This is a genomic window from Xanthomarina sp. (genome assembly GCF_035306605.1).
GTDB lineage: Bacteria > Bacteroidota > Bacteroidia > Flavobacteriales > Flavobacteriaceae > Xanthomarina.
In genome coordinates this window covers 1-57,671 of the sequence record NZ_DATGNR010000031.1, presented here as the reverse complement: position 1 = coordinate 57,671, position 57,671 = coordinate 1, and the positions used below count along the sequence as shown (strand labels likewise).

At 34.1% G+C, this 57,671-nt stretch carries 49 protein-coding genes and 1 other RNA gene (1 of these 50 running past the window's edge); 26 read left to right on the top strand and 24 right to left on the bottom strand.

What is annotated here, in order from left to right:
- Both VKY41_RS04750 and VKY41_RS04745 read right to left on the bottom strand, forming a co-directional pair.
- Positions 1–2,239: the 5' portion of a TonB-dependent receptor gene (locus VKY41_RS04750; protein WP_500813296.1), read on the bottom strand. 179 nt of this gene lie to the left of the window's left edge; only the first 2,239 of its 2,418 coding nucleotides appear in the window; it begins with the start codon at positions 2,237–2,239; its stop codon lies beyond the left edge, outside the window.
- Between the two features lie 54 nt (positions 2,240–2,293).
- A complete protein-coding gene (locus VKY41_RS04745; RefSeq protein ID WP_500813291.1) occupies positions 2,294–3,982 on the bottom strand; it encodes a M23 family metallopeptidase in 1,689 nt (562 codons plus the stop codon).
- Between the two features lie 175 nt (positions 3,983–4,157).
- Here VKY41_RS04745 and VKY41_RS04740 point away from each other — a divergent pair, with 175 nt between their 5' ends.
- The 4 genes from VKY41_RS04740 to rny all read left to right on the top strand — a co-directional run bounded on the left by VKY41_RS04740 (position 4,158) and on the right by rny (position 6,563).
- On the top strand, positions 4,158–4,448 hold the full coding sequence (locus VKY41_RS04740; protein WP_500813290.1) for a coiled-coil domain-containing protein: 291 nt from the start codon (positions 4,158–4,160) through the stop codon (positions 4,446–4,448).
- 17 nt (positions 4,449–4,465) lie between these two features.
- Complete coding sequence (locus tag VKY41_RS04735; protein ID WP_500813289.1) at positions 4,466–4,759, top strand: cell division protein ZapA; 294 nt, start codon at positions 4,466–4,468, stop codon at positions 4,757–4,759.
- A gap of 51 nt (positions 4,760–4,810) precedes the next feature.
- A non-coding RNA gene (gene ssrS / locus VKY41_RS04730) (6S RNA) lies at positions 4,811–4,938 on the top strand.
- A 50-nt stretch (positions 4,939–4,988) separates the two neighbouring features.
- On the top strand, positions 4,989–6,563 hold the full coding sequence (gene rny / locus VKY41_RS04725; protein WP_500813288.1) for a ribonuclease Y: 1,575 nt from the start codon (positions 4,989–4,991) through the stop codon (positions 6,561–6,563).
- Positions 6,564–6,682: 119 nt separating this feature from the next.
- On the opposite strand, the gene VKY41_RS04720 is transcribed toward rny, so the two are convergent.
- Positions 6,683–7,690: a glycosyltransferase family 2 protein gene (locus VKY41_RS04720; RefSeq protein WP_500813287.1), complete on the bottom strand. Its 1,008-nt coding sequence runs from the start codon at positions 7,688–7,690 to the stop codon at positions 6,683–6,685.
- A 171-nt stretch (positions 7,691–7,861) separates the two neighbouring features.
- Between VKY41_RS04720 and VKY41_RS04715 the strand changes: the two genes are divergently transcribed.
- Positions 7,862–9,751, top strand: a complete 1,890-nt coding sequence (locus tag VKY41_RS04715; protein WP_500813286.1) for a M61 family metallopeptidase — start codon at positions 7,862–7,864, stop codon at positions 9,749–9,751.
- Positions 9,752–9,811: 60 nt separating this feature from the next.
- Here VKY41_RS04715 and VKY41_RS04710 read toward each other — a convergent pair whose 3' ends face one another.
- Together VKY41_RS04710 and VKY41_RS04705 are read right to left on the bottom strand one after the other, a co-directional pair.
- Positions 9,812–11,293 carry a S10 family peptidase gene (locus tag VKY41_RS04710; protein ID WP_500813285.1) on the bottom strand — a complete coding sequence of 494 codons (1,482 nt, stop codon included), beginning with the start codon at positions 11,291–11,293 and terminating at the stop codon, positions 9,812–9,814.
- A 60-nt stretch (positions 11,294–11,353) separates the two neighbouring features.
- On the bottom strand, positions 11,354–12,118 hold the full coding sequence (locus VKY41_RS04705) for a TIGR02757 family protein (RefSeq protein ID WP_500813284.1): 765 nt from the start codon (positions 12,116–12,118) through the stop codon (positions 11,354–11,356).
- 125 nt (positions 12,119–12,243) lie between these two features.
- Here VKY41_RS04705 and VKY41_RS04700 point away from each other — a divergent pair, with 125 nt between their 5' ends.
- Positions 12,244–15,270: an aminotransferase class III-fold pyridoxal phosphate-dependent enzyme gene (locus VKY41_RS04700; RefSeq protein ID WP_500813283.1), complete on the top strand. Its 3,027-nt coding sequence runs from the start codon at positions 12,244–12,246 to the stop codon at positions 15,268–15,270.
- A gap of 10 nt (positions 15,271–15,280) precedes the next feature.
- Here the strand turns inward: VKY41_RS04700 and VKY41_RS04695 are convergent, their stop codons facing one another.
- Complete coding sequence (locus VKY41_RS04695; protein WP_500813282.1) at positions 15,281–15,943, bottom strand: ABC transporter ATP-binding protein; 663 nt, start codon at positions 15,941–15,943, stop codon at positions 15,281–15,283.
- 50 nt (positions 15,944–15,993) lie between these two features.
- Positions 15,994–18,429, bottom strand: coding sequence for a DUF5916 domain-containing protein (locus VKY41_RS04690; protein WP_500813281.1), 2,436 nt, complete (start codon positions 18,427–18,429; stop codon positions 15,994–15,996).
- 216 nt (positions 18,430–18,645) lie between these two features.
- On the opposite strand from VKY41_RS04690, the gene VKY41_RS04685 reads away from it, so the two are divergent.
- Complete coding sequence (locus VKY41_RS04685; RefSeq protein ID WP_500813280.1) at positions 18,646–18,939, top strand: hypothetical protein; 294 nt, start codon at positions 18,646–18,648, stop codon at positions 18,937–18,939.
- 69 nt (positions 18,940–19,008) lie between these two features.
- On the opposite strand, the gene VKY41_RS04680 is transcribed toward VKY41_RS04685, so the two are convergent.
- The 8 genes from VKY41_RS04680 to VKY41_RS04645 all read right to left on the bottom strand — a co-directional run bounded on the left by VKY41_RS04680 (position 19,009) and on the right by VKY41_RS04645 (position 26,842).
- Complete coding sequence (locus tag VKY41_RS04680) at positions 19,009–21,243, bottom strand: TonB-dependent receptor (protein WP_500813279.1); 2,235 nt, start codon at positions 21,241–21,243, stop codon at positions 19,009–19,011.
- Positions 21,244–21,315: 72 nt separating this feature from the next.
- The gene (locus VKY41_RS04675) at positions 21,316–21,657 is read right to left on the bottom strand and encodes a hypothetical protein (protein WP_500813278.1); all 342 of its coding nucleotides are present in this window, start codon (positions 21,655–21,657) and stop codon (positions 21,316–21,318) included.
- Positions 21,657–22,151, bottom strand: coding sequence for a DUF6787 family protein (locus tag VKY41_RS04670; RefSeq protein ID WP_500813277.1), 495 nt, complete (start codon positions 22,149–22,151; stop codon positions 21,657–21,659). The genes VKY41_RS04675 and VKY41_RS04670 overlap by 1 nt, the downstream gene beginning before the upstream one ends.
- Before the next feature lie 29 nt (positions 22,152–22,180).
- Positions 22,181–22,618: a DUF6146 family protein gene (locus VKY41_RS04665; protein WP_500813276.1), complete on the bottom strand. Its 438-nt coding sequence runs from the start codon at positions 22,616–22,618 to the stop codon at positions 22,181–22,183.
- A 106-nt stretch (positions 22,619–22,724) separates the two neighbouring features.
- Complete coding sequence (locus tag VKY41_RS04660) at positions 22,725–23,360, bottom strand: DUF937 domain-containing protein (protein WP_500813275.1); 636 nt, start codon at positions 23,358–23,360, stop codon at positions 22,725–22,727.
- A gap of 90 nt (positions 23,361–23,450) precedes the next feature.
- Positions 23,451–24,413 carry a D-2-hydroxyacid dehydrogenase gene (locus tag VKY41_RS04655; RefSeq protein WP_500813274.1) on the bottom strand — a complete coding sequence of 321 codons (963 nt, stop codon included), beginning with the start codon at positions 24,411–24,413 and terminating at the stop codon, positions 23,451–23,453.
- 146 nt (positions 24,414–24,559) lie between these two features.
- Entirely contained in the window at positions 24,560–25,624 is a 1,065-nt protein-coding gene (serC, locus tag VKY41_RS04650; RefSeq protein WP_500813273.1) for a 3-phosphoserine/phosphohydroxythreonine transaminase, read from the bottom strand.
- Between the two features lie 159 nt (positions 25,625–25,783).
- Entirely contained in the window at positions 25,784–26,842 is a 1,059-nt protein-coding gene (locus tag VKY41_RS04645) for an acyl-CoA reductase (protein ID WP_500813272.1), read from the bottom strand.
- A gap of 169 nt (positions 26,843–27,011) precedes the next feature.
- Between VKY41_RS04645 and VKY41_RS04640 the strand changes: the two genes are divergently transcribed.
- A complete protein-coding gene (locus tag VKY41_RS04640) occupies positions 27,012–27,365 on the top strand; it encodes a 4Fe-4S dicluster domain-containing protein (RefSeq protein WP_500813271.1) in 354 nt (117 codons plus the stop codon).
- A 64-nt stretch (positions 27,366–27,429) separates the two neighbouring features.
- On the opposite strand, the gene VKY41_RS04635 is transcribed toward VKY41_RS04640, so the two are convergent.
- Both VKY41_RS04635 and VKY41_RS04630 read right to left on the bottom strand, forming a co-directional pair.
- Positions 27,430–29,127 (bottom strand): AMP-binding protein, encoded by a 1,698-nt coding sequence (locus VKY41_RS04635; protein WP_500813270.1) that lies wholly within the window; start codon positions 29,125–29,127, stop codon positions 27,430–27,432.
- 194 nt (positions 29,128–29,321) lie between these two features.
- The gene (locus VKY41_RS04630; protein WP_500813269.1) at positions 29,322–30,410 is read right to left on the bottom strand and encodes a hypothetical protein; all 1,089 of its coding nucleotides are present in this window, start codon (positions 30,408–30,410) and stop codon (positions 29,322–29,324) included.
- 126 nt (positions 30,411–30,536) lie between these two features.
- Here VKY41_RS04630 and VKY41_RS04625 point away from each other — a divergent pair, with 126 nt between their 5' ends.
- From VKY41_RS04625 to aroQ, 12 genes are all read left to right on the top strand, one after another.
- Complete coding sequence (locus VKY41_RS04625) at positions 30,537–31,172, top strand: SGNH/GDSL hydrolase family protein (protein WP_500813268.1); 636 nt, start codon at positions 30,537–30,539, stop codon at positions 31,170–31,172.
- A 10-nt stretch (positions 31,173–31,182) separates the two neighbouring features.
- Complete coding sequence (locus VKY41_RS04620) at positions 31,183–32,112, top strand: TolB-like translocation protein (RefSeq protein ID WP_500813267.1); 930 nt, start codon at positions 31,183–31,185, stop codon at positions 32,110–32,112.
- Positions 32,113–32,439: 327 nt separating this feature from the next.
- Positions 32,440–33,015 carry a DUF417 family protein gene (locus tag VKY41_RS04615; RefSeq protein WP_500813266.1) on the top strand — a complete coding sequence of 192 codons (576 nt, stop codon included), beginning with the start codon at positions 32,440–32,442 and terminating at the stop codon, positions 33,013–33,015.
- A gap of 184 nt (positions 33,016–33,199) precedes the next feature.
- Positions 33,200–34,294 carry a redox-regulated ATPase YchF gene (gene ychF / locus VKY41_RS04610; RefSeq protein WP_500813265.1) on the top strand — a complete coding sequence of 365 codons (1,095 nt, stop codon included), beginning with the start codon at positions 33,200–33,202 and terminating at the stop codon, positions 34,292–34,294.
- A 401-nt stretch (positions 34,295–34,695) separates the two neighbouring features.
- Positions 34,696–36,555: a DNA topoisomerase IV subunit B gene (locus VKY41_RS04605; protein ID WP_500813264.1), complete on the top strand. Its 1,860-nt coding sequence runs from the start codon at positions 34,696–34,698 to the stop codon at positions 36,553–36,555.
- Entirely contained in the window at positions 36,552–37,034 is a 483-nt protein-coding gene (locus VKY41_RS04600; protein WP_500813263.1) for a hypothetical protein, read from the top strand. Before VKY41_RS04605 ends, VKY41_RS04600 begins: the two co-directional genes overlap by 4 nt.
- Positions 37,034–39,670, top strand: coding sequence for a DNA gyrase/topoisomerase IV subunit A (locus VKY41_RS04595; RefSeq protein WP_500813262.1), 2,637 nt, complete (start codon positions 37,034–37,036; stop codon positions 39,668–39,670). Before VKY41_RS04600 ends, VKY41_RS04595 begins: the two co-directional genes overlap by 1 nt.
- 256 nt (positions 39,671–39,926) lie before the next feature.
- Positions 39,927–41,063 carry a DUF4394 domain-containing protein gene (locus VKY41_RS04590; RefSeq protein ID WP_500813261.1) on the top strand — a complete coding sequence of 379 codons (1,137 nt, stop codon included), beginning with the start codon at positions 39,927–39,929 and terminating at the stop codon, positions 41,061–41,063.
- 87 nt (positions 41,064–41,150) lie between these two features.
- On the top strand, positions 41,151–42,191 hold the full coding sequence (locus VKY41_RS04585) for a T9SS type A sorting domain-containing protein (RefSeq protein ID WP_500813260.1): 1,041 nt from the start codon (positions 41,151–41,153) through the stop codon (positions 42,189–42,191).
- A gap of 164 nt (positions 42,192–42,355) precedes the next feature.
- Positions 42,356–42,940, top strand: coding sequence for a hypothetical protein (locus VKY41_RS04580; RefSeq protein WP_500813259.1), 585 nt, complete (start codon positions 42,356–42,358; stop codon positions 42,938–42,940).
- Between the two features lie 154 nt (positions 42,941–43,094).
- A complete protein-coding gene (locus tag VKY41_RS04575; RefSeq protein ID WP_500813258.1) occupies positions 43,095–43,733 on the top strand; it encodes a porin family protein in 639 nt (212 codons plus the stop codon).
- Between the two features lie 100 nt (positions 43,734–43,833).
- On the top strand, positions 43,834–44,259 hold the full coding sequence (gene aroQ, locus VKY41_RS04570) for a type II 3-dehydroquinate dehydratase (RefSeq protein ID WP_500813257.1): 426 nt from the start codon (positions 43,834–43,836) through the stop codon (positions 44,257–44,259).
- An 88-nt stretch (positions 44,260–44,347) separates the two neighbouring features.
- Here the strand turns inward: aroQ and lpdA are convergent, their stop codons facing one another.
- The 3 genes from lpdA to msrB all read right to left on the bottom strand — a co-directional run bounded on the left by lpdA (position 44,348) and on the right by msrB (position 47,084).
- Entirely contained in the window at positions 44,348–45,724 is a 1,377-nt protein-coding gene (gene lpdA, locus VKY41_RS04565) for a dihydrolipoyl dehydrogenase (RefSeq protein ID WP_500813256.1), read from the bottom strand.
- A 221-nt stretch (positions 45,725–45,945) separates the two neighbouring features.
- Positions 45,946–46,500, bottom strand: a complete 555-nt coding sequence (locus VKY41_RS04560; RefSeq protein ID WP_500813255.1) for a DUF1572 family protein — start codon at positions 46,498–46,500, stop codon at positions 45,946–45,948.
- A 107-nt stretch (positions 46,501–46,607) separates the two neighbouring features.
- Entirely contained in the window at positions 46,608–47,084 is a 477-nt protein-coding gene (gene msrB / locus VKY41_RS04555) for a peptide-methionine (R)-S-oxide reductase MsrB (RefSeq protein WP_500813254.1), read from the bottom strand.
- Positions 47,085–47,237: 153 nt separating this feature from the next.
- On the opposite strand from msrB, the gene VKY41_RS04550 reads away from it, so the two are divergent.
- Together VKY41_RS04550 and VKY41_RS04545 are read left to right on the top strand one after the other, a co-directional pair.
- Positions 47,238–48,068, top strand: a complete 831-nt coding sequence (locus VKY41_RS04550) for a M48 family metallopeptidase (RefSeq protein ID WP_500813253.1) — start codon at positions 47,238–47,240, stop codon at positions 48,066–48,068.
- Between the two features lie 78 nt (positions 48,069–48,146).
- Entirely contained in the window at positions 48,147–49,442 is a 1,296-nt protein-coding gene (locus tag VKY41_RS04545) for an MFS transporter (RefSeq protein ID WP_500813252.1), read from the top strand.
- A gap of 23 nt (positions 49,443–49,465) precedes the next feature.
- Here the strand turns inward: VKY41_RS04545 and VKY41_RS04540 are convergent, their stop codons facing one another.
- From VKY41_RS04540 to VKY41_RS04525, 4 genes are read right to left on the bottom strand one after another with little or no spacing between them, the layout of a single operon-like run.
- Complete coding sequence (locus VKY41_RS04540) at positions 49,466–50,569, bottom strand: hypothetical protein (protein ID WP_500813251.1); 1,104 nt, start codon at positions 50,567–50,569, stop codon at positions 49,466–49,468.
- Positions 50,547–51,104, bottom strand: coding sequence for a hypothetical protein (locus VKY41_RS04535; RefSeq protein WP_500813250.1), 558 nt, complete (start codon positions 51,102–51,104; stop codon positions 50,547–50,549). Before VKY41_RS04535 ends, VKY41_RS04540 begins: the two co-directional genes overlap by 23 nt.
- 10 nt (positions 51,105–51,114) lie before the next feature.
- Positions 51,115–51,255 carry an RNA polymerase sigma factor gene (locus tag VKY41_RS04530; RefSeq protein WP_500813249.1) on the bottom strand — a complete coding sequence of 47 codons (141 nt, stop codon included), beginning with the start codon at positions 51,253–51,255 and terminating at the stop codon, positions 51,115–51,117.
- Positions 51,236–51,637, bottom strand: a complete 402-nt coding sequence (locus VKY41_RS04525; protein ID WP_500813248.1) for an RNA polymerase sigma factor — start codon at positions 51,635–51,637, stop codon at positions 51,236–51,238. The genes VKY41_RS04530 and VKY41_RS04525 overlap by 20 nt, the downstream gene beginning before the upstream one ends.
- A gap of 331 nt (positions 51,638–51,968) precedes the next feature.
- Here VKY41_RS04525 and lon point away from each other — a divergent pair, with 331 nt between their 5' ends.
- From lon to VKY41_RS04505, 4 genes are all read left to right on the top strand, one after another.
- On the top strand, positions 51,969–54,419 hold the full coding sequence (gene lon, locus VKY41_RS04520) for an endopeptidase La (RefSeq protein ID WP_500813247.1): 2,451 nt from the start codon (positions 51,969–51,971) through the stop codon (positions 54,417–54,419).
- Between the two features lie 118 nt (positions 54,420–54,537).
- Complete coding sequence (gene porQ, locus VKY41_RS04515; protein ID WP_500813246.1) at positions 54,538–55,557, top strand: type IX secretion system protein PorQ; 1,020 nt, start codon at positions 54,538–54,540, stop codon at positions 55,555–55,557.
- 112 nt (positions 55,558–55,669) lie between these two features.
- Positions 55,670–56,365 carry a (d)CMP kinase gene (cmk, locus tag VKY41_RS04510; protein ID WP_500813245.1) on the top strand — a complete coding sequence of 232 codons (696 nt, stop codon included), beginning with the start codon at positions 55,670–55,672 and terminating at the stop codon, positions 56,363–56,365.
- A 226-nt stretch (positions 56,366–56,591) separates the two neighbouring features.
- A partial coding sequence (locus VKY41_RS04505) for a S1 RNA-binding domain-containing protein (RefSeq protein ID WP_500813244.1) occupies positions 56,592–57,671 on the top strand: 1,080 nt, incomplete at its 3' end.

The window sequence follows — 57,671 nt, the reverse complement described above, 5'->3', positions numbered from 1 at the left end:
GGTTGGTTTCATTTAAATCAACAATGACATATTGTAAGCCTATATCCGCTCGTTTGTAGTCTGGTAAACGGTTTTGGTACACATAAGGATCGGCATAGCTAGGCGAACCACCTGGAAGACCTGTATTGTAAACCAAATTTAAATACATTTTCATTTTTGGTAGGTTAGGTACATAGTCTTGAAAAAGTGCTGCAAATTTTAAACGCTGATCTGTTGGCCTAGCAATATATCCTCGGTTGTCTATGTTTTCTTGAGTTTTTAAATAACCAAAACTAAACCACGACTCCGTTCCTGGTACAAATTCTCCATTCAATCTTAAGTCTAAACCGTAAGCATAGGCCTTGGCATTATTATCCGCTGCATAACGAATACGTACATTTTCTAAAGTGTACGGGTTAACATCGGTTAAACTTTTGTAGTAAGCTTCAGTAGTTAGTTTAAATGGTCTTTCCCACATTTTAAAACTGTATTCGTTGCCTATAACCACCTGAAATGATTTTTGTGCTTTCACATCGGGATTGACCGTTCCTGAAGAATCACGTAACTCTCGGTAAAAAGGAGGTTGGTAATAAATTCCACCACCTATTCTAAAAAGCATATCTTTTTTCCAATCTGGTTTAATGGCAAATTGAGCTCTAGGACTAAATACTGTTTGCGTGGTTTTTTTAATTCCTTCACCACTTACAGTCCAATTGTGAATTCTGGCGCCTGCATTGTACCAAACATCATGATTTCCAAGGGTGGTTCTTTTGCTCCATTGTAGGTAAGATTGAAGTCTTTGTATGCTGGTATGGTTTTTTGCTCGAACATTCTGAAAAGCAACCAAAGGACCTTCGTATGGTGTGTAGGGTTGATTGTTGAAACCACCTAAATACGGAGGGTTGATTGAAAAGCCTGCCGAATCGATTACTTCCCATTCTACCAATCGGTCTCGAATATCTTCATGGGTGTATTTTACCGACCATTCAAAATCGCTATCGTTTACCGTATATTTTCCACTGTGTTCAATATTTGTAATAAGGGCATCTAAATCGTTTCTTCCGTGATCTAATTGGCCTCCAATTCCCTCGCTATATTCCACTTCCCCTAAATCCTCATCGCCAATATTGGTGTTGACTTCTCCTAATCTATATTGAGCCAGTATATCGAAATACTCTTCTTCAATGGTGTGATAAGTGGATGCGGTTAAATTAAGCGTTACTTGATCGTTTAAAAGATACGTTCCTTTTAAAGCTCCAAAAAGGGTTTGATATTGATCTTTTTCCTGACCTTCATAAAATACCAACAAGGCCATAGGATTTTCTATAGTTCCAAAATTGGTTTGTCTAGTTTTAGGTTGGTAGCTGTATTTATTTAAGGACGCATTCCCTAAAAAGCTTAAACTAAATTTGTCCGAAAAACTATAATTTATATGGGATTGAATATCAAGAAAACTCGGGTTGTAGTTGGTTTCGGTTTCTTGCGCGTTTACAAGTAAACTGTTGTCCCTATAACGAACCCCCATAATCCCTGATAGTTTCGAGTCTTTACTTACGGCTTCTACGGCTAAACTACCACCTAACAGACTTAAATCGGCACTGACTCCAAATCGATACGGTTTTCTATAGGTAATATCTAAAACAGAGGCTAATTTATCCCCGTATTTGGCTTGAAATCCTCCGGCTGAAAAGTCTACATTTTGAACCATGTCTGTGTTTACAAAACTTAAGCCTTCTTGTTGTCCTGAACGAATTAAAAAGGGTCTGTAGATTTCAATTCCATTAACATAAACTAAATTTTCGTCGTAATTTCCACCTCGAACTGAATATTGGGTGCTTAATTCGTTATTACTACTTACTCCTGGAAGGGTTTTTAATAGGTTTTCTACTCCAGCGTTGGCACCAGGTATTTGTCGAATCGCTTCTGGTTCAAGAGTAACAATTCCTGCAACTTCTTTTCGTTGTTTACTTGAAATAATTACCGTGGAGATTTGTTCTACGGCCTCTTTCATTAGGGGGTGAAATTCGTATTCTTCACCATTTTTTAAATTAAAAGTAGCTACAATATCTTTAAATGATAGGTGAGAAAAATAAACAGTAACATCTTTGTCTGCAGGGATTTTTAAAATAAAAAAGCCATTGTCGTTAGTAGTGGTTCCTGTGTTTTCTGCCTTAATATTAACATTCGGAATGGGGTTTTTAGCATCATCAAGGATAACACCCTTTAGCGTTCCACTTTGCGAAAAACCTAAATAGGACATCGAAAATAGGACTAAAATCGAGAGATAAAATTTAATATTCAAAGGTTTAAATTTTTATTTTCTATGAAATGTAGCTTCAAATGTAGAATTATTTCCAACATTATCTGTAACAATTACTTTTAAATTATTATTTGTGTCACTAACTATATTGTCATTAAAATCGTGAGTCAAGGTTTTTGTTTTGTAATCGTATTCCATTAAAATCCACTTACCATTAACCGTTGCTCGATAACTTGAAATTCCAGAACCTTCATCATTTATTTTTAATTTCAAATAACGGTAGTTGCTTAGCCATTGTCCGTTTTTAAAGTTGATGGCTTGAATCGTGGGAGTTATGGTGTCCTTTACTAAAGTGTAAGTACCTAAGGTATTCGTTAGGGTGTAAAGTAGGTTTTTTTCTCTTTTGGTATTCGAATAAAGAGGATATTTTTTATAACCTACCAATCTTGCTATATAAAGCTTTTCGGCATCAGATGGATTGTAATTACTGATGTCGAAAGTAACTTTAAAGTGTTTTTTTACAGGAACCGTGTTGTCATGAAGCTTGATGGTGTCGTTGGAAATAGAGAAGTCCATATAAAAATCTTCATAAAAAGTGTCTTGATAAAACTCAACTGAAACATTTTTATGCAATAATTCATTGGTTTTGTTTGCATAAATGTGGTAAGAGGAAACAAAAGAATCTTTTAATTTATACTGGTCTTCTTTTTTACCGGTAATATTTATAGTTAACCACGATGTGTTGTTCTTAAAGTCTTTAACAGCTACTTTATACACCGAAGCGGTACTGTCTTCAACTTGTATGATTCCACGGTTATCTGAGTTTTGATACAAACTTAAAGGATTGTTAGAGTCGATAAATAGTTTTTGAAGGCGCTCCTTTTTTGTTGTATAATGGCCATAATCTATAAAGCGGTTAAGATGTCTCGTTTCGTCAAATGAAAAACGTTTAAAATCGATATCTATTTTTTGATTTCCGTTGAAAAAAGTTTGAATGTTGTAAACACCATTATTATTGTAGGCTAAATCTTGTCTATCATTGGCTTCAATAGCAAAACCAATTTGGCCGAAAGCTTTGATGTTTTCAACGGTGTAATCGCCATTAGGTAAAGGAATTAATCGTAATTTTTGTTTTTCATTAGATTGGTTTACGTAAGAATTGGAGTCCATAGGATAGGCATATACTTCCTTTATGACAGGCAGAGTGGTATCCTTGATATCGATTCCAAAAAGGAGTGGATTTATAGGTCTCTCAGCATTATCTCTAATTTCAAAGTGAAGATGTGGACCTCCAGAACCACCAGTATTTCCACTATATGCAACCAATTCACCTTTTTCAACAATCAAATCTTCGGTTTTTGGAAACAATTCCACTTCGAAACTTTCTTGTTCGTATTGTAACTTTTTTACGACGGCTTCAATTTCCGGAGAAAACTTACTTAAATGCGCATAAACTGTGGTATAACCATTTGGGTGTGTAATATATAGTGCTTTTCCGTAACCATAATGAGAGATTTTTATTCTGCTAACATAGCCACTTGCAGCTGCATAAACTTTTAAGCCTTCACGCTGTTGGGTTTTTATATCTAAGCCTGAATGAAAGTGATTGGGACGTAATTCAGCAAACGTACCGGATAAAATCAAACTAACATCCAAAGGACTTCCAAAGTAATCTTGTGGATAATAATCTTGTGCAAAAACAGTAGCACCTATAAAAAGGAAAATGGCAAAAGTTGTTCTCATAAAGTCTGTAATTCCGGCTAAATTATCAATTTGATTTATATCTACAAAAGATAAATGGCCCTCTTAATTTACGATAATATCAAGCTATTATAATATTTTATAAATTTTATGGAAAAACAATTGTAATTTATACGAAGGTATCTTAACTTTGTCTGATAAGTATTGCATATTGTACATGAGTAAAATTGAAGAAATTGTTGATGCTCTTGAAGTGAAAGTGAGTAAAGTTTTGCAGCAATTGGAAGCTGTGAAGCAAACGAACTTGAAATTGGAAAAGGAGTTGCAAATTTCTAGACAAGATTTTCTTGATCAACAGCAAGTGATTGCTTCATGGGAAGAAAAATACGAGGCGCTCAAATTTGCAAATGCGATGCTTGGTAGTGACGAAAACAAAAGAGAAACAAAGCTTAAAATAAACACATTAATTAGAGAAATTGATTATTGCATTGCGCAATTATCCGATTAATGTAAAGAAATTTTTCTATGTCAGATAAGCTTAAAATAAAGTTGTCTATAGCAAACAGGGTATATCCGTTAACCATCTTGCCCAACCAAGAAGAAGGATTACGTAAGGCTGCTAAAAACATAGAAACAATGATTAATCAATTTGAGCAAAGTTATTCTGTGAGGGATAAGCAAGATGTTTTGGCCATGTGTGCTTTGCAATTTGCATCTCAAGTAGAACAAAAATCGATAGATAAAGAAAATGTAAGTGAACAGGTTGAAGAAAAGCTTAGCGCTTTAAATAAAATGTTACAGTTACATTTAGACTCTTAACGTTCTTTAAAATAAATAAGGTTACTGCCTACATTAGTTATTATTTGGAAAACTCAACATTAATTCTTTAAAAAGGGTGAGTTTAAACTGTAAAAGCGAGCTGCTAACACCAATTCATTTTGGTTGTTAAAGCAGATTTTTGATCAGTTTGTTAGCCCTAAACTTGTTATAAGGAGTTTATTACAAAACAACTAGTGTAGGCTTTTTTTTTTTATATAAATAAACTAACATGGAAATTTCAATTATATCAATAATAGGAGGGCTATTGCTCGGAATTATTATCGGCTTTATTGTAGCCAAAGTTTTGGAGAAAAACAACGCTTCTAAACTTATAAAAAATGCTAAAAAATCTGCAACTGCTATTCTAAAGGAAGCCAATAGCGAAGGTGAAAGCATTAAAAAGGATAAAATCCTTCAAGCTAAAGAAAAATTTATCGAATTAAAATCTGAGCACGAGAAAGTTATCTTGTCTCGAGATAAAAAAATGGCTGATGCCGAAAAACGCATTAGAGATAAAGAATCACAGCTGTCTAGCGAATTGTCTAAGAATACCAAACAAAATCAAAGATTAGAGGAGAAAATTAAAGACTACGATTTTAAAATAGATGTTCTTGAAAAACGACAAGAAGAAATAGAGAGACTTCATAAAAGCCAAATAGAACAATTAGAGGTCATCTCAAGTTTGTCGGCTGAAGAAGCGAAAGCACAATTAGTGGAATCCTTAAAAGGAGAAGCTAAAAACGATGCAATGGCTTATATCCAAAGTACTCTAGAGGAGGCTAAACTTACAGCGCAACAGGAAGCTAAAAAAGTTATTATAAACACCATTCAACGCATAGGAACTGAGGAAGCAGTGGATAACTGTGTGTCGGTGTTCAATATTGAATCGGACGATGTTAAAGGACGAATTATTGGTCGAGAAGGTAGAAACATTCGTGCGATAGAAGCAGCCACTGGAGTGGAAATTATTGTTGATGATACTCCTGAAGCAATTATCTTATCATGTTTCGATTCTGTAAGACGTGAAATTGCTAGACTATCTTTACATAAATTAGTAACGGATGGAAGAATTCACCCTGCTAGAATTGAAGAAGTCGTTCAAAAAACAACGAAACAAATAGAACAGGAAATTATAGAAGTTGGTAAAAGAACAGTTATCGACTTAGGAATCCATAATTTACATCCTGAACTTGTAAAGGTGGTGGGTAGAATGAAGTATCGTTCGTCCTACGGACAAAACCTACTGCAACACTCAAGAGAAGTTGCTAAGCTTTGTGGAATTATGGCAGCTGAATTGGGCCTAAATCCAAAATTAGCAAAACGTGCCGGACTTTTACATGATATAGGAAAAGTGCCGGATGCCGAAGCAGATATGGAAACGCCACACGCAATTCTTGGAATGCAATGGGCTGAAAAGTATGGCGAAAAAGATGACGTGTGTAACGCTATTGGAGCGCATCACGATGAAATTGAAATGACTTCACTTTTAGCGCCAATTGTTCAAGTTTGTGATGCTATTTCAGGTGCTCGTCCAGGAGCTAGACGCCAGGTGTTGGATAGTTATATTCAACGTTTAAAAGACCTAGAGGATATTGCTTTTGGTTTTGGAGGTGTTAAAAAAGCTTATGCAATTCAAGCAGGTAGAGAATTACGTGTAATTGTTGAAAGTGAAAAGGTTTCTGATCAAAATGCCTCTGATTTATCTTTTAATATTTCACAAAAAATCCAAACAGATATGACTTATCCTGGTCAAGTAAAGGTGACTGTTATTCGAGAAACAAGAGCGGTTAATATTGCGAAATAAAACCAATCGTACCTAAATAAATTAAAAAAAAACGTCATTTCTGACGTTTTTTTTGTTTTAGATTATTGGTATTGTTTTTTTATCCCACAATTATTAAATAATGAAGTTTGGAGCTTTTTCTAGCAAAAGAAGTAGTAATCTTCCATAGCTACCTTCTGATGCCTTCTAAAAAAGTCCCTAATGGATTGCTGAGACGTTTTATTAGCTACGGTTACAATGCATTGGTATCGTTTTAATTCTTCTAAATAATTAAAACCAAAGAGTTCTTGATGATAAATATGTTTACCTATTTTTTTGGGATTGTTACAAATCCATATAAAACCTACTTGTCTTTCAATAAGTAATTTGGCAATAGATTTTCCCTTAAAACCTGCGCCCCAAATAACCAAGGGCTGCGTAGCATCATAATTTAAGTCTAAAAAGTATCTTAGTTTTAATTCCAAAAAGTAGTTTTGGGCGTAATTTTCATGCGTTCTAGAGGTTCTTGTACTATAATCTCTCCAAAAATGTAAAACTTGCTTGCAAGGAATAACCTTTAATTTCTGTTGGTAAAACCTAAAAGCCAAATCATAATCTTCGGGGTAATCATCAGGATAAAAAGCATCACAAGCCAATAAGTCATCTTTATGTACCATCCAACATGGGGAAGGAATAACACATTCTTTATAAATTTCAGAATAATTGGCGCCAGTTTGTGTTAGTCTATTTAACCATTTTTCATATTGTTTATACCCATCACTAAGGCCTTCTTTACTAAAATACGATACCAATCCTGTGGCTAAATGGCCTTTTCCAAAGTGCAATAAATTATTTAGTAGGACTTCGAGTTTCATAGGACTCATGATGTCATCACTATCCATTCTAGTAATGTAGCTACCAGAGCTTTTTTCGAAGGCAAATTGTAGTGCAGCAATAATCCCTTGGCCAGGATTTTTAAACAACTTAACACGTTCGTCTTTTTTAGCAAAATCGCTTACAATTTGATAGCTGGTATCCGTGGAGCCATCATCTACAATAACTAATTCCCAATGGGTGTAGGTTTGATTTAGTATAGAGTCTAAACACTCATATATGTACGAATCCGTATTTTTAAATGGAGTTAAGATGCTAATTAATGGCTTTTGCATATTACGAATATAGTTTTTTAAGTTTAATCAATAAAATAGACTATTAATACCAAGCTTTTAATGGTTAAGTACCTATAATCTGAGTTATTTTGGCAAAAACTTAGGTCATAAGTGTAACACATTGTATTTTTGAGCGTCATATCTGACAATTACAATTTAAAAACCATTCAAATGAAGAAAGTATTAACCATTTTAGGCATCAGTTTTTTTCTTGTTGCCTGTGGCTCATCCACAAAATCGTCTGCCGATTTAGCAGTAAGTACACCTATTGCAACAACAATTGATTTAACCAAAGTATCTAATGATCAAGTTCCAGTTATTATTAATCCAGGACGTTTTACCCAAGAAACAGTGGTTTATAGGTTGCCTAGAGTAGTTCAAGGAACGTATTCTGTAAGCGATTTTGGTAAATATATTGATGATATAAAAGCAATCGATTACAATGGCAACGAACTTTCTATAGAAAAAATAGACACCAACTCATGGACTATTAGTAATGCAAAGGATTTAGACTATATCACGTATATGGTTAACGATACTTTTGATGTAGAAATAGGTGGAGGTATTGGTGGAGAAACACCGTTTTCGCCTGCAGGAACAAACATCGAGCCTGATAACTATATGTTGAACTTACACGGATTTATTGGTTATTTCGATTCATTGAAAAACAACCAATATACCGTAGATATTACGGCTCCAGCTGATTTTGTTCGAACCTCTGCTTTACCTAGTGTAGCAGAAAAAACTAGTGAAGACGGAAGTGCAATTACTACAAGTTACTTCGCTACAAGATATTTCGACATTACCGATAACCCGATGATGTACGGAAACCTAGATGTTGAAGAATTTCAAGTGGGCGACATAAAAATTGTTTTAAGTGTTTATTCGCCTAACCAAGTGCATACAGCTAAGGCTTTGAGCGAAATAATGAAAACCATGATGGAAGCTCAAAAAACGTATTTAGGGGACATAAATAGCACCTCTCGTTATGATATTTATCTGTATTTATCTCGTGGTGACGACGAGTCGCCGAAAGGTTTTGGAGCGTTAGAACATCATACGTCTACTACAGTAGTGATGCCAGAAGCTATGCCTTTTGAAGCTTTGGCTGAAAGTATGGTTGATGTGGTTTCTCATGAGTTTTTTCATATTGTAACACCATTGAGTGTGCATTCGGAAGATGTTCATTATTTCGATTATAACAAACCAACCTTCTCTAAGCATTTATGGATGTACGAAGGAGTGACTGAATATTTTGCGACCTTATTTCAGGTGGATCAAGATTTAATTTCTGAAGATCAGTTTTATGGCAAGATTATGGATAAAATGCAAACAGCTTCAGGAATGAACGATGCCATGAGTTTTACTATTTTAAGTGAAAATGTATTGGAAGAACCATACGCAAGTCAGTATTATAATGTGTATTTAAAAGGCGCTTTAATTGGAATGTGTATTGATATTTTAATTCGTGAAGAAAGTAACGGAAATCGTGGAATTCTTTCGTTAATGAAACAGCTTTCTCAAAAATACGGTGAAAACAAACCGTTTAAAGACGATGAGCTTTTTAATGAAATTACTGAAATGACTTACCCTTCGGTTGGAGAGTTTTTACAAACACATGTTGCTGGCGATTTACCAATTAACTACAAAGAGTTTTTTGCAAAAGTTGGTCTTGAAATGGGAGAAAGCAAAGTAGAAACAAATCTGCTACAAAATAATGGCGCTTTAATTTTTGGGGCAAATCAAACAGATGGAAGCATTTATTTCAACGGCTTAGTAAGTCAGAATAGCTTTTGGAATGACAATGGTGTAAAACCTAACGATGTGATTAAATCCATTAATGGAGATGAAGTTAATTTAATGACTGCGAACACCATTTTCCAACAAGTTTTTATGTGGCAGCCAGGAAAAGAAATTGAACTAAAAGTAGTAAGAGATGGGGAAGAGGTTGTAATTAAAGCAACCGTTGAAAAATCATATACCCTTGGAACGACATTAGTTGAAAATCCAAACGCGACTGAAGCTCAAAAAGCTTTGCGTAAAGCATGGTTAAAAGGATAAAAATTCTGAAATGAGAGATAAAAAAAAACCTGATGATGACTCATCAGGTTTTTTTTATGTTTAATACTTAGCAGCTTTTCCTTTTGCGGCTGAGTCCTTAATAAACTGTCTAATATCTTCGGTAGCTGTTATTAAATCATCTTTTCGTAAATACATCATGTGTCCACTTCTGTATGCTTTAAAAGAAAAACGATCTTTCAGTTTACCACTTGGGTCTAACTGTCCCACGGTATATTTCGCAGCAAAATAAGTGGTAGCTCCATCGTAATAACCAGACTGAACTAAAACCTTTAAATAAGGGTTTTGAGCCATGGCATAACGTAAAGCATCTCTTGTGTTGTCGTGTTCTCTGTCCCATGGATGAACATCGCCAAACATACTGTATTTAATATCTGTTTTAAATTTAAGTTCTTCACGGATATAATAGTTAATAGCTGGAGTAAAAGAGTGTAACCAGGAGGAGATTTCTGCGTTGTAGTCAGGAGAATTACCAGCCGTCATTTTATCAATTCCTAAATACCGTGAATCTAATCTACCAAGGGTGTACCCTTTATCCCGTAACAATTCTTTCCAGAAAAAATTGGTTGGTACATTCAAATTATGATCCAAAATAGCTTTTTTGCTTAAGCCTGAATACAGGCTCATTTTTTCGGCTACCTGATTCTTTTCATCGGCTGAAATAAAACCGCCTTTCGCTATAGCTGGCATTAATGTATTAATAGCATAAGTTTCAACCTCTGGCAAAATATCTAATAAATCTTTTTGTTGTAAAGACAAGGGTAAGGCTTTTTGGTACCAGGCAGCTGCCGTAAAATACGGTAAGTTTAAAGCTGAGTAAATAGGCTGATTGGTGGAGTATATTTTATAATCTGCTGGCGAAACTAAAATAACACCATTTAAATACATCCATTGATTGTTTTGCAATTCTTTAGACAAGCCCATAACTCTAGGACCTCCATAACTTTCGCCAATGAGGTACTTTGGCGATTCCCAGCGATTATGTCTGGTTACAAATGTATTCATCCACTCGGCTAAATATTTAATATCTGCATTAATCCCGAAAAAGGTCTTCCTATCAGGGAGTTTTCCGTCTTTATCAGCCACCATTCTTGAATATCCCGTATTTACAGGGTCGACAAAAACAATATCTGCCACATCTAAAATGGAATTCGGATTGTCTTTAACTCCATAAGGTTGTACAGGATATCCTTCGTCATCTATATTTAAAATTACAGGTCCTGTATAGGCAATGTGCATCCAAGCCGAGGCTGAACCTGGTCCGCCATTAAATGAAAAGATAATCGGACGCTTTTCATTTTCACTATTACTTTTTTTATAATAGGTATAAAACAAAGTGGCAATGGGTTCTCCTTGCTTATTCCAAACAGGTTGCGTTCCTGCTGTTGCTTGGTACGATAGATTTTGTCCATTAATGACTATGCTGTGGTTTGTAACCACCATAGTATCCACCGGAATTTTTTGAACTTGTGAAAAAAGCACACTTGTATAAAACGTAACAAGTAGTAATAAGAGAGTTTTCATGTATAAATATTTAAAGCTTTAAAGATAAATGGTTTTATTGGAAGCTATTTTTAAAAATTGTTAAAATCCTTCAAAAACACCTAAACCAAACAGTGCAAAATCATATTTCACAGGGTCTACCGGATCTAGTTGTCTAAGATGAACATCTAATTCTTTTAAGGCTTTGGCATCATTTTGTTTCCGTGTTAAGAGACCCAGTTTTCTAGCTACATTGCCTGAATGCACGTCTAAAGGACAAGATAATATGGAAGGTGAAATGTGTTTCCAAATTCCAAAATCCACGCCGGTGTTGTCTCGTCTAACCATCCATCTTAAATACATGTTAATTCTTTTCGCAGCCGAATTTTTAAGCGGATCACTCACATGTTTTTGAGTTCTTGGTAAATGCGCTATTTCAAAAAATATCCTTTTAAAATGATGAATGGAACTCTGTAAAGAATCGTGTTCCATATTACTTGAGAATACATGTTCTAATCCTTGATGGTTTTTGTAGATATGCTGTAAGGCTTTAATAAAAGTAATAAAATCCACACCATTAAATGTTCTATGTACAAATGGGAGTAGAGCTTCCAAGTCCTGTTCTTCGTGGTTTAATACAAAATCATACGGCGAATGCTCCAATAAATCCATCATTTTATGGGCATTATTTATTATGCTTTTTCTGTTACCCCAAGCAATCGTTGCTGTTAGGAACCCGGCAATTTCAATATCTTCCTTTTTACTAAAAAGATGAGGGATTTGGATGGGATCGCTGTCAATAAAATCTGGACGATTGTATTGGATTACTTTAGCATCTAAAAATTCCTTTAATTCTAATTTGTTCAATGTTTTTGGTATTTGAAACCTTAAAAATATGGATCTATTTTTAAAAATACCTAGATTCTCATTCGAATTATTTATTTAAAAAAAACTAACTTCGTTACTCTAAATTTCACCTCAAAACATAAATAATGTCTGTCGATTATTCTACTATAAAAATACTTCCTGAACAAGCTTTAGAAATAGCACAAAAACATTATAATCTTGAAGGAAAAATAAAAGCCTTACCTGGTGAATTAGATTTTAACTTTAAAATTAGCACCAAATCAGAAAGTTATATTCTAAAAATTAGTAGGCCTAATGAAGATTTTGAATATTTAGAATTTCAACAGCACATCATTCAATTCCTTTCTAAAAAAGATTTATTGGCTCCTAAGGCGTTTCCGGATGCTCAAGGAAAACTAATTAGTGCTATAAAAGATTCTCATGGAAACACGCGATTTATAAGGTTATTGTCGTGGATAGAGGGAAGACTATGGTCTTCGGTGAACCCTATAAAAGACGATTTACTTTATTGTTTAGGAACCGAAACAGGAAAACTAACAAGTGCGTTAGAGGGGTTTGAACACGCAAAAAGTCAACGGCATTTCGAATGGGATTTAGCGCAAGCTAGTTGGACTTTTAATTATTTGAATTTGTTTTCTTCAGAGGAACAAACTATCGTTTCATACTTTCAAAAAAAATATAACGAGAATCAAGAGGTTTATAAAACACTTAGAAAATCGGTAGTCCATAATGATGCTAATGATAATAATGTTATTGTTTCAACCAGTTTAATAGACCCTAAAGTCTTAGCAATAATAGATTATGGTGACGCTATTTATACGCAATCTATTAACGATTTAGCGGTTACTATTGCTTATGCCATAATGAATAAGCCCGATTTGTTGGCGGCAGCTTTACCAATTGTGTCAGGTTACCATAGTCAATATCCATTACAAGAAAAGGAGCTCCAGTTTTTATATAATTTAGTAGCCATGCGCTTGGTAATAAGTGTAACAAAATCGGCACTTAATAAACAAAAAGAACCAGGAAACGACTATTTAGTAATTAGTGAAAAACCAGCGTGGGATGTATTACGAAGATGGAAGCAAATAGATGAAAACCTAGCTTATTTCAGTTTCAGGACTGCCTGTGGTTTTACAGCTCACCCTAATGAAACTTCTTTTTTGAAATGGGCTAAAAAACAGGAGATTTCTTTAAAGGAATTCTTTCCAACGCTCAATTTTAATCAGATTAAGAATATCGATATGTGTGTTGCCAGTACATGGTTGGGCAACGAAAATGAATACAACGACATAGAACTTACAAGTTTTAAAATTAAAAGACTGCAAACTGAAACCCCTAAAGCTTTACTTGCTGGGGGCTATTTGGAAGTGAGACCTTTTTATAGTACAAAAGCTTATCAAAAAGAAGGAAATTCTGGGCCAGAATATAGAACGACCCATTTAGGAGTTGACTTTTGGGTGAAGGAAAATACAGCTATTCACGCACCTTGGTCTGGAGAGGTTTTTAGTTTGTACAATAACGGAAACCATAAGGATTACGGTCCGACTTTAATTTTAAAACATAAAACCGATGACGGAATTCCTTTTTATACCTTGTATGGACATCTAACTAAAAGTAGTTTAGACTTACTTAAAAATGGTCAAAAAGTTGATAGGGGAGATCTCATAGCCTACGTGGGGAATAATACGGAAAATGGAGATTGGGCGCCTCATTTGCACTTTCAAATCATGTTAGATATGATGGACTATAAACACGATTTCCCAGGTGTTGCTTTCCCTAATAATGTATCTGTTTGGAGTAGTTTGTGTCCCAATCCGAATTTGTTGTTCAAGATGGATAGCCTTGATTCTATCCATCATAAAACAAATTCTCAATTAATGGCGTTTAGAAATAATCACCTAGGTAAAAGCCTGAGTTTGTCTTATAAAAATCCGATTAAAATGGAACGAGGTTCTGGTGTGTATTTAATAGACAATACAGGAAGAAAATATTTGGATACTGTAAATAATGTGGCACATGTGGGACATGAACATCCACGAGTAGTCAAAGCGGGCCAAGAACAAATGGCCGTTTTAAATACCAATTCTAGGTATTTACATGATCATATCAATGAGTTTGCAAAGGAGTTGTTGGACACATTTCCTAGGGAATTATCAGTCGTTCATTTTGTGAATTCAGGTAGTGAAGCGAACGAATTGGCTTTGCGAATGACCAAGGCCTATACCAAAGCAAAGGATATGATCGCTGTTGAAATAGGTTATCACGGAAATTCCAATGCTTGTATTGATATCAGTTCTTATAAATTTGATGGCAAAGGCGGACAGGGAGCTCCAGAACACACTCATATTGTTCCGCTTCCTGATACATTTCGAGGGATGTATCAAGGAGAAAATACGGCTGATAAATATGTAAAACATGTAGAGCAACAAATTGAAAATATTCATTCAAAAGGTAGAAAAGTAGCTGGTTTTATTTGCGAAAGCATCATTAGTTGTGGAGGACAAGTAGAACTTCCAAAAAACTATTTAAAAAAGGCTTATCAAGCCGTTAGAAAAGCTGGTGGGCTATGCTTAGCAGATGAAGTTCAAACGGGTTGTGGTCGTGTGGGACATACATTTTGGGGATTCCAACTGCATGAGGTTATTCCTGATATTGTGACTATTGGAAAGCCTATTGGAAATGGTCATCCGCTAGCTGCCGTAGTTTGTACGCAAGAAGTAGCTGCTGCGTTTGCAAATGGTATGGAATACTTTAATACATTTGGAGGTAACCCAGTTTCATGCGCTATAGGCAAAGAAGTTTTACAAGTAATAAAAGATGAAAAACTTCAGGATAATGCGCTTAAAGTTGGAACGTACTTAAAAGAGGAGTTGCTAAAACTTAAAAAAGAATTCGCAATCGTAGGAGATGTACGCGGTCAAGGTCTGTTTTTAGGTTTTGAACTCACAGATGAAAATAAAAATCCTTTAGCAGAAAAAGCAGCCTATTTAGCAAATAGAATGAAGGACTTTGGGATTTTAATGAGTACAGATGGTAAAGATAACAATGCGCTAAAAATAAAGCCTCCCATGGTTTTTTCTATTGAAAACGCTGATGAATTGTTAGGTAGATTAAAACAAATATTTCAAGAGGATTTTATGACGGTTTAATGGCATATTTTTAATAGATAATTTTTCCGTCAACCATCGTGAGTTTTCTATCTGCCATATCAGCTAATTCTTGGTTATGGGTTACAATAACAAAAGTCTGCCCAAATTCATTGCGTAGTTTAAAAAACAACTGATGAAGATTCTCAGCCGACTCGCTATCTAAATTTCCTGAAGGTTCATCAGCAAAAATAAGCTCTGGGTTATTTATTAAAGCCCTAGCAACTGCAACTCGTTGTTGTTCACCGCCAGATAATTCGTTTGGTTTGTGGTGATATCTGTCTTTTAAGCCTAAAAAATCAAGCAATTCTTTAGCTCGGTTTTCCGCTTCCAATGTTTTTGTTTTCTTAATATAGGCTGGAATACACACATTCTCTATAGCTGTAAACTCAGGTAAAAGCTGATGAAACTGAAAAATAAATCCAATATGCTCATTTCTAAATTTGGCTAAAGCTTTATCGTTTAATGAGCTAATATGAGTACCGTTAATAACAAATTCACTATTTTCTTTGGAAGAAGGCTTGTCCAAAGTACCAAGTATTTGGAGCAAGGTGGTTTTTCCAGCACCGGAAGCACCTACAACTGAAACAATTTCACCTTTCTTAATGTCTAAATCAACACCTTTTAAAACGTGTAAATCATTATAATACTTGTGGATGTTTTTTGCTTGAATCATATAAAATCTATAGAAGTGGTGAATTTAATACAATATGTCCTTATGTACAATTATCGGCCGCGTTTCTTATTAAAAATGTTTTTCATTTGGTTGTAATCTATATAGTAAACTAACCGAATGGAGAAGTTGTGGTCTATAGACTGTTTGAAAAGATTATTCACACTATCAAAATAACTATCTCTAGAGGCATTAGAGAAATCGAATAAACTGTTTCTGTATAAGGCGGTCAAGCTACTTCCTGGTGCAAATTGCCATGAGTACCCAAAGTCTAAATTCCAAGTATTAAAATTAACATTTGGGTCGTTTATATCGCTTAATGTATAATGGTCCTCGGTGCTTAATCGTCCATTGTCTTCTAGGGTATATAATTGGTTGTTATAGCTTACCACACTCCAATAATTTCTAAAGGATAAAGACAAAGCATGAAACACATTAAAATTGTAGTTTCCAGTTATCGAGTTAACAAGGGTGTTTTGGTCTCTTTGTCCAAATATAATATCGGTTCCTAAATTTTGAATATAACCTCTGTCTCCTTTTGCTTGGCTGTAATCCATTCTATATATTAGTGTGAATCGGTCGTTAAACCTAACTCTGGGGCTGAGCCCGAATTCTAAATTAAAAACATCCCGACCGGATTCAAACATGGTTTCAAAACCAAGTTCTGCATCTAAAGCAAAAGTTTTGTTGTAATTGGATGAAATCCATCCGCTTGAGCTTAAAAAGTTTTCATATATAAAATATCGACCTTCCGACCTAGCTTCGTAATAGTCGTATTGCTTTCCTATTTCATAGTTAATTCGTGCTCCATAACTAAGTAGGTTTTTATTTTCTAAGGTTATTCTACTTCCAATATTGTTACCTGTGTACGTATTGGGGTTGTATAGCATCTTGTAGTTATACCAAAAACCGTAATACAAATTAATTAAGTTGCCAATAGGCTCAAATATTTGATAAGAAAAATCGGCGCTAAAATTGCTGTAGTTGTTTTTGAAATTTATTCCAAAGTCATTAATGTCATAGTTTTTATCGGCTAGTTCATGGCCGATACTATATTGATAATTCCCACTTATTTTACCAATTTCTAACTGGGTGTTAAAACCACTTGAGTGATCGTTTTCTAAATTTAAAAAACTATGTTTTACAGCGGTGCTAATTCCAAAGGTATTCTTTTCGTTTACTAAATCTAAAAGTAAAGCGGTTACGTTAGCATCTCTAAAATGCCCATTTCTAGTTACATTGGTATTTATTAAACTTACAGAGGAGTTTCCTTTAAACTGCTGATCAACCACAAAAATATTGTAGTTAGTTAAGGGTTCTACCAATTCTTTTCTAGAATTGGTACTTATCGTATCTTTAATTTTGGCATAGGTTTTTTGTGTTATGGCATTAAACAAACCTATTCCAAAGCCTTCTTTTGTTCTTCCAGAAACTTTAAAAGCATTTAACATTTTTACTTTTTCCGGATAGTTTTCTACCACTTCGTTGGTACCCAAAGTAACATCTCCGGTAGGGGAATTTCCAATACGTCGGGAGTAAAATAAATCTCCTTTAGTGAATAAATCTACGCCTTCAGTAAAGAATTGACGTTGTTCAGAAAATTGCTGTTCAAATGGTCCTAGGTTTAGTTCAACATCGTCAAACCCTACTTGACTAAAATCAGGGATTAAGGTGGCGTCTAGGGTGAAGTTCTCGGTAATGCCGTATTTTAAATCTAATCCAACATGATAGTCATCGCTCATATCGGCAGCGCCTTCTTTGTTAATTACAGTTGAAGCATACGGATAGAGCATAAGTCGAGTAGGAGGTTGGATGTCTTTGATACCAAGCAACTGCCCGTGATATAAACTAATGCGACCAACTTCAGGATCGATTGGGCTCCAAGTGTACTGCGATTTATGTGAACGAAATTGCCTATGAAATTGCAAACCCCATACATGTTCTATGTTGTTAGAAAAGCGCAAAGCTGAATAAGGGATTTTCATTTCAACAATCCACCCATCGGCAACAATTTTTACAGCACTTTCCCAAACAGCATTCCATCCAAAATCTTCTCCTATATTTGGAGAGCTAATGGCGTCTGCTTGATTCCCTGTAGGAAAAACAAAGAATTCTACGTCGTTTTGTGAGTCGTCATAAGGATTTAAAACCACTGCAAAAAAATCATTGATTCCAAAATTGTCACGACTTTGAAATTGTTTGGTTATTTCTTCAGGATTATCGTAAAGATAGGCCCCAAAATAAATAGCATCATCGTCGTAAGTAACCCGAACGATTGTTTTTTGATACGGTTTTTCTTGTACTCCTACATCGGGTTTAAATTGAACAAAATTTTCAGCTAATGCAGCATCTTCCCATGCTAAATCATCTAAAACCCCATCAATTTTAGGAGCAATATCTGTTCGTTTTATATGAAGAGATTTTTTCTCTTGTGCCAGTAGAGAATAGGAATATAATAGGAAGATAATTAAAAATAAAAATGGCTTCATTAAAATAACATGCTAGGTTGATGGGTTAAAAATACAATTATTCTAAATAGGTATGTCTTTCTTAGCAATGCTAAACATGGAAGGCTAAAAAGAAACCAAGTACAAGGGGAAAATAATCTAAATTGATGGAATTACTTAACTCTAAAGTTACTAAAATGTTTTTGAACTCTAATTTTGGAATGTTTTTTGGTATGATATAGGTAATTAATAAATTATATGACAGTAGAAAATCGTTCCAAAATAAAAAAACTCCTATTAGGAATCTTATTTGATTTGTTAGGTTATGTTTCATACGTGTTTCCTCCCTTCGATTTTGTTTGGGCACCTTTATCGGCTTATTTAATGACGAAGTTGTACCCAGGAAGAAAAGGAAAAATAGCAGCAGCTATTTCTTTTATTGAGGAAGCTTTACCAATGATAGATGTTATCCCATCGTTCACACTTATGTGGCTGTATACCTTTGTGTTTTCTAGTAATAAAGAAAGGGTGCCCATTAATGCAAAGCAATAAATAGTAAAAAAGCTCTCTCAAAATAATCACTGTTTTGAGAGAGCTTTAATTTTAAGCTAATAAAATAGCCTACAAACTATAAGAAAGTGAAACACTAATGTTTCTTCCTATATTGTAAATACCTTCATCCTTTAATCTTGACAAATGGTTTATATAGGTTTTGTTTGTTAGGTTCGTTCTTGAAACAACAACATTCAAATTGTTTTTGAAAAGCGTGATATTTCCACCCATTCCAGCGCTTAATAAATTATAACCTGCAGTATGGGTTTCGAAAGTATTGCTGTTGTTTTGAGCAAATGTAGAGTGTAATTTTACAAAACCGCTAAGTTTATCAATCCACTTAGTGTCAAACTCTACTCTCAAGGTGTTACTCAAGCTATTGGCAGGAATTAAAGGTAAATAACTGCCGTTATCTTGTTTTCCGGTGACTGTTTCAAAGCTACTTTCCACATGCAACCAATCCAAAGGATGTGGATGAAAATGAAATCCAATTTCACCCCCATACAATTTAGCATGCTCTTGCACATAATGGTAAACAGGTGTGCCGTTTATAGAAGTACCATCGGGTTGTAGGAAAATATAATCGTTTACTAGATTGTAGAAACCATTTACAAAAACTTCCACATGTTCACTTTTAAATTCAAAAGACAAATCTGTTTGGAAGTTTTGTTCGTTCGTTAAATTTTCATCTCCAACTTCAAATCTATTAGTGCCTTCATGTGTTCCGTAGGAGGTTAATTCAGCAAGGTTGGGAGCTCTAAATCCAGAGGCTAGATTTAATCGGGCGGTAACCAGTTCAAATAGATTAGTTTTTACACCTAATGCGCCGTTAAAGCTATTAAAGTTTTTAGAAAACCCTTGTACTAGGTTTACTTGTCTAGTATCAAAGCGCGCCCCAATTTGTACGTCCGCTTTATTAAAATGAATGTGCGTCATTCCAAAAATACCAAAATCGTTTGTGGTAGCGTCAGGAATTAATAGTTCGTCACCATAATTTCCATTAGTTTGATGCATGCCTTGTGTTCCTACAATGGTTTCAAATTTGCCATAAACCGGTAGTTGATATTTAATGTCGTAATTGAAGGTTTTAAGCTTCATGTGAAGTGCAGCATCTAATCCATGATGTTCATGCTCATGTTCATGTCCATGTTCTTCGTCATGATTGTCATGCTCATCGTGATGATGTGGTTCTTCAAATTCCTTTCTATCATTATAAATATATCCTAAATTAATATCTAAGCTAGAGTTTTCGAAATAGATATTGGACTTGGAACTAAACACGTGATTGGTGATATCTTGATAGGGTAATTCAGGAGTTTTACTTGTTGTTTGCTCTCCAATTTCACCAGGAATTCCAAGTTTGGAATGATTCATATTGTACCTAAATTCCGTTTTAAATTGCTTGTCTTGAAATCCAATTCCAGCCTTAAAATCTTGTTCCTTGAAACGTGAATTGCTCACGCGATAGTCTGCTGTTTTATAATCAGAATGTTCGCTCATACTTCCTCTGATAAGGAACTTCAACTTCTCAGCAGATTCCTTATAACCCACTTGGGCCTCGTAGCCTAATGTGTTTCCAAAATACGTGCCTTCAAAGTCGGCGGCATTAGTGTTTTGTGACGCAAATTTTTCTGGGTTTATATATAAAACACCTCCTAGTGCATCGCTACCATAGAGTAGGGAAGCGGGGCCTTTAATAACTTCAACACTTTCTACTCCTGAGCTATTTAAACCTAAACCGTGTTCGTCTCCAAATTGTTGGTTTTCCAATCTAACTCCTTGTGTGTATACTAAAACCCTGTTAGAGCTAAGTCCACGAATAACGGGCTTACCTATACCAATACCCGTGCTAATACTTTCTACGCCTGCAATATTGCTTAACCCATCGGAAAGAGTTAGAGCTCCTCTGGCTTTTAAGTCTGCAATTTTGGCTTGCTCGACTTTCATAACGTTTTCGCTTTGTAATTTATGGAATGGTGTGGATATAATTATTTCACCCATTTCAATAGCCGAAGGCTTTAAAACAATTTCAAGCTTGGTATTTAAAGGAATGTTAATGGTTTTTGAAAAGGACTCGTAGCCTATAAACGAACAAACTATTTTATAATTTCCAGAAGGTAAATTGTTTATAATAAAATAACCAGAATCGTCGGTGGTTGTTCCTTTTTCTAATTGTGGAAAATAAATGTTGGCAAATGCAATTGGATGGTTTGTATGGTGCTCAATTAAGGTTCCTTCTATGGTGTTTTGCGCGAATAAAACGGGCGTAAACCATAAAAGAAACAAGTATATTATTTGTTTCATGTATTAAAATATAATAGTTAAAAAATAGAGGAAGCTGAATGAAATTCAGTGCCTAAAAATTGGGTTATAAAATTAACTATTAGATGAAGGAGGACCACGAAGGGAAAAATGAAGCGCTTGAAATTCACTAATAAAGAAGTATTGTGAATGAGCTTCTTGAATGGAATCTTGTTTTTCAAGAAGTTTATAAGGGTTTTCTTGAAGGGTAAATACGGTGTTTATTTGGAATTTATGAAACTCACAATCCACATCTAAGGTGTGTAAGTGGGTTTGAGGCTCTCCTAAACAAACTTCATGTTTATGATTGTTATGGCTAAAAGCATGAGACAATTTAACAACAGAAGGTGTGAAAACCAATACAACCAAAAGTATGGAAATCACTCTAAAAAGAATATGTTGTTTTATATGTTGCATTAATCTAAAAAGCGCTTTAAGCCAAATCTACGAAGCATTTTCTTCTCAAATTCCCAAAAGAATTTAAACTGACCAAAAAGCCAACCTGTAGTGACTAATAGAATTTGATAGAAAACGAGCCCAATGATAATATATAAAACCCAATAGACGGTAATATTTAAGTTTTCTTTAGTAATTCCAAGGAGTTTGATAATAGGTCTTCCTACGAATAAAGAGGAGGTTCCAGTAATGGCGAAGACAATAAAAATACGAATCATCTCCCACTTGTAGTCCACCACCCATTTGTTTTCCAATTTTTTAAAAAGAAACAGAATGAATTTTAATAAACCAAAAAACAATACCCCAGTAACGCCTATTTTAACTAGTAAATGAAATTCTGTTAAAAAGACATTTGCTAATCTAAATGAGCTATAAACTAATAGTAAAATCCCTAAAAGAGGAAAGATAAGTTGCCAGTTTTTCTGTATTTCCCAGTGTTTTTTGAAGTTCTCCATGCACGCTCTTTTAAAGTTGCAAAGATACTTTAAATTCTAGGAATATAACTAGTTAATTGTTGCTTATAGGTTAATTGAAAGTATATGAAATAGTTATATAATTTGTAATTGACTTCGTAACCATAGTCAACCGTTGGGTCGTAATAAATTCGAGAATCGTACAAGCCAGATGGATATTGTAAGGGTTTCAGGGCCCGATCATTCCAAGCATCTACATACTGTCTGTTTCTGGTTTCCATAAAGTCTTGTTCGTAATAGCCTCTGGGTCTAGCTTGGGTTTCTAGCCACAAGTTGTAGCCCGGCTCTATAATAATTAATTCATACTCTAAATCGTTATTAGCAATGGAAACAGTGTCGTTTTCTACCAAAGGCGCGTCATTCTTATTGCTAACTAAATCTGTGTTTTTAGAAGATTTACAGCTATATAAAAATCCGAGAATTAGAAAGAGGTATAATATGCGTTTCATAGCGTTTTGTTTATCTTAAAGATACAAAATTCATAGCTTGTATGTATTGGCTTTAACAAAAAAAGTCAAACCGAAGTCTGACTTTTTTGTGTTATAAACATAATTTTTATTTGCCAAAAAGACCACCAAGTAAGCCTCCAAGACCACCTTTCTTTTTGTTTCCACCTAAAACCATACCAGCTACATCATCAATAATACTTCCGTCGCCATCAGCATCTAGGATAGATTCTAAAAAGCTTTGTTCGTTTTTAGAAGAATTTCCGCTTAATAAACCACCTAATAAACCTTCTAAACCAGATGGATTACTCACATTTTTTTCTTTTGTTTCTTTGGCCAACATGCCCATAAGAATTGGGGCTGCCACTTTTAATATATTGGCTACAGATCCTGAGTCAACTCCAGCACGTGCACCAATAGCATTTTCAACATGTTGTTGCTTGTTTCCTAAAACGTGGCCTAATATTTTGCCTCCATCTTTTATCACATCATCGTTAACTCCTCCAGAGAAAAGTCCGCCTAGATTGTCTAGAATGTTTCCTTCTTGTTTACTGTTTAAAGCTCCCAAAAGCCCTTCAGCACCTTCAGGTGTTGCAGCGTTGCGCTTCATAGCTTGCATTAACACCGGTAAAGCCATAGTTAAAACTTGACTTGTTTTATCTTTTGGTTGGTTGGTTTGTCCAGCCACTCCGTCGATGATGGTTTTACCCATATCGCTATTTAATAAATCTAAAATTCCTGCCATTATTTTTTTATTTTATGAATATGTTAAAATACAAAAAAGTCTTTAAGGAATAAAATTTAAAGACTTTTAAAGTATCGTTTGTTAAAAAGTTTAAGCTTTTTCTGCTTTTAAAAGCTTGGTAATTTGTTGTGCTAGTTCAATACCTATACGTTCTTGGGCTTCGTTTGTAGAAGCTCCAATATGTGGGGTTAATGAAATTCTTCCATTCATTAAAACTTGAATGGCAGGAGTAGGTTCTTCTTCAAAAGTATCTAATCCTGCAAAAGCTACTTTTCCACTCTCTAAAGCTTCAATTAATGCGACTTCATTAATAACACCACCTCTAGCTGCATTGATAATGCCAACCCCATCTTTCATCATGTCGAAATGTATTTTCTCAATAACATAGCTGCCTTGTGAAGGTAAATGCAAAGTAACGAAATCGGCCTTTTTTAAAACATCTTCCTTAGGTTCTGTTTCAATTTCAAAGTTGATAGACTGCCCGTCAAAAAACTCTAATTTAATAGTAGCTTTTTCCACAATTTTATCGCAGGCTATAACACGCATACCTATACCTAAAGCAATCTTGGCAACTTCTTGTCCTATCCGTCCGAAACCAATAATACCCAAGGTTTTTCCTCTTAATTCTGTTCCCTTGGCATAATTCTTTTTCAGGGATTTAAATCGAGTATCGCCATCTAAAGGCATAATTCTGTTACTGTCGTGTAAAAAACGTACCCCGCCAAATAAATGGGCAAACACTAATTCGGCAACCGATTGAGAGGATGCAGCTGGTGTGTTTATAACATGAATGTTTTTGCTTCTAGCATAGTCCACATCTATGTTGTCCATTCCAACACCTCCACGTCCAATAATCTTTAAACTAGGGCAGGAGTCTATTAAAGCTTTACGCACTTGAGTGGCGCTTCTTACCAATAACACCGCAATGTCGTTTTTATTGATATAGTTGCTTAACTGTTCTTGTGCTACTGTGGTAGTAATTACTTCAAAACCATTTTTTTCTAAGGCTTCTATACCACTTTTTGAAATTCCGTCGTTTGCTAGTATTTTCATTGAAAAATTAGTTTGTCTCTCATCAAAATGAGAATTTATTTTTCTCCATAACTTACTAGATGAAAAGGCTTGTTATGGAATGTGTTTATTTAAAATGTAATTCTATAGGCTTTCAAACCTACTTAGGATTCGCAATGTTAAGATGATTATGCTTTTGACTCCAATTCACTCATAACTTCTACTAAGGCTTTAACACTATCTAACGGAAGCGCGTTATACATAGATGCTCGGTAACCTCCAACGCTTCTATGTCCGTTAACACCACTAATGCCTGCTTCCTTAAGCATGGTTTCAAAGGTTTCTTTTAAATTATCGTTAACTAAAGTAAAGGTGGCATTCATTTGAGAACGATCTTCCTTGGCAGCAAATCCTTTGAATAGAGGGTTTAAATCAATTTCCGAATACATAACTCGAGCCTTCATCTCGTTTTCTTTTTCTATAGCTTTTACACCGCCAAGGTTTTTTAACCATTCTAAGGTTAACATGGAAGTGTACACTGCGTATACAGGAGGTGTGTTAAACATACTTCCTTTTTCTATATGTAATTTATAATCCATCATAGATGGAATTTTTCTAGAAACTTTCCCCAGAATATCTTCCTTAACAACCACTAAAGTTGTTCCAGCAGCACCTAGGTTTTTTTGAGCGCCAGCATAAATTAAATCAAATTGTGAATAATCTAAACTACGAGATAAAATATCACTACTCATGTCGCAAACCATAGGGATATCGCATTTTGGAAAAGATTTCATTTGCGTACCATATATGGTGTTGTTGGAAGTACAGTGAAAATAATCGTATTCTGAAGGGATTTCATACCCTTTAGGTATATAATTGAAATTAGCACTTTGTGATGAAGCTACTTCATAAATGTCATCGTAAATACGTGCTTCTTTTATTGCTTTTGAACTCCATGTTCCAGTATTTAAATATCCAGCTCTTTTTTCTAATAAGTTAAGGGCTACCATTAAAAACTGGGTACTTGCTCCTCCATGTAGAAATAAGGCTTTATAACCTTTTCCTTCAAGACCTAATAGTTCTAAGGCTAATGATCTGGCTTTCTCCATAACATCAACAAAAGCTTTACTTCTATGTGAGATTTCTAAGATGGATAAACCTTCATTGTTGAAATCCATGATGGCTTCTGATGCTTTTAATAAGACTTCCTGAGGAAGGATGGATGGTCCGGCACTAAAATTATGTTTTTTCATATGTAATTTCCAATTAATTGAAATTGGTTTTTGGTTAAATATCTTTTTCCTAGCTATTTTAACACGAAAATAGAGAAAGAGATGGAAAAGTCTTAAGATTCAGCAACAAAGGTGCTAATTTCTTAAATAAATAGAAATATATTTTAATTTAATTAACAACTAAATTTTTAGCAAAAACTTAAGCGTGTCAACGCCATCGGCAAAATCCCAAAGCCTTGGGTTTTGGGTATCGCCAAATGCAATGTCGGTATTAAATAAGTTGTTTGAAACCACACACTGTATGTTGTCAGAGTTTTTATCTAAAGTACTTCTTAAGTCTTCTAATGACTCGTAATATTCATAAAATAGGGTAGCAATAGGTGAGGCGTAGCTAGCATCTTCTTTTATCATTAAAAAACCATTTTCTAGCATATCAAATTCGCTCATTAAATATACAGCTTTGTTGTAATCGTAATTATTAGCGTATTTGTGTTCATTAATAATAGGATGCCACAAATACATGGCTTTAAAAAAGCTGTCAAAATTATATCCTCTTGGAATAAATAATTTTGAAACGTTTCTACATCCTAGACCATAATATCTAAATATATCGTGAGATAGTTGTGTTAATTGTTCGTCGGTTTCGTTACCAGTTAAAATCGCAACAGAATTTCTGTTCTTTCTAATAATGGAAGGCTTGTCTTTAAAATAATATTCAAAATACCTGGCAGTATTATCGCTTCCCGTAGCAATAACAGCATCAAACTCCTTTAATTGCCCTTCAGTAAAGGTAATGCTGCCCTTAAAACTAGGGGCCACATATTCTAAGTATTTAGCTAAAAAAGGTAGAAGATGCTTGTCGTTAGACGATTGCTTCACCACCACATCATGCCCGGAAAGTAATACACAAAAAAAGTCGTGAAAACCAACTAATGGAATGTTTCCAGCCATAATAATGGCTACTTTTTTAGCTTCGCTAACATTAAATTTATAGTTTTTAGTGAATTCTGTGATGTTACTTTCGGTTAAAGCTTCTGACCAGTTGTTTAAAGCAAATAAAATATTTTCCTCTGTAAACCAACCATTGTATTCGTTAGCAAGTTTTATTTGGTGTTTAAAGCCATCAAAAAATAGGTCGTTATGCGGAATATGTTCCTTTTTAACGATACCATTTGTTGAAAACTGACTTAAAAAATCGCCTAATTTTACAAAGGCTTGGATTCTTTCTTCTAAATTCATTATAAGGTTTGGTTATGAATTGTTTTGGCTTTATTTTTGCAATTGCAAATTTACATAAAGCAAATGAGCAATGAAAGGTTTTAAATCTGATTTTAAATTTTATTTCCCCAAGAGTTTAACAAGACCTTTTTATAACTTAAAATCGAAGAGATTAAAAAAATAAATAGTTATGGCAATAATTATAACAGACGAATGTATTAACTGCGGAGCTTGTGAACCTGAATGTCCAAACAATGCCATTTATGAAGGTGCAGACGATTGGAGATATAAGGATGGTACAAGTTTAAGTGGTAAAGTAGTACTACCAAATGGTAAGGAAGTAGATGCGGAAGAGGCTCAAGAACCTATAAGCGACGAAATTTACTATATTGTTCCTGATAAGTGCACAGAGTGTCAAGGTTTTCATGAAGAACCACAATGTGCGGCTGTTTGTCCAGTGGATTGCTGTGTGCCAGACGATGCGCATGTGGAAACTATTGATGAATTGCTTGGAAAGCAACGTTTTATGCACCCAGAGGATTAATCATAAAATAAATACGAAATATATAACCCCAAGGTAATGCTTGGGGTTTTTTGTTTTTAGTTCATTAATACTTCTCATGAAAATACTCATGAACACGCACTTCCTTTTTCTGCTTGCTTAAGGCTTCTTGAGCGCGTAGTTCAATCCTTCTTATTTTTCCTGAAATAGTTTTAGGCAACACTTCAGTAAATTCAATGATTCTTGGTATTTTATATCGTGATAAATGTTGTTCAGAATAATCAAAGAGCTCTTTAGCTAATTCTTCTGAAGCTTTTGTTCCACTGGCTAAAATAACAAATGCTTTTACCGCGTTACTTCGTAATTCATGCGGACTAGCAACTACAGCAGTTTCCAATACTTTTGGGTGTTCTAAAAGAACACTTTCTACTTCAAATGGACCTACTCTAAAGTCTGAAGCTTTTATAACATCATCGTCACGCCCTACAAACCAAAAGTATCCTTCCTCGTCTTTATAAGCTTTATCGCCTGTATAATATAATCCGTGTTTAAATACGGCATCATTTCGTTCTTTATCTATTAAGTAGGTTTTGAAAACTCCGGTAATCCTATTTATATCATGTTTAAGGCAAATATTCCCTTCTTCCGAAGTTTCTACCTCCTTACCTTCATCATCGGCAATCACAACGTCATACAGAAATGTTGGTTTTCCCATAGATCCAAATTTTACTGGTTTGCCCGGGAGGTTACCAACTAAAGCCGTGGCTTCAGTTTGCCCATAACCATCACGAATAAGAATTCCAGTCGCTTTCTTCCAGACTTCAATAATTTCAGGGTTTAAAGGTTCACCAGCAGCAACACATTCACGTAAGGAAAAATTATAAGAATTTAAGTCTTCTTGAATTAACATCCGAAGGGATGTAGGTGGCGAGCAAAAGGTGTTTACTTTGAAATCTTGAATGGTTTGTAACTGTTCTTTAGCCACAAAACGGTCGATGTGGTAGCCCAGAATGGTGGCACCTACATTCCAAGGACCAAAGAAACTGCTCCAAGAGAATTTAGCCCATCCGGGTTGCGATATGTTATAATGAACATCGCCACGTTGCAAACCAATCCAGGAGCTGGTTGTTAAATGTCCTGTTGGGTAGCCAAAATGGGTGTGAACCACAATTTTAGGCATGCCTGTTGTTCCAGAAGTGAAAAAGTAAAACAAATCGTCATCAGAATTTGTTTCGGCACCTAAGGATTCTGTAGGTTCTGAAAAGATGTTATCTATAGAAATCCATCCTGCTCTTTGACCCTCAGTTATAATTTTCAGTTTAATAGTTTGTCCGATGTTCTTTTCAGCTTCATCAATTTTTCCTGCATTTGCAGAATCCGCTAAAGCAACTTGAGGTAGTACAGATTTAAAACGAAATTCTAAATCACGAACTTCCAAACTTGTGGCTGCTGGAATTATTACAACACCTCCTTTTATACCCGCTAAATAGCTATACCAATTTGGAGCTAATAAGGGCAATTGGATAAACATTTTGTCGCCTTTCTCAATACCGTGTTTTCGCATTAAATTTAAAAACTGATTACATCGTGCTGAGATTTCAGCAAAGGTAAAATCTTCTTGCTGATCATTATATTTCCATATCAAAGCCTTGTCGTTTGGATGTTCAAGAACATTAAGTGGCTCAAATATATCCGTAACCCAATTGAAGTGTTTGGGTTTTACCGGTTGTAAATTATGTAAACCATCAAAATCTTTTGCTTTTATGGCTTGTGCTACTCGCTGGTATAATTCTAAAATCTTCATTTTTAATAGCTTTTATTTATTAAAATTATGCATATAAATTATATATGCAAAGCTTGAAGACTTAAAAAACTAATTTGTTTTATGGAATGCATAAATCCAACCTATAATTCCTGAAACACTTTGGGGTCAGGATGATGATAGATGGAAATACAACTTGCACCAATAAGTACTATTATTTTATAGAAAGTAAGACCTTAAAAAGGTAAACCAATAAGTTCTGGATCAATAAAGTCTTTTGTATATGGATTCTCTAAAAAGCTAAGCATCGGCTTTTGAGGTTGAAAAATCTCTTCTTTTTGAATGCCATACACTTGCCAGTAATTAGAAAGCAATTGCGCATAAACATCTTCATCCCAGAATCCGAAAACAGGAGGGGTGCCTTCATTTTCAACTTCTACGGTAATGCCATGGTCTTGGCTTTCTATTTTGTATTTAGGGGTATATTGTAAGATGTAGTCGGAATAATGAAACCTAGCATAAAGTTCTTCAAATTGAACAGGATGTAATACATAACCTTGCATTTTATCTAAAATATCTTTTTGTTTTTCGCCAATAACTCCATTGTCTTGCAAGCAGGCAATAAAACCAAAGCCATTTACACCAAATTGAAACATCAAATTAACGGCATCATCCCGATAGCTAAAAATATCAGCTGAATACTTAAGCGGAAATACAACTATACTCCACGGTTTTTTTCCAACAAAGCTTATGGGTTCAATAACGGATTGAAGCATAAAATGAAAGTGTCCAAATCGTTCTTTAAGCTGAAGTGAAATATCAAATTCTTCACCTAACTTTAAAAGCCTCTCTCGTTCGTAAAGCATTTCATAGTACAGTAATCCGTAAACCATTCTTCCAGTCCATTGAAAAAGCAATTCCTGATCAAGTGAAGCCATACCTTCAAATCCATTTTTATAGGCCTCCTGAATTTTAACGTCCAAGGCTTCAAAAGCCTTTTTTACTTCTGTGGAACATGGCAACCGCAAATCTTGATAGTGATAGGTTTTAGTCTTGTCCATCATCTCAATTTTTTCATCGCCAAATTTAAAATGATCCATAAGCCATTTCGGGAATACACTCATAGTTTCATTGGTTAAAGCTCCAGAAAGAAAGCAAAAATGTTCGTCAAAAATTAAATCCTTAAAAGGATTGAAAAGCAATTGAGACATGTAGATTAGGTTTTTAAATATGGTGCAAATATAACCATAAACTATGGTTTGCTTTGCTGAATTTTGAGAATAACTGTAGTAAAAGACTAACAAAGAAAAGTTAATTGTAGCCATTTTCAGGCTTTTATTTCTATTTTTATCCGGTCAGATTTTATAGTGGAAGAATAAAGCAGCTTTTTCACTTTTATTGCTAAGGCTGGAACATTTTACCCAACTTTATTTAATAGCATACTTAATAACATGAGCAAAACAATTACTTTATTCTTCATATTCGTATTTTCAATCGCCTATAGTCAACAAACAAGTAGGGATATAGTTGCTAAAACACAGGTAAATGTTCTGTTTATTGGTAACAGTTTAACCTATAGCAATAACCTACCAGAACTAGTTAAGGAAATGGCTGCCCAGGAAGGAATTGAGATGAATTATAAAATGATGGCTTTTCCAAACTATTCGATTCAGGACCATTGGAACGTTGGAAAAGCCCAAAAATTAATTGCAAAAAAGAAATATGACTTCGTAATTATTCAACAAGGACCTTCTTCTCAAGTTAATGGTAGAAATATGCTTGTAGAATATGGCAAAAAGTTTAATAATCTTTGTAAAGAGTACAATACCAAACTTGGTTACTTTATGGTATGGCCATCTTTAAGCTACTACCAGACCTTTAACGGTGTGATTAAAAATTATAGAGATGCTGCGCGTATTAACAACTCCATTTTGCTACCAGTGGGTAAGGTGTGGAAAGAGTATATTGATAAAACTGAAGATTTTCAGTATTATGGATCAGATGGGTTTCATCCATCCTTACAAGGCAGTAAAATAGCTGCAAAAGTAATAGTTAACCATTTGTTTTTACAAAATAAAAATTTATAACATATCAATAATGAAAAAACTCAAATTTGTAATTTTATTCATGCTTATTTCAAATGTATTAGTAGCTCAAAATCAATTAAAGGTTGAGCCATTTGATAAGACACTCAATCAGTTTGTCAATGTACGCGATTTTTGTATTTCAAAAGATGGAAATGAAGCCTTTTTTACCATTCAAAGCCCAAGTCAGGAAATTTCACAGTTAGCATATATTAAAAAGAAAGATAACCAATGGTCACAACCAGAATTATTGCCATTTAATGATTCGTATATGTATTTAGAGCCATTTTTATCTCATGATAATAACCGCTTGTTTTTTGCTTCCGATAGGCCATTAATGGAATCCGATAATAAAAAAAAGGATTTCGATATTTGGTTTGTGGATAGAAAAGGTAAAGATGATGAATGGTCTGCACCGAAGAATTTGGGAGCTCCAGTAAATTCAGAATTGGACGAATTCTTCCCTTCTGTAAGCAAAAACAACAATTTATACTTTACCATGGTATCGCCTATAGGATTTGGAAAAGATGATATTTATTACTGTAAATGGGAGGATGGCAAGTATTCAAAACCTATGTTATTAAATGAAAATATTAATGGAGAAGGGTATGAGTTTAACGCATTTATCTCGGAGAACGAAAATTTTCTAATCTATTCTAAATACAACGAAAAAGATGGCCAAGGCAGTGGCGATTTGTATATTTCAAAAAAGGATGCGGATGGAAACTGGACAAAGGCTACAAATTTAGGAGTTCCGGTTAATACAAAATACATGGAATATTGCCCGTTTTATGATGAGCAAAACCAAATGCTGTATTTTACAAGTAAAAGGAATAATCTTAAGCCAAGGAAATTTAATTCCATTTCTGAATTCACAAGTTATATGGAACAAAATGAAAACGGACTTAGTAAAGTATATAAAACCTCTATAAAAATTGAATAGCACCTAAGGTTATTTAAATTAAGCGAACGCTCTATCTGATGTGTTTGGATTTGTATATGTCCCAAATACAGCGATGCTTTTTGGAAGGAGGTATTCAATTCCGGTTGTAAGGGTTCTTTTTACTAGGGTAGAGGAAGTAATAAAAAAAAAGTTTAAAACTGAATAAAACCAGCATCCAAAAATCCAACTAATTAAAACAAGAGTAAATGTGTGTTTTCTTCTTATTTTCGCTCAAAATTTTGGCAAAGAAGAAGCCAAGGGTAGGTCATTTAAAAACAAGATGTAACTAGAATTAATAGAAATAGAAAAACAATTGAATTAATAGCAATGAATAAACTAATTACAATTTTAGCCGATAGCCAATTAAATTTCATCAATCTAATAAGAATATCAATATTTATTGTAATGGCATGGATTGGTGGCCTTAAAGCATTTCAATACGAGGCAGACGGAATTGTGCCATTTGTAGCTAATAGTCCGTTCATGTCTTTCTTTTACAACAAGGACGCACCCGAATACAAAGAGTTTAAAAATCCAGAAGGAAAAACAGTTCAAAAAAATGTTGATTGGCATAAAGAAAACGGAACCTACCTATTTGCTTACGGTTTAGGAGCTGTTATTTGCATCATCGGCTTACTTACTGTTTTAGGTATTTGGTACGCTAAAATCGGACTTATAGGCGGATTGTTAACCTTTGGAATGTCCATAGTTACGCTTACTTTTTTAATTACCACTCCAGAAGTGTATGTGCCAAATCTTGGAGGAGATTTTCCAACGCCACAATTTGGATTCCCTTATTTATCTGGGGCAGGTAGATTGGTGTTAAAAGATGTAATAATGCTAGCGGCAGGATTAATTTGTGCATCAGACTCGGCCAAGCAGCTGTTAAATCAAACGAAATAACAACTGGTTGCTATAATTAAAAACTAGGGCATGTGATAAAAACAGGGAGTTTTTCAGCACCTGCCCACCTTAAAACTTTTCCACATGTCGTCCTTCAAACTTTTCAAGGAATTGACTACCTTTGCAGCTTGAAAAAATAAGTACAACCTTTAAAGTGATTCCTGCCTTGTCAGGAATATAAAATATGAAAGCAGGCATCGTAGGATTACCAAACGTCGGGAAATCGACCCTTTTTAATTGTTTATCTAATGCCAAAGCGCAAAGTGCTAACTTTCCGTTTTGTACCATAGAACCAAATATCGGTATAGTAAACGTACCAGACCCAAGATTAGAAAAACTAACAGAACTAGTAAAACCTGTTCGTGTACAACCAGCAACCGTTGAGATTGTGGATATTGCAGGATTAGTAAAGGGAGCTTCTAAAGGTGAAGGTTTAGGAAACCAGTTCTTGGCAAATATTCGTGAAACAGATGCTATTCTTCACGTTTTACGTTGTTTTGATAACGATAATATTGTTCATGTAGATGGGAATATTAATCCAATTCGTGATAAAGAAACTATCGACATGGAGCTGCAATTAAAGGACTTGGAAACCGTTGATAAAAAACTAGATAAAGTTAAGCGTGCGGCTAAAACAGGAAATAAAGATGCTCAAAAAGAAGAAGCGGTTTTATTGAAAATTAAAGCAGGTTTGGAAGCAGGTATTTCTGTAAGAGCTTTAGAGTTTTCTGAAGAAGATTACGAAGACTTTGTAAAACCAAGTCAGTTTATTACAGATAAACCAGTAATGTATGTGTGTAATGTCGACGAAGGTTCTGCCGTTTCTGGAAATGCTTATGTAGACCAAGTTAGAGAAGCTGTTAAACACGAAAATGCTGAGGTTTTAGTATTAGCTGTGGGTACTGAAGCAGATATTAACGAATTAGACGATTACGAAGAGCGTCAGATGTTTTTATCGGATATCGGTTTAGATGAACCAGGTTCTTCAAAACTAATCCGTTCGGCTTATAAGTTATTAAAACTTCAAACCTACTTTACAGCAGGAGTGAAAGAAGTTAGAGCTTGGACCGTTTTGGTTGGAGCTACAGCGCCACAAGCTGCAGGAGTTATCCACACCGATTTTGAAAAAGGATTTATTAGAGCAGAAGTTATTTCTTACGAAGATTTTGCTACGCTTGGTAGTGAAGCTAAAGTAAAGGAAGCAGGGAAAATGCGTGTAGAAGGAAAGAATTACGTGGTAAAAGATGGAGATGTTATGCATTTCTTATTTAACGTATAATTGATTTTTTTTTAGTAAATTGTGCTTAGTATGAATAGCAAACAGAAACACTTTTAATAAGCACTATTTAATTACCGATTATCCTTACTTTTGAGTACCAATAAACCCACGTAAATAGTGGGGTGGTTCGGGGTTCCCTCGTAGCTACTCCATATATAAGCTATGGATAAGCCTAGTATAAAGCAGGGATACCATAGGTGAACTTCAAGTAAAACTCTAGTTTTCTTAAAGGTGTAATATAATTATTGCCTAAAAACTGGCTAGAACAAAAAATATAAACTAAAAAGCCAATGTTCTCAACAGCATCGGCTTTTTTATTGTTAATTACTTTGTGGGTTCGCTATTTTATATTTTAACGCGAAACCTTATATTAGCAACGTACCAAAACTTTTTACCAATTTATGTCTGAACAATCTAATTATACCGAAGATAACATACGCTCCCTAGACTGGAAAGAACACATTAGAATGCGTCCTGGAATGTATATAGGAAAGTTGGGTGATGGATCTTCTCCAGACGATGGTATTTATATTCTTTTAAAAGAGGTGTTGGACAACTCCATTGACGAATATGTTATGGGAGCAGGAAAAACCATCGATGTGTCCATACAAGGCAGTAAAGTTACTGTTCGAGATTACGGACGTGGTATTCCATTAGGAAAAGTAGTAGACGTAGTTTCCAAAATGAATACCGGTGGAAAATACGATTCCAAAGCGTTTAAAAAGTCTGTAGGATTAAATGGAGTTGGTACCAAAGCTGTAAATGCCTTGTCATCGTTCTTTAGAGTAGAATCTACACGAGATAGCAAATCGGCTTCGGCAGAATTTGAACAAGGAAATCTTACTAACCAAGATTTGCTTGAAGATACTTCTAGAAGAAAGGGAACCAAGGTTTCTTTTATTCCAGATGATACCATCTTCAAAAATTATAAGTATCGAAGCGAGTATGTAGTTAAAATGCTCAAAAACTATGTGTATTTAAACACAGGTTTAACCATTGTTTTTAATGGTGAAAAATATTTCAGTGAAAATGGATTAAAGGATCTGTTATCTGAAAACATCAAGGACACAGATATGCTATATCCTATCATTCACTTAAAGAGCGAAGATATTGAAGTGGCATTAACCCACAGTAAAACTCAATATAGCGAGGAATATCATTCGTTTGTAAACGGCCAAAATACCACACAAGGAGGAACACATTTAGCTGCTTTTAGAGAAGCTTTAGTAAAAACCCTTAGAGAGTTTTATGGTAAAAACTACGAAGCATCAGATATTAGAAAATCAGTTGTTTCGGCTGTTTCTATTAAAGTAATGGAACCGGTTTTTGAAAGTCAGACTAAAACCAAATTAGGATCTACTGATATGGGAGGAAACCTACCAACGGTTAGAACCTTCATAAACGATTTCCTAAAAACACATTTAGATAACTATTTACACAAAAATCCAGAAACAGCTGAAAAGATTCAGCGTAAAATTCTTCAAGCAGAACGCGAACGTAAAGAGCTTTCCGGAATTAGAAAATTAGCTAAGGATCGTGCTAAAAAAGCAAGCCTTCACAATAAGAAATTACGTGATTGTCGTGTTCATTTTGGCGACACCAAAAACGAAAGGTATCTTGAAACGACTTTGTTCATCACAGAGGGTGATTCGGCTTCTGGTAGTATTACTAAATCTAGGGATGTAAATACACAAGCCGTTTTCAGTTTAAAAGGAAAACCATTAAATTCGTATGGTTTAAGTAAAAAAATAGTTTACGAAAACGAAGAATTTAACCTCCTTCAAGCCGCGCTAAATATCGAGGAATCTTTAGAGGACCTTCGATATAACAACGTAGTAATTGCTACCGATGCGGATGTGGATGGGATGCATATTAGATTGTTATTAATAACCTTCTTTTTACAATTCTTCCCAGAAATTATTAAAGAAGGACATTTATACATATTGCAAACGCCATTATTTAGAGTTAGGAATAAAAAGGAAACTATTTATTGTTACTCCGAAGATGAGCGTCGAAGTGCTATTGAAAAGCTTAAACCTAAGCCAGAAATAACTCGATTTAAAGGACTTGGAGAAATATCTCCAAATGAGTTTGTACACTTTATTGGTGAAAATATACGTTTAGACCCAGTCATGTTAGACAAAGACATGTCTATTGAAGATTTGTTGTCCTTCTACATGGGTAAAAATACTCCGGACAGACAGGAATTTATTATTGACAACCTAAAAGTTGAGTTAGATTTAGTGGAGGATAAAATATGAGAACCAATAATTCTAAAGTAAGAAATGTAATCATTTCGGTTTATTTTGTACTGATTGTTTTAGCCATACTTTTGGCAACCATCTTCAGAGCTTTTACAAATTTAACTCCAAACCCGCTGATAACAGCATTTATTTTAATATTTGGTTTTAGTGCACTATTTTTCCTTGTTCATTTTATTTCTAAATACTTTGAATACGATAGTGATGGCTTAAAAGTGGTGGTTACAAATAAAGGTTTACTGCTATCAGACCACTTTAATTACAGAGAACATACCGTAGAGTTTCACAAATCAAAACTTAAAAGCTTTAAAATATACGATTACTTAGTGTATAAAGAATTGGTGTTGTTTATTAAAAGCTCCAACGGACATGTTAAAAAAGAATGCTTTAATGTGACTTTGGTTTCTAGAAAAAAAAGAAAATATATCAGACAATCATTAAGTAAAATGATAAGGGAAAACAGAAAATCTAAAGATTAATGAGCGAAGAGAACAACAATTTGTTAAATGAGCAAGAAGAAAATAAGGAAACCATTACCAAGGTTTCTGGCATGTTTAAAGACTGGTTTTTAGATTATGCATCTTATGTAATCCTAGAACGTGCTGTGCCAGCTATAGAAGATGGTTTAAAACCCGTGCAACGTCGTATCATGCACTCTATGAAGGATTTGGACGATGGGCGCTATAATAAAGTAGCTAATATTGTTGGGCATACCATGCAGTATCATCCACACGGTGATGCTAGTATTGCAGACGCCATGGTACAAATTGGTCAGAAAGATTTGTTAATTGATACTCAAGGAAACTGGGGAAACATACTTACAGGAGATAGCGCAGCAGCATCTCGTTATATTGAAGCACGTTTATCTAAATTTGCTTTAGATGTTGTTTACAATCCGAAAATTACCGAATGGCAGGCTTCCTACGATGGAAGAAGAAAAGAACCTGTCAACCTTCCTGTAAAGTTTCCGCTTCTCTTGGCCCAGGGAGGAGAAGGAATTGCAGTTGGACTTTCAACAAAAATTCTACCTCATAACTTTAATGAACTTATTGATGCGTCCGTAAAACATTTAAAAGGCAAAAATTTTACACTTTATCCAGATTTTCCAACTGCGGGAATAGCAGATGTTAGTAATTATAACGATGGTTTGCGTGGTGGAAAAATACGTGTTAGAGCAAAAATCTCTCAATTAGATAAAAACACACTAGTTATCACCGAAATTCCTTTTGGAACCAATACCTCGTCTTTAATAGATACTATTTTAAAGGCAAATGAAAAAGGAAAAATTAAAATCAAGAAAATAGAAGATAATACAGCAGCCAAAGTTGAAATTTTGGTGCATTTGCCTGGAGGTATTTCTCCAGATAAAACTATTGATGCTTTATATGCGTTTACTAGCTGTGAGACTTCCATTTCTCCATTAGGTTGTGTTATTGAAGATAATAAACCTTTGTTTGTTGGAGTGTCTGAAATGCTGCGTCATTCTACAGATAATACGGTACAACTGCTAAAAAGTGAGTTGGAAATTCAATTGGGTGAATTTGAAGAACAATGGCACTTTGCGTCTTTAGAACGTATTTTTATTGAAAATCGAATTTATCGAGATATTGAGGAAGAAGAAACTTGGGAAGGCGTAATTCAAGCCATTGATAAAGGATTAAAACCACATACCAAACATTTAAAACGAGCAGTTTTAGAAGAAGATATCCTAAGATTAACAGAAATTCGTATCAAGCGTATTTCTAAATTCGATATAGATAAGGCTCAACAAAAAATTGATGCCTTAGAAGATGAAATAGCTAGAGTAAAACATCATTTAGCCAACCTAATTGATTATGCCATAGCCTATTTTGAAAGACTTAAAAAAGACTACGGAAAAGGAAGAGAAAGACAAACAGAAATTAGACTTTTTGAAGATGTTGATGCTACGAAAGTAGTTATTAGAAACACCAAACTTTATGTAAATAGAGAGGAAGGTTTTATTGGAACATCACTTAAAAAGGATGAATATGTTTGCGATTGTAGCGACATAGACGATATTATTGTGTTTACCAAAGAAGGAAAAATGATGGTGAGCAAAGTAGATGCAAAAATATTTGTAGGTAAAGATATAATTCATGTAGCTGTGTTTAAGAAAAAGGATAAACGCACCATTTACAACATGATTTATAGAGATGGGAGCAAAGGGCCATCTTACGTGAAACGTTTTGCCGTTACGTCTATAACTAGAGATAAGGAGTACGATTTAACCAATGGGAACAAAGGCTCAATGGTTTGGTATTTTTCGGCAAACCCAAATGGGGAAGCTGAAATGGTAACAGTTCACCTGAGACAAGTAGGCAGCATAAAAAAACTAAAATGGGATTTAGATTTTGCTGAGGTTCTAATTAAGGGGCGTGCGTCCAAAGGAAATGTAGTTACTAAACATGCTGTTAAAAAAATTGAATTAAAAGAAAAGGGAGTTTCCACCTTAAAACCTCGTAAAATATGGTTCGATGAAACTGTACAACGATTAAATGTAGACGAGCGAGGCGAGTTAGTTGGCGAGTTTAGAGGAGAAGACCGAATTTTAATAATCAATCAATCGGGTACTATAAAAACAATCATTCCAGAAATCACAACGCACTTTGATGACGATATGATAGTCATGGAAAAATGGATTCCTAAAAAACCTATTTCAGCCATTTATTTTGATGGAGAAAAAGAACGTTACTATGTGAAACGTTTTGTGGTTGAAAACGAATCGAAAGAAGAAAGTTTTATTTCCGATCACCCAAATTCTAGACTAGAAATTGTTTCTACAGATTGGCGTCCAATGGCAGATGTAGAATTTACCAAAGAAAGAGGTAAAGACCGCAAAGAAAATATGCAAGTCAATTTTGAAGAGTTTATTTCGGTAAAAGGAATTACCGCACTTGGAAATCAGTTAACTAAAGATAAAGTAAATCAAGTAAGTTTACTAGAACCTTTACCATATGAAGCGCCAGAAGAAGTGCCAGCTGAAAACATAGAGGTGGTTGATGAAGAAAATGTATCTAAATCAGATAGTAATTCTTCAAAAGGTTCAGATAATGATGAAAGTTTGGATGGTAACGGCCAAATAACCTTGTTTTAAATAATGTTAAATAAATTAAGGAATAAGCTTATCTGTTAATTATTTCGCTTGACATTTTATAATATTGAAAACGCAGTTTAGTTTGTATTGTGTTTTTTCTAAGAACCCCATAGAACTCTAAGTTTTATGGGGTTTTTGTTTTTTTTTATTTAAGGTATTTACTTGTAATCAATTGATTTAGTGTGTATTAATTGTTTTAATCATGCTATTTGCCAATTCTATTTTGTACTTTTAGGAAATAACCAAACCTCTCGATATGAAACCCAAAATGCTTAAAAAGGTGTTTTCAATTGTATTTTCGTTGTTTTTAACGCTTATGTACGCGCAAACAAATAGTAAATCCAATGTTCCGGTTGCAGTTCAAGAGGTTTTACAAAAAGTACAATCTTTTAATAATTTGGCAGTAAGGGAGCCAATAGGTTTACTCAACAATAAGGATATACAAATACTAACAGATTATTATCAATCATCAGAACTGTCTAATACCACTCGTATGGCAACTGGAGATGTTTACGCCTTAGATGTTAGAAATAATGGTATTTATGGAAGTTTTCCTTTAACAGGACCATATAATATCAACCCATTTGCAGAAATAGTAGATGAAATTTATGCCTCCGACTACGATTTTAACGGTACATTATATGCCTTGGATACAGCCAATGCTAATTTACTTATGGTAGAACCGGACTCAGGAGTTATATCAATTGTTGCTGCACTCACAGGGGCAGCTTCTGATGTGACTTATTCCGGTTTGGCATGGAATCAAACGAATTCTATAATGTATGTACTTACTACAGATGGAGGTACATCTACCTTATATACCTTAAATTTAACTAGCGGAGCCTTAACTACTATAGGAGAAACAGGTACTCCCTTGGGTATTTGGCTTGCTATAGATAACGCAGGGACTATTTATATGGCAGATATTTCCTATGATAATTTATACTCCTTAAATCCCTTAACAGGTACAGCTAACTTAATAGGGCCTTTGGGGATTGACATTTCCTTTGCTCAAGAAGCTGACGTGGATCCAGTAACAAATACTTTGTATATGGCGGGTTATATTGGTGGAGGAGTAAATAACATATACACCGTAAATGTGTCTACAGGAACAGCAACGCCTGTGGGTACAGTTAATAACAATAATGCCGAATTGGGAATGTTTGCCATAGATGGCTCTATACCAATAGATAATAATTTTGTTTGTGAAGATGCCTTTAATATTGGGTTAGGAGTTATTAACTCCAATGGACCATCCAATGCAGCTAATGGAGCTTCAAACACATGTCTTGAAGGCGCTACAAATGCTGAATGGTATACTTATACATCAACACATTCGGGAATTTTAACTATTACTTCCGATTTAGCTTCAAATATAGGAGTGGATACATGAGTTTCTGTTTATAATAATGATTGTTCGAATTTAATTTGTATCGTTTCCGATGATAATTCAGGCGAAAACAACACCTCTACACTTGTTTTGCCTGTAATAAGTGGAACAACTTATTTAATAGAGTGGGATGATGCAAATAATTCTGATTCCTTTGATTTTGAATTATCTTTAGATATTCCTTGCCCAGACCCTACAAATTTTTCTGTTGGAATAGTAACTCATAATACGGCAAGCTTTAGTTGGAATGCTGTAGCAGAAGCGTCCAATGGTTATGTGTTAGAAGTCTTTACAGAAAATTCAGACCCAGAAGTAGATAGTCCTATTTATACAGAAAACATTCCCTTTGGAATATTAACCACAACGGCAAGTCCTTTGAATCCTCAAACCATATATGATGTTTATTTAACCGCAGATTGTGATGTTGATGGACTATCAAATTACATAGTAAAGAGTTTTGAAACAGATGTGGCTCCTCCTATTTGTGGTGGTATTTTCTCTGATTCTGGTGGTGCTTCAGGTTCGTACCTGCCCAATGAAACTATAATAACCACTATTACTCCTAATATTTCTAGCGATGTGGTGACCGTAACATTTACCTATGTAGATATAGAAACTTCCTCAGGAAATGGAAACCAAGATGGCTGTTGGGACTATTTAACGGTTTTCAACGGACCGGATACAACCTATCCAGTTTTGGCGCAAACACTTTGTAGCGAGGAAAGTTCTGGAGGACCCATACCAATTGTTCCAAGTAGTGTTCTGTCTGTGGGTATGTCATTTACTTCTACCGATGCTTCGGGAGCATTAACTTTTGTGTTCACTTCAGATAGTAGTGTTCAAAATACAGGTTGGTTAGCAGATGTTACTTGTGCTCCTTTGTCTTTAGACGAAGTTTCTTTAAGTCAATTCCATTTTTATCCAAATCCAACAACTGGTAAGCTGTATATTAAAGCCAAACAAACTATAGATTCAGTAAAAGTAATTAGTTTGCTTGGGCAGGAATTATCGGATTTTTATCCTGGCACTAGGGATGCCATTTTGGATCTTTCAAATTTAAGTCAAGGTACTTACCTACTTCAAATTTCAATAAGCGGACAGATAAAATCAATTAGAATTATTAAGAAATAAGTTTTACTTGATTTAATAACTCAAAACAAGTAAGAATGCCAATCTTTATGGCTTCTGTTTATCCAAAAATTATTTATTTAAAACTAATAAAGGTTTAATAAAGTCAGAATATTTAAATATATTTAACTGATAATTAAAAACTTACATTAATTAAATTAAAGATTATGAAAAAAATATTATTATTTGCTGCAGTAACAGTTTTCGGATTAAGCACATTGCATGCTCAAAACGATTTTGTAGATAAAGCCAAAAATGGTGGCTTTTATGTAGGAGCGAATATTGGATTGCCATTAAGTACGGCAAGTGATATTGCTGCCTTTAACTTCGGTTTTGATGGCGCTTATTTATTTGAAGTTATCGACAATCTAGAGGTTGGAGGTTTGCTTGGTTATACCCATTTTATCGCAGATGGTGATTATAGCTATTATAATTGGGAAGATTCATACTATGTTAGAAATTATAAGGACGCGTCTTTTGTTCCTATTGCTGCTTCTGCTAGATATTATTTCGCAGATCATAAGTTCTTTGGAGGTTTAGATCTTGGTGTTGGTGTTAATGTATCAGGAGATGCTAAATCAGGGTTTTATGCGCGACCAAAATTTGGTTTCGATTTAGGGACTATTGCCTTAATAGCGTCTTATCAAAGTATTTCGGGAGGTGTTAAATATGGAGACACGTATTACGGAGGCACCTATGTTTCTGGAAGTGGTTTTAACTCATTTAATTTTGGAGTGGAATTTGGATTCTAAAAATATAATTCATGTTTAAAAGCCGAAGTTTACACTTCGGCTTTTTTTATAACATCTTGTTAAATGTACTTATTTTCTTGTTAAATACTGTTAACAATACGTCTGGAATAGTAACCTATGGCGTAAATAGTATGTTAACTTTAAAACAAGAAACATGAAAAAATTAGTTTTATTTACAGGTTTAATTATTTTTAGTGCAAGTAGCATATTTGCACAAGCAGATTCTAAAGCGGTCCAATTGGGTATGAAAGGAGGTTTAAATTCTGCTACAATTTCAGGAGATGATATTAACGATATAAAATCTCGAACCAGTTTTAATGTGGGGCTTTTAGCTGAAATCCCTATAACAGAAAGATTATCAATTCAGCCTGAAGTTATGTACTCAGGACAAGGATTTGACGTAAAGGAAAATGATCAAGATAATATTTTTGATACAAAAGATAATGTAGAATATCAATTGGATTATATTCAAGTCCCAATATTATTAAAAGCTTATTTAGTTAAAGGTTTAAGTGTGGAAGTAGGACCTCAATTTGGATTTAAAATTCATGAGGAACTTGACTTTCAACCTAACTCAGATGGAGGTGACATAGAAATTAACCCAGAAGACTCATATATCAAGGATTTTGATACTAGTTTAGCCTTTGGTGCTGGATATAAGTTCGATAGTGGATTTTTTGTAAATGGACGTTATAACTTAGGTTTAACAAGCATCTTTAAAGAGGATACCATTTTGCAGAATATAGATGCAAAAAATGCTGTTTGGCAAGTTGGACTTGGATTTATGTTCTAATAAGTAAATAATAAAAATAAAAACCGAAGCTGTTAGTTTCGGTTTTTTTATGCTTTAATTTTTAATACCTTTACTTTAAACCAAAAACAGAAATGTACAGATGAAAAAAATCATCATAATTAACGGGCCAAATTTAAATTTGTTAGGAAAACGAGAACCTCAAATCTATGGGAGTTTGACTTTTAGTGAGTTTTTTGAAACTATTAAAGCAAAATATCCTCAAGTTAATTTGGAGTATTACCAATCTAACATAGAAGGGGAAATAATTGATAAGTTACAAGAGGTTGGTTATTCTCACTATGGAATTATATTAAATGCAGCAGCTTATACTCATACATCTGTGGGAATTGGTGATGCGGTAGCGGCCATTGAAACCGCAGTAGTTGAAGTACATATTTCTAACACATTTGAACGCGATGAGTATCGACACAAATCGTATGTAGCTCCTTATGCAAAAGGTGTAATTGTTGGTTTTGGGTTGCAGAGTTATGAATTAGCCCTGCAAAGTTTTTTAATTTCCTCGTAATTTTTATAAAGAAATTTGCCAACGACTATAAAAACAAAAAGTTCCGAAAATCTCGGAACTTTTTGTTTTTTTGATAGTTACTTTAATACTATAAGTGAATTACTTCACCATAAGCATCGGCAACAGCTTCCATAACAGCCTCACTCATCGTAGGATGTGGATGTACTGTTTTTAAAACTTCATGTCCTGTAGTTTCTAACTTTCTACCTAAAACAGCTTCAGCAATCATATCGGTAACTCCGGCACCAATCATATGACAACCTAACCATTCGCCATATTTAGCATCAAAAATAACTTTCACGAAACCATCTTTTGTTCCAGCAGCACTAGCTTTTCCAGAAGCAGAGAATGGGAATTTTCCAACTTTAATTTCGTAGCCTTTTTCTTTAGCTTGTTTTTCAGTTAAACCAACACTAGCAATTTCAGGAGAAGCATAAGTACAACCAGGAATATTTCCATAGTCTAAAGCTTCTACATGCATTCCTGCAATTTTTTCAACACATAAAATACCTTCAGCTGAAGCAACGTGAGCTAAAGCCTGTCCAGGAGTAACATCTCCAATAGCGTAATATCCAGGGATATTTGTTTGGTAATAATTGTTAACTAAAATTTTATCTCTATCTACAGCAATTCCTACATCTTCTAAACCGATGTTTTCTATATTGGTTTTAATTCCAACAGCAGATAAAATAATGTCAGCTTCAAGAACCTCTTCACCTTTAGCTGTTTTAACAGTAGCTTTTACACCACTTCCAGAAGTGTCTACTTTAGTAACTTCAGCAGAAGTCATGATTTTTATACCACTTTTCTTAAAGCTTTTTTCTAATTGTTTAGAAACGTCAACATCTTCAACAGGAACTACATTAGGAAGGTATTCTACAATTGTAACATCCGTTCCCATAGAGTTATAGAAGTAAGCAAACTCAACACCAATTGCTCCCGATCCAACCACAATCATTTTCTTTGGTTGTTCAGCCAATGTCATTGCTTCTCTATAACCAATTACTTTTTTACCATCTTGGGGTAAATTTGGAAGTTCTCTAGAGCGTGCACCAGTTGCTATAATTATATGATCTGCACTATATTCTTTTCCGTCTACATCAACTTTCTTTCCGGTCTTTAGTTTCCCATAACCTTCAATTACGTCAATTTTATTCTTTTTCATTAAAAACTGAACACCTTTACTCATGCCTTCAGCTACACCACGACTGCGATTTACAACAGCTCCGAAATCTTTATCAAATTCTTTTACAGACAAACCATAATCGTCGGCATGTTTTAAATATTCGAAAACTTGAGCAGATTTTAAGAGTGCTTTTGTTGGAATACATCCCCAATTTAAACACACTCCTCCAAGACTCTCTTTTTCAATTACGGCTGTTTTTAAGCCTAACTGAGACGCTCTAATAGCAGCAACGTAACCCCCAGGGCCACTTCCAAGAACAATAACATCGTATTTACTCATTGTATATTTTTTAGTCGTTTTTTGAAGCTACGAATGTACAAAAAGTAAATTTCATATAACAAATGATGTTTGACAAAATGGTAAAAAGAGAATATAAAATAGACTTTTAGAAGGGGAGAGGATAAAAATTTTGAGTTTGTTTATTATGGAAATTGTGGCTTAAATAAATATACTATCCATCCTCCCTTATCAGTTTAGATATATGTAAATAAAAAACTTAATTAAAGATTGTCAGTAAAATGACGTCTGTCTTTAACTTGTCTGAACTTATCTTTATTGTATGTTTTAGATTCACCTTTGGGTATTGAAAGCGATTTCCAATGGTTGCCTTTGAGCATTTTCCCAATAAATACAATTTGCCCGATGTGATAAGGGTAATGCCCTAATTGTCTAAATATAGCTTCTGATACCAAATGCTCTTCATTTCGAATATAAACTATTCTACTTAGGTCGTTGTCGGTTAATGGACGGATGGCTTCAAATAAACAATTCCATCCACTTTCCCACGAAGTTATAATTTCTTCTTTATTTTTATACGTGTGTTCAAATTCCTGATCTCTCTGTCTCCATTCCTTTTCACCATCTTCAATTAGAAAATTGGTCCAACGACTAAGCATATTTCCAACCATGTGTTTAACAATAACGGAAATACTATTAGACGCTTCATTGGGCTGCCAAATCATTTCTTCAAATGTTAGCTGCTCCAAGGTTTTGTCGCCAACGGTTTTGTAGTAATTAAACTGCTTTATGGCACTAGTTATAGATACACTTTCCATGGCTTAATAATTTTTGAATAAGAGTAAAGGTCTAATTTTATTATTTAAGGAGTTGTTTCTTTATTAAGAATTTATCTTAAGTAAATTATATCTATCATATTTTAATCCTATGATTTTGGTATAAACTCTAAAGCCACCCCATTTATACAATGCCTTTTACCAGTGGTTTCTTTAGGTCCGTCGTTAAACTGATGTCCTAAATGTCCGCCACAAGTGGCACAATGTTCTTCTATACCCATAAAGCCATTTCCACCTTTTGAAAATGCTACATTACCTGCGATAACTCTATCAAAACTCGGCCAACCTGTACCGGAATCAAATTTGTTTTCACTTTTATACAGAGGGGTTTTACACGCCGCACACACATATACACCTTCAGATTTATTATCGTTTAGCGCACTAGAAAATGGCCGTTCAGTTCCAGATTCCCTTAAAACATAGTAAGCTTCAGGACTTAATTCCTTTTTCCATTCTGCATTTGTTTTCGTAACTTTAAATGAGTTTTTTTTAGCGGAATTTTTTTTATCTTGACTAAGGCAACTTTGAATGCTAACAACTAATAAAAGACTTATAAATAGTTTCATATGGATTAAAATTATTTCGGATTGGTACGCTTTTAGTCGCAAAACTATTGCTAACTTTACGGATAAAATAACAAAATTATATAAAACAATTTGTTAGCTTATTTTAACTAAGGTATGATTTTTGTATTTTTGAATTCAGATAAAATATATAGCATGAAATTAAGAAAAATTATAGGTGCAATGGTTTTCCTTTTGTTGATTACGGCTTGTTCAACAAATCCGTTTACAGGAAAACAAACTATGGCTTTGGTGCCAAATTCACAATTATTTCCAACAGCCTTTCAGCAGTACAACCAAGTGCTTAAAGAAAGTAAGGTGGTAACAGGGACTAGTGAATCAGAAATGATTTCAAGAGTTGGACAACGTATTGCTATTGCGGCAGAACGTTGGTTGAATGCTAATGGTTACGCAGGATATTTAAAAGATTATAAATGGGAATATAAATTAATAGAGGATAAAACCGTTAATGCTTGGTGTATGCCAGGAGGGAAAATTGTATTTTATACAGGAATTCTTCCCATAGCTCAAAGTGAAACAGGGGTTGCCGCTATTATGGGGCATGAGGTTGCTCACGCGCTTGCTAATCATGGACAACAGCGTATGAGTGCAGACTATATTCAACAGGGTGTTGCCTTAGCAGGAAATATAGCTATTCAAAATGATAATGATAGAGCCGCTTTTAATCAGTATTACGGAATTGGGTCTCAGGTAGGCGTTATGTTACCTTTTAGTAGAAGTCATGAAACTGAAGCAGATAAAATTGGTTTAATTTTAATGGCAATTGCAGGATATAATCCGAGTGAAGCAGCCGAATTGTGGAAACGTATGAAAGCGAATAGTGGAGGAGCTGCACCACCAGAAATTTTAAGTACGCATCCATCTAATGATACTAGAATTCAGGAAATTACCTCTTTGGTGCCAATGGCTGTTTCTGAAGCCAAGAAATTTGGTATAACTACGTTCAGACCAATTACTAAATTTTAAAAGAAATATTTTAAAATATTTACTTATTTTCGAAGCTGTTCAATTTAATGAGCAGCTTTTTTTATTTAAAAAATATTTATGGCAAATCTTCAAAAAGGAAGTAAAAAACTACTGAATGCATGGGCTTTTTATGATTGGGCAAATTCAGTGTACACCCTAACAATTGCATCTTCCATTTTCCCTATATTTTATTCAGCATTATTTTTAAGTGAAATTAAACATGTTAATGCTTTTGGTTTTGAATTTAAAAGCACAGCCTTAATAACTTATGTTACAGCTTTTACCTTTTTGGTTGTTTCCTTTACCTCACCTTTGTTGTCAGGAATTGCTGATTATGTTGGGAATAAGAAAAGTTTTATGAAATTTTTCTGTTATATGGGTGGCCTTGGCTGTATTGGACTGTATTGGTTTAGCCTCGATCACATTTATATTAGCTTGTTGTTTTACTTTATGGGGTTAATAGGCTATTGGGGAAGTTTGGTTTTCTATAATTCGTATTTACCAGATATTGCTTTTCCAGAACAACAAGATCGAGTAAGTGCCAGAGGATTTTCTTTAGGTTATATAGGAAGTGTAATACTGCTAATTGTTAATCTAGCCATGGTTATGAGTCAGGACACGGGAGAAGCAAAAATGGAAATGATGCGTTGGTCCTTCGTTATGGTTGGATTATGGTGGATTTTATTCAGTCAGTATACCTTCTATATTTTGCCTAAAGGTGTTTCCAATGGTGAAAAAGTAACAAAAAATATTATTTTTAACGGGTTTAGAGAATTACGACAAGTATGGCTTCAGCTTAAGGAAAACTTGAGGCTTAAACGTTATTTAGTTGCTTTTTTTGTGTTTAGCATGTCAGTACAAACTATTATGTTGGTGGCCGTATATTTTGGCGAAGAGGAAATTGCGTGGGCAGACGATAGCGAAAAAACGATGGGGTTAATAGTGAGTATTTTGGTTATTCAATTGGTGGCCATTGTAGGGGCCATTTTAACTTCTAGAGCATCGGAGAAATTTGGAAATATTAAAACACTTATTGCCGTTAACTTTGTTTGGCTAAGCTTATGCTTTGCAGCTTATTTTGTGGTTACACCCATACAGTTTTATATAACAGCAGGTATGGTTGGATTGGTTATGGGAGGGATTCAAGCTTTAGCTAGGTCTACTTATTCCAAGTTTTTACCAGACACTCCGGATACTACGTCTTTCTTTAGCTTTTACGATGTTGCCGAAAAAATAGGTATTGTTATAGGAATGGTTCTTTTTGCAACTATAGACCAAGTAACTGGTAGCATGAGAAATTCAATTTTGTTTTTATTTGTTTTCTTTTTAATTGGAATTATTTTGTTGTTTAGGGTACCAAGACACGACGATTAAATAATAAACATTTTTATGATTGGTTAATTTTTAATAAAAGACACACTTCCGTAATCTGATTTTATTTTTATAAAATTAGAGGAATTTGGTTCACCATAAAAACCAGTATAGTAGTTTTCTCCAGATTCTTCGCGTTTTATATTAAATTGAAAGCCACTAGTTTCTAAAGAGGCATATTCTAAATCAATTTCGAAATTAAAGAGATAATTTGATTCATGACCAATTTTAATTCCGGTGTAATCGGAGTTTATGTTTATGTTACCCGCGTTTGCCGTCATATTTCCAATTTTTATAGAACCATAATCTGCATTCAGATTTACATTCTTATATACATCTCCAATTAAAACAGTTAAATAATCGCCATTACCAGTTATGTTATTGGCTCTCTTAATTTTAATTGAACCATAATCGCAAACGTAATTTATATCTTCTACAGTCTCAATTATAGAAGTAGTGTAATCTGCTTTAACCATGATGCTTTTTGCTTTAGCAAGATTAAATCCGCTATAATCAGCATTAATTTCACCGCTTTTTATAAATTCAAAATAACAGTTTGAGGTATAGTCAAAACTAATTTTGTTGTTATCCGCCATTAGTTCTTTAGTTGTTATTTTTCCATAGTCGCAACTTATTGTTGCTCGTCCTTCAAGTTTACCTAAATTAATGCTTCCGTAATCGTTGCTTAAATCTACAGAATTTGTAATTGGTATTTTAATTACATAGTTAATAGTCATGTTTACGTTGCTATATCCGTCCCAATTCCACCAGGATTTAGATTTATTGTTATTAAAAATTGTTTTAGCAGACACAAGACTATTGGTTGCGCTAAAATTTACCGATATTTCATCTAATTTGTTTAGAACTTTATCTTCATGCTTTCCTTTCGTGGTAATGGTTACCATAATTTCAATTCTATTTTCTTTCCATGTAATAATGTCCAAGTTTCCATAACTATTATCAATTTTTAAAGTGGCATTCGGGCTTACGTTAAAAGATTTTTGAATGACTTTTTCCTTGGAATGTTCTTCCCTGATATTTGAATCTTTTTTTGGATCTATGCTTGAAAAACCAATAGTTGGAATTAACAAAAAAAGTATAATGAGGTTATATATTTGAGTATTTTTCATGTGTTAGGTTTTTTATGTTTTCTATATGTAATAGCGTGTTTTGTAAAATATCAATTCTGCTTTGAAAGTTTTTTATCATGGCAAAAATGACCCGATTATCATTTCCGCTTTTAGTTAAATCTTCCTTTAGGTGTTCATAAACTACTTCTAGTTTTTTAATTTGAATTAGGGCATCCCTTATAATTTTCTTTGCTTCTGGATGCGATTCATTTTCTAACTTTTTTAATTCTACGGATATAGTATTTGCAAAGAAGCTTTGTGTTTTTTCCATTTCGGGAGACACATTTGCTAAATCCCTTACTTTATTATAATTCTTGCTAGATAAAACCAAAGTCATTAGTAAAAGTAAGGCTGCTGCTATACCAACCATTGGTTTCCAAAGTTTGTAAACTGAAGAAGCAATAGGAGTTTCATTGGAGTTTGATTGACTCTTTAATTTGTTTAAAAAACGTTGGCTATGTCCAGAATTTGGTTCTTCAACATCAAACGTGTTTTTTAAGTCATCAAACAGTTTGTTTATTTTATCTGCGCTCATAGTTAATATTTTAATTGGTTGATATATGAAATAATTTTTGTCGTAAGCTTTCTTTCCCCCTCGAAATAGTTGTTCTGCAATTCGCATAACTCATGTTTAAAATACTACCAATTTCTTCGTAATCGTACCCTTCAATAAGGTGTAAGGTCAAGGTTATCCTTTAAAGTACTTAAGGTTTCAAGAACTTGTTTGGCTTTTAAATTTGTAAACTCGTAATCTTCATATATTCCTATTCCTAAGTTCTCGCTTTCAATTATATATTTCATATCATCAAAAGAGGTGTTTTCATGTTTTCTGTTTATTCTATAATGATGAAGACTATTATTTATAACAATCCGTTTTAACCAAGCTCCAAAAAAGGAATTATCATGTAGACTTTCTAATTTTGTAAAAGCTTGTAGAAAAGCTTCCTGCATGACGTCTTCTGCTTCATATCTATTTTTAACAATTCTATAGGCAACATTAAACATGGCTTTATAATACCGGTTGTATAGTTCTAACTGCGCAAATTGGTTTCCTGATTTGCACAGCAAAATAAGTTGTTCAATATTTTGATGGGTTAGTACCAAATATTAGGGGTTGTTAAATAAAAGATGTAGTTGATGCTAAGTTGTTACAGTTTGTATAAAATTATTTTATTTTAATTTAAAAACGATAGATTTTACATATTATATTAAAACAAATAAACTTTTTGGAGTGGATGTGGAGTATGGCATATTAATTGGACTTTTAGAAGAAGATGAAATTCTGACTAACAGTGTAATCAATTGATATTTAGAATTTTGTAATTTATTGTAGAAATAAAAAATAAAAGATACATTTTGTTTTTAGCAAGATTAATGACAGAATGACTTAATAAAAAATATGAAGAAAAGAGATTTATTTAGTCTTGACAGTTTGTCACTTCAGGAGTTTGATGAAAATTCAGAATTAATTCCTTTAATGACACCTGAAGACGAAGAAGCAATATCAAACGAGGAATTACCAAATACGCTACCTATTTTATCATTAAGAAACACAGTTTTGTTTCCTGGGGTAGTTATTCCTATTACAGCGGGTAGAGATAAATCTATCAAGTTAATTGATGATGCCAATAAAGGGAGTAAGGTAATTGGTGTAGTAGCACAAAAAGATGAAGAGGTAGAAGATCCAACTGGAGCTGACATCCATGAAACAGGTACGGTAGCTAGAATATTACGCGTATTAAAAATGCCTGATGGTAATACCACCGTAATTATTCAAGGTAAAAAAAGGTTCAAAGTAGACGAGGTAGTAACTGAAGAACCATATATGACGGCTACCATTAGTGAGGTTCCAGAGGTAAGGCCGGCTGTTAAAAATAAGGAGTTTGAAGCCATTGTAGATTCTATTAAAGATTTAGCGCTTCAAATTATAAAAGACAGCCCAAATATTCCAAGTGAAGCTTCATTCGCTATTAAAAACATTGAAAGTAACTCGTTTTTAATAAATTTTGTTTCGTCTAATATGAATCTTTCGGTTCAAGAAAAACAGTCTTTATTAGAAATAAACGACCTAAAGGAAAGAGCATTATCAACCTTAAAGTTCATGAATATTGAGTTTCAAAAGTTGGCTTTAAGAAATGATATTCAGTTGAAGGTTCAAAGTGATATGAACCAACAACAACGCGAATATTTTCTTCATCAACAAATGAAAACCATTCAAGAGGAACTTGGCGGTGTAAGTCATGACCAGGAATTGGAGGAAATGAAAATTCGTGCGAAAACTAAAAAATGGAGCGAGAAAGTTGCAGAGCATTTTAATAAGGAAATTTCTAAAATGCAACGAATGAACCCTCAAGTTGCGGAATATTCTATTCAACGTAACTACCTTGATTTATTTTTAGATTTACCTTGGAATGAGTATAGCAAAGATAAGTTCGATTTAAAACGTGCTAAACGTATTTTAGATAGAGATCATTACGGTTTAGATGATGTTAAAAAACGTATTATTGAATATCTAGCTGTTATTAAATTACGTAACGACATGAAGTCGCCAATTTTATGTCTTTATGGACCTCCAGGGGTTGGTAAAACTTCCTTGGGTAAATCTGTGGCAGAAGCTTTAGGTAGAGAATATGTGCGTATGTCCTTAGGAGGCTTACGTGATGAGGCTGAAATTAGAGGTCATAGAAAAACCTATATTGGTGCTATGCCTGGACGTATCATTCAAAACCTTAAAAAAGCAGGCACTTCTAATCCGGTTTTTGTTTTAGATGAAATAGATAAGCTTTCAAATTCGCATCAAGGAGATCCATCTTCTGCAATGTTAGAGGTATTAGATCCAGAGCAAAATAGCGAGTTTCATGATAATTTCTTGGAAATGGGTTACGACTTGTCCAAAGTTATGTTTATTGCCACTTGTAATAGTTTATCGACCATTCAGCCAGCTTTGTTAGATAGAATGGAAATAATTAATGTTACTGGTTATACAATTGAAGAGAAAGTAGAAATATCCAAACGTCATTTACTTCCAAAACAATTGTCAGAACATGGTTTAACCGATATGGATTTGAAAATAGCTAAACCTCAATTGGAAAAAATAGTTGAAGGTTATACTAGAGAATCAGGAGTTCGTGGTTTAGAGAAGCAAATTGCCAAAATGGTACGTTATGCAGCTAAAAACATTGCCATGGAAGAAGAATATAATATCAAAATTTCTAACGAGGATATTATAGAGATTTTAGGTGGACCAAAACTAGAACGCGATAAGTACGAAAACAATAATGTAGCAGGTGTTGTTACAGGGTTGGCTTGGACAAGGGTAGGAGGTGATATCCTATTTATTGAATCCATTTTGTCTAAAGGTAAAGGCACCTTAACCATTACAGGGAATCTTGGAACCGTAATGAAGGAGTCGGCAACCATTGCTATGGAATTTATAAAAGCTAATGCTAAGGACTTAGGTATAGATCCGGATATTTTTGAAAAATATAATGTTCATATTCACGTGCCAGAAGGTGCAACTCCCAAGGACGGACCAAGTGCAGGAGTAACTATGTTAACTTCTTTGGTATCTTTATTTACTCAAAAGAAGGTAAAGAAGAGTTTGGCTATGACAGGGGAAATTACCTTAAGAGGAAAAGTTCTTCCAGTTGGAGGAATTAAGGAGAAAATCTTGGCAGCCAAACGAGCAAGAATTAAAGAAATTCTACTTTGCGAAGAAAATAGAAGAGATATAGAAGAAATTAAACCAGAATATTTAAAAGGTTTGACTTTTCACTATGTTTCAGACATGAGTGAAGTTATTAAAATAGCAATAACCAATCAAAAAGTGGTAAATGCGAAAAAACTTTAAGTAAATTAGCATTAAAATGTAACAAAACCTCGAATTTATATTCGAGGTTTTTTTTATCATTTAAAAATAAATTATACTTGCATCCGTTTATAGATAGATCGCATTACGATTCACATGTATGTTTAAGAAAATCTCGATAGTTTTAATATTACTACTCAGCACTTTTGTTTCTGCTCAAATTGGTGGTGAAACAACATATCAGTTTCTTAATCTCGTATCGTCTCCTAGACAAGCTGCTTTAGGTGGAAAAGTCTTTACTAATGTGGATTACGATGTTACACAAGGTCTTACTAATCCAGCTACTATAAATCCAGAGATGGATAATCAATTAGCACTAAACTACACCAGTTATTTAGGAGGCATTAGCTACGGAACAGCAGCTTATGCATATACTTGGGACAGAAGAACGAAAACGTTCCACATGGGGGTTAATTACATTAATTACGGGAGTTTTGATGGTTACGATGAAGATGGAAATTCTACAGGATCATTTACTGGTAATGAAGCGGCGGTTTCTTTTGGATATGCAACGCAATTAGGTTTTTCTGATTTCTATATTGGTGGAAATGTTAAATTAATAACATCGAAATTAGAACAGTATAGTTCCTTTGGAGCAGCTATAGATGCTGGACTTATTTATATAAACGAAGATTTAGAATTTCAAGCCACTTTGGTGGTTAGAAATGCTGGTGTACAGATTACAACCTATGCAGGATTAAATGAACCTTTACCTTTGGAAGTGGCTTTTGGTATGTCTCAAACCTTAGAGAATGTGCCAATTCGCTGGCATTTAACTTTTGAGAACTTACAAAAATGGCCTATTTCAGTATCAAATCCCGCTCGAGCCGAAACCGATTTAGAAGGTAATCAAACACAGGAAAAAGTTGGCTTTTTCGATAATGTTTTAAATCACACCATTGTTGGAGCTGAATTATTTCCTGAAGGAGCATTTAATATTCGTTTAGGATATAACTTTAGACGAGGACAAGAACTTAAAATACTAGATCAACGTAATTTTTCAGGTATTTCAGCCGGATTCGGTTTGAAGCTAAACAAACTGCGCTTTAGTTTTACGCACGCTAGGTATACAAGTGCAGCTAATGCTAGCTTTTTTGGACTACAATTAGATTTACGCTAAACATCTTAATTAATTTAAATTTTCACCACTTAAAGTAATTTTAAATCAATAAGTATAATTCCTTTACTTCCTTTGAGATTTTTAAGTAGTTTTGCCACTTCAATTAATATATATGAATAAAATAACCATAGCAATCGACGGATTTTCTTCTACAGGGAAAAGTACTGTCGCCAAACAATTAGCCAAACATCTAGGATATATTTATGTTGACTCTGGAGCTATGTATCGCGCTGTTACTTGGTTTGCTATGCAAAAAGGGTTTATAAGTCAAGAACAGTTTGACAAAGAAGCTTTAATAAATAATTTAAAAGGACTTGAAATAAGCTTTAAATTCAATCCAAAATTAGGGTTTTCAGAAGTATATTTAAATGGAGTTAATATAGAGAAGGAAATTAGGTCCTTAGAGGTGTCTGGTTTTGTTAGCCAAATAGCTAAAATATCCGAAGTTAGAAAGCAACTTGTCAAGCAGCAGCATGAACTTGGTGAAAACAAGGGAATTGTAATGGATGGTAGAGATATTGGAACTGTAGTGTTTCCAAATGCCGAACTTAAGTTATTTATGACGGCTTCTGCCGAAACACGAGCAATCAGAAGGTATCAAGAACTAATTTCAAAAGGTGAAAATGTATCTTACGAAGATGTGCTGCACAATGTTCAAGAACGCGATTTTATAGATTCAAATAGAGAAGACTCTCCGCTTTTTAAGGCAGATGATGCTATAGAAATTGATAATTCCAACATGACTTTAGATCAACAATTTAATAAAATTCTGCAACTTGTTGAGGCTAAGTTAAAAGAAAACAACTAAAGCTTTAATTTTTAGAAAAATACATTAGGTTATTTTAATCAAAATCATTAATTTTGCACTCCTTTTAGCAGAGAGTCAGAAATTAAAAGGGACTGAAATAAATTTAAACTAACACTTCTGTGTGTTATTTGCTTAAAATTTCTGAAACAACACAGGATACAAAACATAATGTTCTTACAAGTTCATAAAACTGAAAATCTTGTAAAACATTATTAACATTTATTAAATGGCTGAAAAAGCAAAACAAGCTGAGGTTGAAGCAACTGAAGCAACAGCAGTAGAGGCTCCAGTAGTATCTGAAGCTCAAGCAAATCCAGAAAAATTCTTAAAAGAGTTCAATTGGCACAACTACCAAGAAGGTATTGATGAGGTTGATGATACTCAATTAAAAGAATTTGAAAAATTAGTAACTGAAAATTTCGTTGACACTTTAGATGATGAAGTTGTTGAAGGAGTAGTTATTCACATTACAGATCGTGATGCTATTATTGACATCAACGCTAAATCTGAAGGTGTTATTTCATTAAACGAATTCCGTTACAATCCAAACTTAAAAGTAGGAGATAAAGTAGAAGTATTAATCGATGTTCGTGAAGACGCAACTGGTCAATTAATATTATCTCACAGAAAAGCTCGTGTAATTAAAGCTTGGGACCGTGTTAACGCAGCGCATGATAATGGTGAAATCGTTAATGGTTTTGTTAAATGCAGAACTAAAGGTGGTATGATTGTAGATGTTTTCGGAATTGAAGCATTCTTACCAGGATCTCAAATCGACGTTAAGCCAATTAGAGATTACGATCAATACGTTAACAAAACAATGGAATTTAAAGTGGTTAAAATTAACCATGAATTTAAAAACGTGGTTGTATCTCATAAAGCTCTTATCGAAGCTGATATTGAAGAACAAAAGAAAGAAATTATTGGTCAGTTAGAAAAAGGACAAGTATTAGAAGGTGTTGTTAAAAACATTACTTCTTACGGTGTGTTTATCGACCTTGGTGGTGTAGATGGATTAATCCACATTACAGATCTTTCTTGGTCTAGAATCAACCATCCAAACGAGATTGTTGAGTTAGATCAAAAATTAAACGTAGTTATCCTTGATTTTGATGAAGATAAATCAAGAATCCAATTAGGTTTAAAACAATTAAGCAAACATCCTTGGGATGCTCTTGGCGAAGACATTAAAGTTGGAGACAAAGTAAAAGGAAAAGTGGTTGTAATTGCAGATTACGGTGCATTTATTGAAGTAGCTGAAGGAGTTGAAGGACTAATTCACGTTTCTGAAATGTCTTGGTCTACA

Bases quoted from the DNA above. Each gene is read 5' to 3' on its own strand.
- VKY41_RS04645 (WP_500813272.1), bottom strand. From the start codon at position 26,842: ATGAATTTAGAAGAAAGAATCCAAGCCTTTGTAAAATTAGGCGATTTT.
- VKY41_RS04685 (WP_500813280.1), top strand. From the start codon at position 18,646: ATGACAGTAGAAAATCGTTCCAAAATAAAAAAACTCCTATTAGGAATC.
- VKY41_RS04590 (WP_500813261.1), top strand. From the start codon at position 39,927: ATGAAACCCAAAATGCTTAAAAAGGTGTTTTCAATTGTATTTTCGTTG.
- VKY41_RS04615 (WP_500813266.1), top strand. From the start codon at position 32,440: ATGAATAAACTAATTACAATTTTAGCCGATAGCCAATTAAATTTCATC.
- VKY41_RS04655 (WP_500813274.1), bottom strand. From the start codon at position 24,413: ATGAAAATACTAGCAAACGACGGAATTTCAAAAAGTGGTATAGAAGCC.
- VKY41_RS04535 (WP_500813250.1), bottom strand. From the start codon at position 51,104: ATGAGCGCAGATAAAATAAACAAACTGTTTGATGACTTAAAAAACACG.
- VKY41_RS04700 (WP_500813283.1), top strand. From the start codon at position 12,244: ATGTCTGTCGATTATTCTACTATAAAAATACTTCCTGAACAAGCTTTA.
- VKY41_RS04735 (WP_500813289.1), top strand. From the start codon at position 4,466: ATGTCAGATAAGCTTAAAATAAAGTTGTCTATAGCAAACAGGGTATAT.
- VKY41_RS04670 (WP_500813277.1), bottom strand. From the start codon at position 22,151: ATGGAGAACTTCAAAAAACACTGGGAAATACAGAAAAACTGGCAACTT.
- VKY41_RS04665 (WP_500813276.1), bottom strand. From the start codon at position 22,618: ATGAAACGCATATTATACCTCTTTCTAATTCTCGGATTTTTATATAGC.
- VKY41_RS04710 (WP_500813285.1), bottom strand. From the start codon at position 11,293: ATGAAAACTCTCTTATTACTACTTGTTACGTTTTATACAAGTGTGCTT.
- VKY41_RS04660 (WP_500813275.1), bottom strand. From the start codon at position 23,360: ATGGCAGGAATTTTAGATTTATTAAATAGCGATATGGGTAAAACCATC.
- VKY41_RS04690 (WP_500813281.1), bottom strand. From the start codon at position 18,429: ATGAAGCCATTTTTATTTTTAATTATCTTCCTATTATATTCCTATTCT.
- VKY41_RS04720 (WP_500813287.1), bottom strand. From the start codon at position 7,690: ATGCAAAAGCCATTAATTAGCATCTTAACTCCATTTAAAAATACGGAT.
- VKY41_RS04695 (WP_500813282.1), bottom strand. From the start codon at position 15,943: ATGATTCAAGCAAAAAACATCCACAAGTATTATAATGATTTACACGTT.
- VKY41_RS04540 (WP_500813251.1), bottom strand. From the start codon at position 50,569: ATGAAAAATACTCAAATATATAACCTCATTATACTTTTTTTGTTAATT.
- serC (WP_500813273.1), bottom strand. From the start codon at position 25,624: ATGAAAAAACATAATTTTAGTGCCGGACCATCCATCCTTCCTCAGGAA.
- aroQ (WP_500813257.1), top strand. From the start codon at position 43,834: ATGAAAAAAATCATCATAATTAACGGGCCAAATTTAAATTTGTTAGGA.
- VKY41_RS04715 (WP_500813286.1), top strand. From the start codon at position 7,862: ATGAAGAAAGTATTAACCATTTTAGGCATCAGTTTTTTTCTTGTTGCC.
- VKY41_RS04605 (WP_500813264.1), top strand. From the start codon at position 34,696: ATGTCTGAACAATCTAATTATACCGAAGATAACATACGCTCCCTAGAC.
- VKY41_RS04580 (WP_500813259.1), top strand. From the start codon at position 42,356: ATGAAAAAAATATTATTATTTGCTGCAGTAACAGTTTTCGGATTAAGC.
- ychF (WP_500813265.1), top strand. From the start codon at position 33,200: ATGAAAGCAGGCATCGTAGGATTACCAAACGTCGGGAAATCGACCCTT.
- msrB (WP_500813254.1), bottom strand. From the start codon at position 47,084: ATGAAACTATTTATAAGTCTTTTATTAGTTGTTAGCATTCAAAGTTGC.
- porQ (WP_500813246.1), top strand. From the start codon at position 54,538: ATGTTTAAGAAAATCTCGATAGTTTTAATATTACTACTCAGCACTTTT.
- VKY41_RS04635 (WP_500813270.1), bottom strand. From the start codon at position 29,127: ATGAAGATTTTAGAATTATACCAGCGAGTAGCACAAGCCATAAAAGCA.
- lpdA (WP_500813256.1), bottom strand. From the start codon at position 45,724: ATGAGTAAATACGATGTTATTGTTCTTGGAAGTGGCCCTGGGGGTTAC.
- VKY41_RS04620 (WP_500813267.1), top strand. From the start codon at position 31,183: ATGAAAAAACTCAAATTTGTAATTTTATTCATGCTTATTTCAAATGTA.
- VKY41_RS04630 (WP_500813269.1), bottom strand. From the start codon at position 30,410: ATGGCTACAATTAACTTTTCTTTGTTAGTCTTTTACTACAGTTATTCT.
- VKY41_RS04740 (WP_500813290.1), top strand. From the start codon at position 4,158: ATGAGTAAAATTGAAGAAATTGTTGATGCTCTTGAAGTGAAAGTGAGT.
- VKY41_RS04550 (WP_500813253.1), top strand. From the start codon at position 47,238: ATGAAATTAAGAAAAATTATAGGTGCAATGGTTTTCCTTTTGTTGATT.
- VKY41_RS04640 (WP_500813271.1), top strand. From the start codon at position 27,012: ATGGCAATAATTATAACAGACGAATGTATTAACTGCGGAGCTTGTGAA.
- VKY41_RS04675 (WP_500813278.1), bottom strand. From the start codon at position 21,657: ATGCAACATATAAAACAACATATTCTTTTTAGAGTGATTTCCATACTT.
- VKY41_RS04600 (WP_500813263.1), top strand. From the start codon at position 36,552: ATGAGAACCAATAATTCTAAAGTAAGAAATGTAATCATTTCGGTTTAT.
- lon (WP_500813247.1), top strand. From the start codon at position 51,969: ATGAAGAAAAGAGATTTATTTAGTCTTGACAGTTTGTCACTTCAGGAG.
- VKY41_RS04560 (WP_500813255.1), bottom strand. From the start codon at position 46,500: ATGGAAAGTGTATCTATAACTAGTGCCATAAAGCAGTTTAATTACTAC.
- rny (WP_500813288.1), top strand. From the start codon at position 4,989: ATGGAAATTTCAATTATATCAATAATAGGAGGGCTATTGCTCGGAATT.
- VKY41_RS04595 (WP_500813262.1), top strand. From the start codon at position 37,034: ATGAGCGAAGAGAACAACAATTTGTTAAATGAGCAAGAAGAAAATAAG.
- VKY41_RS04625 (WP_500813268.1), top strand. From the start codon at position 30,537: ATGAGCAAAACAATTACTTTATTCTTCATATTCGTATTTTCAATCGCC.
- VKY41_RS04745 (WP_500813291.1), bottom strand. From the start codon at position 3,982: ATGAGAACAACTTTTGCCATTTTCCTTTTTATAGGTGCTACTGTTTTT.
- VKY41_RS04545 (WP_500813252.1), top strand. From the start codon at position 48,147: ATGGCAAATCTTCAAAAAGGAAGTAAAAAACTACTGAATGCATGGGCT.
- VKY41_RS04680 (WP_500813279.1), bottom strand. From the start codon at position 21,243: ATGAAACAAATAATATACTTGTTTCTTTTATGGTTTACGCCCGTTTTA.
- cmk (WP_500813245.1), top strand. From the start codon at position 55,670: ATGAATAAAATAACCATAGCAATCGACGGATTTTCTTCTACAGGGAAA.
- VKY41_RS04575 (WP_500813258.1), top strand. From the start codon at position 43,095: ATGAAAAAATTAGTTTTATTTACAGGTTTAATTATTTTTAGTGCAAGT.